The organism is Kitasatospora sp. NPDC001095 (genome assembly GCF_053598615.1).
This window is the reverse complement of record NZ_JBSFKQ010000051.1, coordinates 1-55,474: the sequence shown is the minus strand read 5'-3', so window position 1 is coordinate 55,474 and position 55,474 is coordinate 1. Positions and strand designations below refer to the sequence as shown.

Annotated in this window: 42 protein-coding genes and 3 pseudogenes; 17 read left to right on the top strand and 28 right to left on the bottom strand. The window is 72.1% G+C overall.

Translation table 11 applies throughout. From position 1 onward, the window contains the following. Positions 1 to 84: pseudogene (locus ACWDBB_RS30130) on the top strand (transposase); the annotation flags it as partial. Positions 85 to 242: 158 nt separating this feature from the next. Here the strand turns inward: ACWDBB_RS30130 and ACWDBB_RS30125 are convergent. Both ACWDBB_RS30125 and ACWDBB_RS30120 read right to left on the bottom strand, forming a co-directional pair. After that, entirely contained in the window at positions 243 to 440 is a 198-nt protein-coding gene (locus ACWDBB_RS30125) for a DUF397 domain-containing protein (RefSeq protein WP_449792576.1), read from the bottom strand. Between the two features lie 13 nt (positions 441 to 453). After that, positions 454 to 1,305 carry a helix-turn-helix domain-containing protein gene (locus ACWDBB_RS30120; RefSeq protein ID WP_449792575.1) on the bottom strand — a complete coding sequence of 284 codons (852 nt, stop codon included), beginning with the start codon at positions 1,303 to 1,305 and terminating at the stop codon, positions 454 to 456. A 182-nt stretch (positions 1,306 to 1,487) separates the two neighbouring features. Between ACWDBB_RS30120 and ACWDBB_RS30115 the strand changes: the two genes are divergently transcribed. The 5 genes from ACWDBB_RS30115 (at position 1,488) to ACWDBB_RS30095 (ending at position 8,369) form a co-directional block, all read left to right on the top strand. Beyond that, complete coding sequence (locus tag ACWDBB_RS30115) at positions 1,488 to 1,814, top strand: hypothetical protein (RefSeq protein ID WP_449792574.1); 327 nt, start codon at positions 1,488 to 1,490, stop codon at positions 1,812 to 1,814. A gap of 48 nt (positions 1,815 to 1,862) precedes the next feature. Next, entirely contained in the window at positions 1,863 to 3,032 is a 1,170-nt protein-coding gene (locus tag ACWDBB_RS30110; protein WP_449792573.1) for a hypothetical protein, read from the top strand. A gap of 88 nt (positions 3,033 to 3,120) precedes the next feature. Then, positions 3,121 to 4,992 carry a DUF4357 domain-containing protein gene (locus ACWDBB_RS30105; protein WP_449792572.1) on the top strand — a complete coding sequence of 624 codons (1,872 nt, stop codon included), beginning with the start codon at positions 3,121 to 3,123 and terminating at the stop codon, positions 4,990 to 4,992. Continuing rightward, on the top strand, positions 4,989 to 6,194 hold the full coding sequence (locus ACWDBB_RS30100) for an McrC family protein (RefSeq protein ID WP_449792571.1): 1,206 nt from the start codon (positions 4,989 to 4,991) through the stop codon (positions 6,192 to 6,194). The genes ACWDBB_RS30105 and ACWDBB_RS30100 overlap by 4 nt, the downstream gene beginning before the upstream one ends. A 39-nt stretch (positions 6,195 to 6,233) precedes the next feature. After that, complete coding sequence (locus ACWDBB_RS30095) at positions 6,234 to 8,369, top strand: UvrD-helicase domain-containing protein (protein ID WP_449792570.1); 2,136 nt, start codon at positions 6,234 to 6,236, stop codon at positions 8,367 to 8,369. 8 nt (positions 8,370 to 8,377) lie between these two features. Here ACWDBB_RS30095 and ACWDBB_RS30090 read toward each other — a convergent pair whose 3' ends face one another. Then, positions 8,378 to 10,033, bottom strand: a complete 1,656-nt coding sequence (locus ACWDBB_RS30090) for an N-6 DNA methylase (protein WP_449792569.1) — start codon at positions 10,031 to 10,033, stop codon at positions 8,378 to 8,380. Between the two features lie 180 nt (positions 10,034 to 10,213). On the opposite strand from ACWDBB_RS30090, the gene ACWDBB_RS30085 reads away from it, so the two are divergent. From ACWDBB_RS30085 to ACWDBB_RS30050, 8 genes are all read left to right on the top strand, one after another. Continuing rightward, complete coding sequence (locus tag ACWDBB_RS30085; RefSeq protein WP_449792568.1) at positions 10,214 to 13,312, top strand: AAA domain-containing protein; 3,099 nt, start codon at positions 10,214 to 10,216, stop codon at positions 13,310 to 13,312. 1,062 nt (positions 13,313 to 14,374) lie between these two features. Then, positions 14,375 to 14,539: a hypothetical protein gene (locus tag ACWDBB_RS30080; RefSeq protein WP_449792567.1), complete on the top strand. Its 165-nt coding sequence runs from the start codon at positions 14,375 to 14,377 to the stop codon at positions 14,537 to 14,539. Positions 14,540 to 14,782: 243 nt separating this feature from the next. Next, positions 14,783 to 15,034: a phosphopantetheine-binding protein gene (locus ACWDBB_RS30075; protein WP_449792566.1), complete on the top strand. Its 252-nt coding sequence runs from the start codon at positions 14,783 to 14,785 to the stop codon at positions 15,032 to 15,034. After that, positions 15,028 to 18,303 (top strand): non-ribosomal peptide synthetase, encoded by a 3,276-nt coding sequence (locus ACWDBB_RS30070; protein ID WP_449792565.1) that lies wholly within the window; start codon positions 15,028 to 15,030, stop codon positions 18,301 to 18,303. Before ACWDBB_RS30075 ends, ACWDBB_RS30070 begins: the two co-directional genes overlap by 7 nt. Beyond that, on the top strand, positions 18,300 to 19,028 hold the full coding sequence (locus tag ACWDBB_RS30065) for an alpha/beta fold hydrolase (protein ID WP_449792564.1): 729 nt from the start codon (positions 18,300 to 18,302) through the stop codon (positions 19,026 to 19,028). Before ACWDBB_RS30070 ends, ACWDBB_RS30065 begins: the two co-directional genes overlap by 4 nt. Further along, on the top strand, positions 19,025 to 19,798 hold the full coding sequence (locus ACWDBB_RS30060) for an SDR family NAD(P)-dependent oxidoreductase (protein WP_449792563.1): 774 nt from the start codon (positions 19,025 to 19,027) through the stop codon (positions 19,796 to 19,798). Before ACWDBB_RS30065 ends, ACWDBB_RS30060 begins: the two co-directional genes overlap by 4 nt. Before the next feature lie 100 nt (positions 19,799 to 19,898). Then, the gene (locus ACWDBB_RS30055) at positions 19,899 to 21,473 is read left to right on the top strand and encodes an AMP-binding protein (protein ID WP_449792562.1); all 1,575 of its coding nucleotides are present in this window, start codon (positions 19,899 to 19,901) and stop codon (positions 21,471 to 21,473) included. Positions 21,474 to 21,534: 61 nt separating this feature from the next. Continuing rightward, positions 21,535 to 22,884: a condensation domain-containing protein gene (locus ACWDBB_RS30050; RefSeq protein ID WP_449792561.1), complete on the top strand. Its 1,350-nt coding sequence runs from the start codon at positions 21,535 to 21,537 to the stop codon at positions 22,882 to 22,884. 117 nt (positions 22,885 to 23,001) lie between these two features. Here ACWDBB_RS30050 and ACWDBB_RS30045 read toward each other — a convergent pair whose 3' ends face one another. The 25 genes and pseudogenes from ACWDBB_RS30045 to ACWDBB_RS29925 form a co-directional block, all read right to left on the bottom strand. Then, complete coding sequence (locus ACWDBB_RS30045; RefSeq protein ID WP_449792560.1) at positions 23,002 to 25,053, bottom strand: BTAD domain-containing putative transcriptional regulator; 2,052 nt, start codon at positions 25,051 to 25,053, stop codon at positions 23,002 to 23,004. Positions 25,054 to 25,085: 32 nt separating this feature from the next. Next, positions 25,086 to 26,432 (bottom strand): lysine N(6)-hydroxylase/L-ornithine N(5)-oxygenase family protein, encoded by a 1,347-nt coding sequence (locus ACWDBB_RS30040; RefSeq protein ID WP_449792559.1) that lies wholly within the window; start codon positions 26,430 to 26,432, stop codon positions 25,086 to 25,088. Between the two features lie 74 nt (positions 26,433 to 26,506). Next, positions 26,507 to 28,498 carry an FAD-dependent oxidoreductase gene (locus ACWDBB_RS30035; protein WP_449792558.1) on the bottom strand — a complete coding sequence of 664 codons (1,992 nt, stop codon included), beginning with the start codon at positions 28,496 to 28,498 and terminating at the stop codon, positions 26,507 to 26,509. Between the two features lie 37 nt (positions 28,499 to 28,535). Beyond that, positions 28,536 to 30,128, bottom strand: a complete 1,593-nt coding sequence (locus ACWDBB_RS30030) for a methionine--tRNA ligase (protein ID WP_449792557.1) — start codon at positions 30,126 to 30,128, stop codon at positions 28,536 to 28,538. Further along, positions 30,125 to 30,493 carry a cupin domain-containing protein gene (locus tag ACWDBB_RS30025; protein ID WP_392874953.1) on the bottom strand — a complete coding sequence of 123 codons (369 nt, stop codon included), beginning with the start codon at positions 30,491 to 30,493 and terminating at the stop codon, positions 30,125 to 30,127. The genes ACWDBB_RS30030 and ACWDBB_RS30025 overlap by 4 nt, the downstream gene beginning before the upstream one ends. Before the next feature lie 67 nt (positions 30,494 to 30,560). Next, entirely contained in the window at positions 30,561 to 31,427 is an 867-nt protein-coding gene (gene ddaH, locus ACWDBB_RS30020) for a dimethylargininase (protein WP_449792556.1), read from the bottom strand. A gap of 146 nt (positions 31,428 to 31,573) precedes the next feature. Beyond that, a complete protein-coding gene (locus tag ACWDBB_RS30015) occupies positions 31,574 to 32,437 on the bottom strand; it encodes a hypothetical protein (RefSeq protein WP_449792555.1) in 864 nt (287 codons plus the stop codon). A gap of 118 nt (positions 32,438 to 32,555) precedes the next feature. After that, positions 32,556 to 33,146: a cupin gene (locus ACWDBB_RS30010; protein WP_449792554.1), complete on the bottom strand. Its 591-nt coding sequence runs from the start codon at positions 33,144 to 33,146 to the stop codon at positions 32,556 to 32,558. Positions 33,147 to 33,191: 45 nt separating this feature from the next. Beyond that, complete coding sequence (asnB, locus tag ACWDBB_RS30005; protein ID WP_449792553.1) at positions 33,192 to 35,033, bottom strand: asparagine synthase (glutamine-hydrolyzing); 1,842 nt, start codon at positions 35,031 to 35,033, stop codon at positions 33,192 to 33,194. 5 nt (positions 35,034 to 35,038) lie between these two features. Next, complete coding sequence (locus tag ACWDBB_RS30000; RefSeq protein ID WP_449792552.1) at positions 35,039 to 35,794, bottom strand: SDR family oxidoreductase; 756 nt, start codon at positions 35,792 to 35,794, stop codon at positions 35,039 to 35,041. A 14-nt stretch (positions 35,795 to 35,808) separates the two neighbouring features. Next, positions 35,809 to 36,507: an SDR family oxidoreductase gene (locus ACWDBB_RS29995; RefSeq protein WP_449792551.1), complete on the bottom strand. Its 699-nt coding sequence runs from the start codon at positions 36,505 to 36,507 to the stop codon at positions 35,809 to 35,811. A gap of 55 nt (positions 36,508 to 36,562) precedes the next feature. Beyond that, complete coding sequence (locus tag ACWDBB_RS29990; protein WP_449792550.1) at positions 36,563 to 38,284, bottom strand: HAD hydrolase-like protein; 1,722 nt, start codon at positions 38,282 to 38,284, stop codon at positions 36,563 to 36,565. A gap of 21 nt (positions 38,285 to 38,305) precedes the next feature. Next, complete coding sequence (locus ACWDBB_RS29985; protein WP_449792549.1) at positions 38,306 to 38,692, bottom strand: L-rhamnose mutarotase; 387 nt, start codon at positions 38,690 to 38,692, stop codon at positions 38,306 to 38,308. Continuing rightward, complete coding sequence (locus ACWDBB_RS29980) at positions 38,689 to 39,609, bottom strand: dihydrodipicolinate synthase family protein (RefSeq protein ID WP_392917698.1); 921 nt, start codon at positions 39,607 to 39,609, stop codon at positions 38,689 to 38,691. Before ACWDBB_RS29980 ends, ACWDBB_RS29985 begins: the two co-directional genes overlap by 4 nt. Before the next feature lie 89 nt (positions 39,610 to 39,698). Further along, positions 39,699 to 40,781, bottom strand: a complete 1,083-nt coding sequence (locus tag ACWDBB_RS29975) for an NAD(P)/FAD-dependent oxidoreductase (RefSeq protein ID WP_449792548.1) — start codon at positions 40,779 to 40,781, stop codon at positions 39,699 to 39,701. 341 nt (positions 40,782 to 41,122) lie between these two features. After that, complete coding sequence (locus tag ACWDBB_RS29970; RefSeq protein WP_449792547.1) at positions 41,123 to 42,400, bottom strand: MFS transporter; 1,278 nt, start codon at positions 42,398 to 42,400, stop codon at positions 41,123 to 41,125. 62 nt (positions 42,401 to 42,462) lie between these two features. Next, positions 42,463 to 43,815: a hypothetical protein gene (locus ACWDBB_RS29965; RefSeq protein WP_449792546.1), complete on the bottom strand. Its 1,353-nt coding sequence runs from the start codon at positions 43,813 to 43,815 to the stop codon at positions 42,463 to 42,465. Between the two features lie 97 nt (positions 43,816 to 43,912). After that, on the bottom strand, positions 43,913 to 45,142 hold the full coding sequence (locus ACWDBB_RS29960; RefSeq protein WP_449792545.1) for a pyridoxal phosphate-dependent aminotransferase: 1,230 nt from the start codon (positions 45,140 to 45,142) through the stop codon (positions 43,913 to 43,915). Next, positions 45,142 to 46,392, bottom strand: coding sequence for a glutamate-5-semialdehyde dehydrogenase (locus ACWDBB_RS29955; protein WP_449792544.1), 1,251 nt, complete (start codon positions 46,390 to 46,392; stop codon positions 45,142 to 45,144). Before ACWDBB_RS29955 ends, ACWDBB_RS29960 begins: the two co-directional genes overlap by 1 nt. A gap of 2 nt (positions 46,393 to 46,394) precedes the next feature. Further along, on the bottom strand, positions 46,395 to 47,477 hold the full coding sequence (gene proB / locus ACWDBB_RS29950) for a glutamate 5-kinase (RefSeq protein ID WP_449792543.1): 1,083 nt from the start codon (positions 47,475 to 47,477) through the stop codon (positions 46,395 to 46,397). 231 nt (positions 47,478 to 47,708) lie between these two features. Next, entirely contained in the window at positions 47,709 to 48,140 is a 432-nt protein-coding gene (locus ACWDBB_RS29945; protein ID WP_449792578.1) for a lanthionine synthetase LanC family protein, read from the bottom strand. A gap of 92 nt (positions 48,141 to 48,232) precedes the next feature. Beyond that, positions 48,233 to 49,123: pseudogene (locus ACWDBB_RS29940) on the bottom strand (lanthionine synthetase LanC family protein); the annotation flags it as partial. Further along, positions 49,120 to 52,230 (bottom strand): lantibiotic dehydratase, encoded by a 3,111-nt coding sequence (locus ACWDBB_RS29935; protein ID WP_449792542.1) that lies wholly within the window; start codon positions 52,228 to 52,230, stop codon positions 49,120 to 49,122. The gene ACWDBB_RS29935 and the pseudogene ACWDBB_RS29940, both read right to left, overlap by 4 nt. Positions 52,231 to 52,354: 124 nt before the next feature. Next, positions 52,355 to 52,498: a hypothetical protein gene (locus ACWDBB_RS29930; RefSeq protein WP_402406701.1), complete on the bottom strand. Its 144-nt coding sequence runs from the start codon at positions 52,496 to 52,498 to the stop codon at positions 52,355 to 52,357. A gap of 108 nt (positions 52,499 to 52,606) precedes the next feature. Continuing rightward, complete coding sequence (locus ACWDBB_RS29925; protein WP_449792577.1) at positions 52,607 to 53,494, bottom strand: alpha/beta hydrolase; 888 nt, start codon at positions 53,492 to 53,494, stop codon at positions 52,607 to 52,609. Positions 53,495 to 53,703: 209 nt separating this feature from the next. Here ACWDBB_RS29925 and ACWDBB_RS29920 point away from each other — a divergent pair, with 209 nt between their 5' ends. From ACWDBB_RS29920 to ACWDBB_RS29910, 3 genes and pseudogenes are all read left to right on the top strand, one after another. Continuing rightward, positions 53,704 to 54,381 carry a TetR/AcrR family transcriptional regulator gene (locus ACWDBB_RS29920; RefSeq protein ID WP_449792541.1) on the top strand — a complete coding sequence of 226 codons (678 nt, stop codon included), beginning with the start codon at positions 53,704 to 53,706 and terminating at the stop codon, positions 54,379 to 54,381. A 262-nt stretch (positions 54,382 to 54,643) separates the two neighbouring features. Continuing rightward, positions 54,644 to 54,835 carry a hypothetical protein gene (locus ACWDBB_RS29915; RefSeq protein WP_449792540.1) on the top strand — a complete coding sequence of 64 codons (192 nt, stop codon included), beginning with the start codon at positions 54,644 to 54,646 and terminating at the stop codon, positions 54,833 to 54,835. Positions 54,836 to 55,283: 448 nt separating this feature from the next. Further along, a pseudogene (locus ACWDBB_RS29910) lies at positions 55,284 to 55,474 on the top strand (PucR family transcriptional regulator); the annotation flags it as partial.

Below are 55,474 nucleotides of genomic sequence, written 5' to 3'. Positions count from 1 at the left end.
ATCCGCCGCTACATCATCTGGCGGAACAAGCACGCCGCCGATCAGCGGCTACGCGAAGTCGTCACCAGGGCGAACGTTGCCTGATGCGGCACTAGGAAGTCACGGACGGCCGGATGGGCGGTGTGCGGGAGCAGTTTCTCGCGCAGGCCCCGCAGCTGGGAGGCCGAGCGCGCGGAGTCGACCGACCCGAGGCAGATTGCCGCGTGCCGGCCGGCGGCAGGCTGATGCCCGGCCGGGGTGAACTACCTTGTCAGGTGGTCGAATTCTCCCGCCTTGACACCGAGCAGGAGGGTGCGAAGCCTGTCATGCGTGGTGGTGATGATGGTGTCGGGGTCGTCGCTCTCCCGGATGTTGACGGCGTTGTCGGGGGCTGCTGCAAGGTAGATGCAGTTGGCGGTGTCGCCGCTGAAGGAGGACTTCTGCCAGCGCTGAACGGCCATGGTTGCTCCCGTCTCAAATGCTTTGGGCGATACGGCGGATCAGGTCGCGGGACGCGTCGGGCTTGAGTGCACTGGCCTCCAGCCGATCCAACACGGCTCGATACTTGATCAGCTGCGGCTCGGTGTCAATGAACTCGAACCGGTCCCCATCGACCTGGACGCTGTCCAACCGCGCCACCTCGGCGGCGAAGTACACGATCCCGGCGCCGGAACTGGGGTAACTGCCGGTGCCGAACGGGATCACCCGCAGGTCAATGTGAGGGTGCTCGCTCGTGGTCAGCAGGTATTCCAGCTGACCACGAGCAACCTCCGGACCGCCGAAGCCCATGCGCAAGGCGGTCTCATGGACGATGGCTGACAGCGGGATCGGCTGCTCACGGTAGAGCACAGCCTGTCGCTTGATGCGATGAGAAACAAGGTGTTCCACCTCGGGTGGAGACAAGGCCGGGACCACATCCCGGAAGAGCGCGCGAGCGTGCTCAGGGGTCTGTAGAAGTCCAGGGATGTGAACCACTGAGGCGATCCGCATCGATTGCGCATGGTGCTCGACTTCCGCAAGGTCGAGCGCTCCGGCCGGAAGGATCTCGCGGTATTCCTCCCACCACCCCCGGGTGCGGCCGCCGGTCATGCGGGTCAGCGCGTCGATCAGGGCGTCGTCCGAGCAGCCGTAGAGGCGGGCGAGGGCTCGTACCCGGTCCGCACTCACCGGGTATCCCCCGGATTCGATGTTGCTGATGCGGGATTGCTGGGTGCCGTGGAGCTCCCCGGCTCGTGTGACCGACAGCCCTGCCTTCTCGCGCAACCGACGCAACTCTGTGCCGAGTCGCCGCTGCCGGATGCTCGGTGGGATCTTGCTGGGCGGCATTCGCTGTCTCCTTCCCCTCGCTCGCTGTGGCTGGCGACACTCACTCTTTGGAGTGGTAGTGCAATGGATTCCCCAAAGGTGATGGACTACATACTACCGACTGGCTACCTTTGATTGAGTGTCAGGACAGCAGCTACCTGTGGTGGCGCGGCGTCCAACTCCCCTTCGGATAGGAGATTTTCATGGCTGCTGCGCCCTCGCAAAACCCTCGCTCACTGTTCGACCAGGAGTTGTGCGGGCTCGTGCTCGACACCGCGCCCAGACTGTTCGCCGTTGTGCAGGTGTGCGGCGACGGGAGCGAGGACGCTGACGGGTGGGTCGTGGCCTGGGGAATCGCCGATTGTGACGGGCCGGCGCACGTGATCGGCGTTGACGGGCGGATGCGGATGACCCTCGCGTCGCCCGAACGGGCCCTGCGTCACTTCGCTGGGCGGTCGGGGATCACCGCGCGGCTGGTCTGGCTCGAGCAGCCGGGCGCAGCCGCGTTGGACCGGGCCGAAGCCGCCTGAGTTCGACTGTCGACGGTGTCGGTGCGTGTCGATAGCATCCAACTCGGCGTGCACGGTACTGACGACACAACAGGAAGTGGGGCCTCTGTGGGCTTCCCTACGAGCGACATGCTTGCGGCGGCCGGGAACTTCTTCATGCATCAGGCACTCGGCGAGAGGTTCCGTACGCGGCATCCCGATCTCGCCGACCGTCTGCAGACGCCGAACGAACCCGCGTTGTACCTGTCGGTGCCGCTGACCAGGGGACAGTCCGTAGCCCTCGCCCAGGTGCGTTTCGACAAGCCGTACGACCACACTCCGGTGTGGGCAGTCGTGGGGCCGGGCATCTCCAAGCCGCCTCGCATCTGGTGGGGCCTGACCGACACGGACGTCCTGGTGGATGCCCTCCACGCCAGGGCCGTCGCCGAGCTCGAACACGACGAAGAGCAGAGCCCTTGGCGGTGGGACGAGCCCGAGACAGGCGAGATCGTGGCGCTCGCGGACGAGCTGGCGGCCCGCGGAGCAGAGGTGCTCATGGCCGTGGCGCAGAACAGGTGTCGCGCGGTGAAGGTTGAGCGGGGAACGAAGGCCGAGTACTTCGGGAGTGACCGAGGGGACTTCCTGCTCGTTCAGGGGTTGGGATGTTTGATCAGGGTCTCCCACAAGCCGTTGTCCGGATGGATTGCCGATGTTCGGGCCGATGCAGGCAGGGCCTGGCAGCGGCTTGATTTGGGAGGCCTCCTCCTTGGCGAACCGTCCGTCGTCCCGGGGGTTGAGCGCGGTCGTGTGGACCGGGCGAAACTCGCGGGACTTGTCGTGGATCTGGCCCGCCTTCCCCGTGTCCCCACTGTGGAGGCCAGGCCAGAGCCTTCGACGCCGGTCGAGGAGGCCGTACATGAGCTGGCCAAGATGGGATTCGCGGACGTCGTACCGGATAGCGCCGGCACCCGACTCGAGTCGGAAACCTTCCGCATCGAGTGGTGGAAGCGGTCGAAGAGCTTGGGCCTCGGGGACATGCAGCGGTTGTTCGGCGTCGCGGCTATGGAGGGCCGACGGCTGATGGTCCTCTCGGAGAGCTCCGCCACCCGACCCGCGCTCGCCTTCGCGGACCAGGCGAAGGCGTTCGTCTTTGCGATCGATCCCGGCAGCCGCCGTCCCTACGCCTGCAACGACCTTGCCAGGGAGGTCGTCATCGACAAGGCGAGCTGGGCCCCGGCGCGCGGCCCGCTGGATCGCTGACCCGCTGCGAGGGGGTGGGGAGCTACTTGTCAGTGGCAGGCCCTATGGTGCGTACAGGATCTTCGAGGGTGAGGGGCGGGAGCGGGGCGTGGACGACAAGTTCCAGGAGTTCGAGTTGCGGTTGCCCGCCGGCGGGCCGGTCGCGCGCGGGCGGCTGCTGCCGGAGAAGGGCAGCAACGGCAGTCAGAAGTTCCTGGTGTACGCGGGGGCGCCGGCACGCGGCCAGGTCGTGCCGTCCTACTCGGAGCGCAGGGCGTCCTCCAGCCGCCTGCGGGCGCAACTGATCTCTGAGGGCACGTTGCGGCTGTCCGACCGCTGGCCCGGGCATCTCGAACTGGCCGAGGACGTGGAGTTCGGTTCGCCCTCCGCCGCCGCCGAAGTGCTGATGGGACGCTCGGCCAACGGCTGGACGCGGTGGCGGACGACGGACGACCGGCCGCTGTCGGAGTTCATGCCGGGCGTCTGGGCCGGGCCCAACCGTGCCTGGCTGGTCCGCGGTTCGAACGTTTCCGGCCTCGACCTCGTCCAGCGGCTCTGGCTGCCCGAGGGCCGGGTCACCCTCGCCGCGTCCCGGCTGCGGCAGGGCGTCGGGCAGGGTACGAGCAAGGAGCAGCTGAGCACGTTCGTCCGGGACGACTACGAGGCCACGGCGACGTACAGCCAGAAGCAGGACCTCGTCGAGGACCTGCACGCCTTCCTCTCCCGGATCAAGCCCGGCGACACGGTGTGCACCATCTCCGGCGGGCTGCTGTACGTCGGCGAGGTGACCGGGCCGGTGGAGCAGACGTCCTCGGAGGACGGGCGGTCCAACCTGCGCCGACCGGTGGAGTGGCAGAGCGAGGGGTTCCCCTACTCGGACCTGCCCGAGGAGCTTCAGCAGAAGGTCTCGGTGCAGCACGACGTCGTGGACCTCACGTCCGTGCAGGCCCTGATCAAGGGGCTCGGGCTGAGCGACCAGGAGCTGGAGGAGGAGGCCGAGGCCATAGAGCGTGACCCGAGCGTGGAGATCCTCATCGCCCGGCGCGAACTGGCCCTGCCCGAGCCCACCCCCGAACTCGCTGAAGACCTGCTCGTCCACGACGTGAAGTGGCTCCAGGAGGTCCGCGATCTCCTGTGGGACGAGCGCCAGTTGGTGCTCTACGGCCCGCCGGGCACTGGTAAGACGTACCTTGCGCAGAAGCTCGCGGAGTTCCTGGGCGGCGGCCCCGAGCAGGTCAAGCTGGTCCAGTTCCATCCCTCCTACGCCTACGAGGACTTCTTCGAGGGCTTCCGCCCCAAGGAGGACCCGGAGACCCGTGAGGTCGCCTTCCGTCTCACCGCCGGCCCGCTGCGCGAACTCGCCGACCTCGCCTCCCGCGAGGGCAACCGCCATGTGCCGCACTTCCTGATCATCGACGAGATCAACCGCGCCAACCTGGCGAAGGTCTTCGGTGAGCTGTACTTCCTCCTGGAGTACCGCAACAAGGCCGTCCGGCTCACCTACTCCGGCGACGACTTCGCCCTCCCGCCGAACCTGTTCATCATCGGCACCATGAACACCGCCGACCGCTCCATCGCCCTGGTCGACGCGGCGATGCGGCGCCGGTTCGCGTTCGTCGAACTGTCGCCGAGGACGGAGCCGACCAGCGGCCTGCTGCGGCGCTGGCTCGCGACGAACGAGCGTGACAGCGGACCGGCGGACCTGCTGGACGCGCTCAACGCCCGGATCGACGAACCGGACTTCCGGATCGGCCCCTCGTACCTGATGAAGCCGGGTGTGTACCGGGAGGGCGGCCTGGACCGCACCTGGCGGACCAAGATCCTCCCCCTGCTGGAGGAACACCACTACGGCGAAGGCGTCGACGTCGAGAAGCGGTACGGCTTGGAAGCGCTGCAAGCCGAAGTGGCCGCGAAGCGCTCCAGGTTCGTCATGCAGCCAGGCGACATCGTGTGGGACGACCAGTCCCAGGCCGAGTCGTGACCGTCGTCCACCTGACCGAGCACGCCCAGGCGGTGTCCGTTCCCCTCCCGGACGCCGCCGGCCGGGCCATCGCGGCCTCCCGCGTCCTCGACACCGCAGCCCCTGATCCGTACCGGATGGGACACTGGACACTGCGGGCCGGCAGCAAGGTCGGTGCCGTGAGCGTGGCCGTCCCGGGGGGTGATCCGGTCACCGTACGGATCACCCCCAAGGTGCCGATCACCCGTCTCTTCTTCCTCATCGGGTACAGCCTCGACCCGCACGGCTGGCGCGAGGGCCAGGTCGAGGTCGACGACCACCGCGAGGTGTTGCCGGCCCTCGCCCACGCCGTGGAACGCCAGGTGGACCGGGCGCTGCGCCAGGGCCTCCTCCAGGGCTACCGGACCGTCGAGGACACCGCCCTGGTGGTCCGCGGCCGGATCCGCGAGGCGGAGCAGATACGCCGCCGGTTCGGCGCCGCCCTGCCCGTGGAGGTCGCGTACGACGAGTTCACCACCGACATCGCGGAGAACCGCATCCTGCGTGCCGCCGTCGAACGCCTGCTCCGGCTGCCCGGCGTGCCCCAGGACGTACGCCGCCGCCTGCTGCACCAGCGGGTGCGCCTCGCCGAGGTCTCCCCGCTCGTGCGCGGCCAGGCGCTCCCGACCTGGCACGCGACCCGTCTCAACGCCCGCTACCAGCACGCGCTCCACCTGGCCGGCGTGCTCCTCGACGGTTCGTCACCCGAGCACACCAGTGGCGAACTGCGCATCGACGGCTTCCTGTTCAACATGAACAGGCTCTTCGAGGACTTCGCGACGGTCGCCCTGCGTGAGGCGTTCCGCGGGGCGGACCGCAGCTGCCGGCTCCAGGATCCGCACCACCTCGACGAGGCCGGCGAGATCCGGATGAAGCCCGACTTCGTCCTGTACGGCCCGGAGGGCACCCCGCAGGCCGTGGCCGACGCCAAGTACAAGGCGGAGAAGTCGGGCGGGTACCCCGACGGCGACCTCTACCAGATGCTGGCGTACTGCACGGCCCTCAGTCTGCGGGAGGGGCACCTCGTCTACGCCAAGGGCAATGCCCCGCACACCGCCCACCGGGTGCGGCACGCGGGCATCGTCATCCACCAACACGCGCTGGACCTCGATCGGGGACCGGCTGATCTGCTCGGTGAAATCCGTTCCCTCGCCCGGCGGATGGCCTCAGGGGCGACGGTATGATCACGACCGGAAAAGCCGCCTGGGGGTAGGGAGTAGCCGGTGCCGCAGCTCGCGTTCGCGCACAGCTTCTGGGAGAGCTACGACGTACTGGAGAAGCCGGTCAAAGCCGGTGTCCGGAAGGCGATGCAGAAGTTCCAGCAGCTCACGGTGCCCGAGCTGCACGCGGACAAGGGCCTGCACCTGGAGTCCGTCGACAAGGCGCGCGATCCGCGGATGCGGACGATCAGGATCAACGACTTCTGGCGTGGCGTCGTCCTCGCACCCGACGACGGCAGTGACGTCTTCCTGCTCATCAACGTCGTGCCGCACGACGACGCGTACAGCTGGGCGGCCAAGCGGCTCTACACCGTCAACACCGCCACCCGCGCCCTGGAAGTCCGCAACGTCGTCGCCATCGAGCAGCTGACCCCCGCCCTGGAGAAGGCGGCGACGACGGCACCGACGCTGCTGTTCGCGGAGCACTCCGACACGGTGCTGCGCGATCTCGGCATCGACGACCAGGTGCTGCGCGCCGTACGGACCGTGGTCGACCGGCCGCAGCTGGAGGCTTTCGGCACGCTCCTGCCGGAGGACCAGTTCGAGGTCCTGCAGTTCCTGGCGGAGGGCTTCAAGCCGCACGAGGTGTACCGGGACGTCGTGGTCGAACGGCGCCCCGCGAGCCCCGTGCCGGAGTCCGACCAGAGCCTGGCCGTGGCCATCGCGAACACCGCGAGCCGGATCACCCTGGTCACGAGCCCGGACGAGCTGGCCGACGTCCTGGAAAAGCCGTTCGCCGCCTGGCGGGTCTTCCTGCACCCCTCGCAGCGGCGGGTCGCCTACCGCGCCTCCTACCGCGGGCCCGTCCAGGTCACCGGTGGCCCCGGTACGGGCAAGACGGTCGTGGCCCTGCACCGGGTGAAGCACCTGCTGTCCCGGGCGCCCGACACCCGCGTCCTGCTCACCACCTACACCAACGCGCTGGCCGCGACCCTGCGGGAGAATCTGGCGCTGCTCCTCGACGGCGACGACGAGCAGCTCGCGCGGGTGGACGTGACCACCGTGAACGCCCTCGCGCACCGGGCGCTCGGCGAACTCGTGGGACGCGTGCCCGCGGTCATCACGGACTCCGAGGAGCGGCAGGTCTGGCAGCGGGTCCGCAAGCGCCTGGACCTCCCGTGGACCGAGCAGTTCCTGGCGCAGGAGTACCGGCACGTGGTCCTCGCCCACGACCTGCGCACGCTCGACGACTACCTCGCCTCCGACCGGCCGGGGCGCGGCAGGTCGCTGCTGACGGCGCGCCGCAGGGTGCTGTGGCCGGCGGTGGAGATGTTCGAGGCCGAGCTGAAGTCGCGAAGGGCGGTCACCCACCTCCAGGTGTGCGCGCAGGCGGCAAGGGCCCTCGCCGGGGCGGCGGCACGCTACGACCACGTCGTCGTCGACGAGGCCCAGGACCTCCACCCCGCACAGTGGCGGGTGCTGCGGGCGGCCGTCGCGTCGGGCCCGGACGACCTGTTCATCACCGGCGACCCGCACCAGCGGATCTACGACTCGCGGGTCTCGCTGAGCTCGTTGGGGATCCAGGTGAAGGGGCGCACCAGCCGGCTGCGCATCAACTACCGCAGCACGGAGGAGATCCTCGCCTGGTCGACCGGGATCATCGGGGCCGTCGCGGTGGAGGACCTGGGCGGCGACGGCGAGGACAGTCTCGCCGGATACCGTTCGCTGCTCCGCGGCCGCAGGCCCCATGTGGCGGGCCACGACTCCGAGCAGGCGGAGATCGCCGCGGCGGTGGAGCGGATCGAGGGATGGATCGCCCAGGGGATCCGTCCCGCGGACATCGGGGTCGCGAGTCGCTTCAACGTGCTGCTCGACAAGGCCCGCGACAGGCTGGTCGCCAGTGGGGTGCCCGTGGTGCGGGTCAAGGACAACCCGGCGCCGGACACGGACGGCGTGCGGCTGGCCACCATGCACGCCATGAAGGGACTCGAGTTCCGCGCGGTGGCCGTCCTCGGGGTGGGCGCGAGTGCCGTGCCGTTCGCGCGGGAGATCACCCCGGCCGAGGTCGACGAGTCGCAGCACGAGACGGACCTGCTGCGCGAACGGTGCCTGCTCTTCGTGGCGTGCACCCGCGCGCGGGAAGCACTTGCCGTCTCGTGGAGCGGGACTCCGAGCAGCTTCCTGCCCTCCTACGGGTAGCGGGAGGGTCAGGCTCCTCCGGCAGGGGGGTTCAGCGCGCCGTTGGTGAGGCCTTCACGGGCGAGCGCGGTCGCCTGCTCGCTGAGCTGCGTGAGCCGGCGGGTGCACGTCTCGACTTCCTGGAGCGCGCGGAAGGCCGCCCCGTAGCTGCGTTGGGCCTCGATGCCCATCTGGGGAATGCGGGCGCCCCGGGTGTCGGCGCGGAAGGTGCCGGTGCTGCTGGTGGAACGGCGCCTGTTGCCGGAGCTGACGAGGAATCCGTGCAGGTAGTCGGTGTCCAGGTGTTCGCTGACGGAGATCGGCTCGCCCTCGGCGTACTCGACGAGTCCGGCGCGGGCGAGGTCGGCGACGCTGACCGACGCGGTGTCCAGCGTGCCCGGCCCGCCTCCGGCGGCGAGATGGGGCAGCAGCGCGTCCAGGGTGCGGAGTTGTTCCCTCAGCTGGTCGCGGAGGGCTGTGTACTCGGCGAGGTAGTCCCGGTTGACGCTGCCGAGGTGGCTGCCCGGTGTGAGGTCGACGGTGTCGTCCAGGAGGTCGATGAGCGGGACGTCGACGATCTGGCCGGGCTCGGGGGAGAGGGGGCCGTCCGGCGCGTTCGCGGTGAGGTCCACCATGCGGACGGTCCGTACGGCGTGGCCGTCGGGTCGTACCAGGATCCACAGGTGGACCGGGAGGGAATGCCCCGCGGCGGTTCCTGCCGGAAGGGCGACGACCTGGGTGAGGATGCCCCGCCGGACGAGTTCCGCACGGATCCGGCGGCCCGCCTTCCGGTAGGCGACGGAGGCCGGCATCACCATGACGGCCTTGCCCCCGGGAGCCGTGTGGGCGTACGAGTGCTGGAGCCAGGCGAGCTCGCTCTCGGCACGTGAGGGTGTGCCGAGTTCCCACCGGGAGTCGAGGAGGAGGTCCTCACGGCCCCAGTCGGGCGAGGCCACCGGCGGATCGCAGACGACCAGGTCCGCCTTGAGATCCGGCCACTCGTCGTCGCGCAGTGAGTCCCCGGCCCGGACCTCCGTGCGGGTGTGGCCGCTGAGGCCGGCGCGGAGCCGGGCGAAGTCGGCCATCGCGGCGTCGATCTCCTGCCCGTACCGGGCCGGGCCGGTCGTCGGACCGACGGAGAGGAGCAGGGTGCCGATCCCGCAGGCCGGGTCCAGGACGGTCGCGGTGTCCGGGATCGGGCCCGCGAAGTGCCGCACCGCTCGCACGAGGCGCGGCGAGGACACCTGGTCGGAGCCCGTACGACGGGTGACATCGACGAAGCGTTCGATGAGAGCGTCCAGCAGTTCGGCTTCGGACGTGCTCCGCGCGGTGTCCAGCGCTTGCCGGGCGACCTCCGCTCCGAGGCGGGGTGCGGGCGTACCGTCCGTGAGCAGTCGGGCGATGGCGGTCAGGCCTTGGACGATGTCGTCCCCGAACTCACTGCGCAGGGACTGCCACAGCCGCACTTCGTCGGAGACCTCGTGTCCCTTGCGCTGTTTGGCGAGCCAGGCGTTCACGTCGGCGAGGTTGAAGAGGGGACTGGTCGGCCCGCCCCCGGCAGGTGCCGGAAAGTCCTCGTGGCGGCGCCGCCAGTTGGAAACCGCGGCTCGGGTCACTCCGGCCAGCCGGGCGATCTCGGCGCCGGTGATCAGCGGATCAGGGGCCTGGCGCGTGTCGTCCTTCATCCGGCCACTGTACACGCGCAGTGGGTTTCCAGGGGTGTGCCATCTGTGTTGGCGACGTACACAGGCCAGTACTCTCTGTACGGTTGACGCACATGACCGCAGCGCTTCAAGGGGCTTGGTGGAATCCCGCCCCACTGTCGGTCGCGCTCCGTACAGTGGTCCGAACACTATGCGCATGCCATGGGGGGCACATCTATGACGCAGGCCGAGCAGCCCTACCCGGTTCCCGAACTCCTGGCCGCCGTGCGGGCGGAGATCAGGGCGGAACGTCGCGATGACGCCAAGGACGCGGAGAAGGCGGCACTGTCCGGCGGGCGGCAGGTTTCCGTAGCGGAGGGGCGGTACGAATACCTCTTCGGCTGCCGCCGGTGGCCGGCGTCCTTCGACGGCAGCTCCGTCCTGGTGCGCCCCTCCCAGGCGCGCGGCGCCTGGATCCCCGGCGAGGCGTCCCCGATGCCGGACGGCAAGGTCAGGCTCGTGCTGGCCGAGGGCCTGCCGGCGGGGGCGCGCAACGTGCAGGCGCGGAAGGACGATTCGGCTGGCCTGCTGGTGCTCGCGGAACGACTGGAGGCGGCGGGTTCGGACGACGGCGGCATCCGGATCGAGAGCGCCGGGTGGATCGTCGGACGTGGGGCACCGGCGGTGGGCCGGGTGCCGGACCCCGAGCGGTGGGTGGCCGACTGGCACGGGCTGAAGCTCAACCCGCGCCAGCGGGCCGCCGTGGCCCAGGCCTTGGCGAGCGAGGCGCTGTTCCTCTGGGGGCCGCCGGGAACGGGGAAGACCGACGTCGTCGGCCACATAGTGGAGGGCAACGTCCGCCAGGGGCACAACGTCCTGTTCCTGGCGCCGACCAAGGTCGCCGTCGACCAGGCCCTGGAGCGGATCTGTGATCTCCTGCAGGCCGAGCCGGGTTTCGCCGAGGGCCTCGTCCAGCGCGCCGGGGAGATCGAACTGCCGTCGCTGTGCGAGCGGTACGGAGACTTCGTCGACCCCGCCCGGATCGCCGGTCGGGTCTCGGCGCAGCTTGACGAGGCGGTACGGGTGGCGCGGGAGGCTCTGCAGCGGGCCCGTGCCGGCATCGCCCTGTACGACGAAGCCCGGGAGCTGGAGCAGCGACTCGCCGAGGACCGGAAGGCCCACCGTGGCGCCCTCGACTCGGCCGGGGCGGCTGAACGGGACGCCCTGCGCGCGGACGCCGAGGTGGCCCGACTTCGGCTGGCCATCAGTGAGGTGGGCGAACCCAAGGGCTTCTTCGCCGGACGGAAGGAGAAGCAGCTCGCGGCACTGCGGGAGGATCTCGCCCGGGCCACCGAGGCCGCCTTCACCGCCCAGTACGTCGGCGCGGCTGCCCGGAAGCAGGCGGAGGAACTGGCGGCCCGGATCAGCGCGATCAGTGGAAGCCTGGAGGGCGTCCGGCCCCGACTCGTCGGTCTTCCGGCGCACGCGACGCTCGTCCACGAGGCGGGCAGCTCGCAGGAGCGCGTCCAGGAGCTCGAGCGGCAGCTCGCCCGCATCCAGCAGACCGTACGGTCCCGGTGCCGGGTCATGGGGACGACGGTCGCCAAGGCGGTCCAGTCGCGCAAGCTGCTCGACCGGGTGGACGTCGTGGTGGTGGACGAAGCGGGCATGGTGAACCTGCCCTCGGCATGGCTGGCAGCGGGCTTGGCGGGCAAGCGGATCGTCGTGGCGGGCGACTTCCGGCAGTTGCCCGCCGTCACCAAGGGGGACGGCGACCGTAAGGCCACGGAGGACGAGCGTGCGCACGCACGGCACTGGGGCGCCCGGGACGCCTTCCACGCGGCCGGCCTGGTCAGCGAACGGGGCTCGGTTCGCCAGGACCCGCGCCTGGTGGCGTTGGACACCCAGTACCGCATGCGCGAACCGATCTGCCGACTCGTCAATGCCGTGGCCTACCCCGACGCGCCCCTCGCCACCGGTCGCGCCGAGGGCAGCCGGATCCCGTCCAACCCGCTGGTCGACGTCCCCGTGATCCTCATCGACACCTCCAAGCAGCGCATGCCGGGGCCGGATTACCGGGCCAACACCGTGAACGAGGCCGTCGTCCACGAGCTGATCCGCGGCCTCCAGTACGAGGGGGTGCTCCCCGGCCGCAAGTGGGGGAGCGCCGAGGTCGGTGCGGGGGAGCGGGCGACCGACCGGCTTGCGGTCATCGCGCCCTACCGCGCGCAGGTCAAGGCGCTGAAGGGAAGCCTGAAGTACCGATTCGGCGAGGACTACGAGGGCCTGGTCGACACCATCCACCGGTTCCAGGGGAGTCAGCGCCCGATCGTCGTCTTCGACACCGCCGTGGGTGCCGGAAAGGACCCGGGGATCTTCTACGCCGGGACCGGTCTCTCCTCCCAGACCTGTCGCCTGCTGAACGTCGCGCTCAGCCGGGCCCAGGACCACCTCATCGTCGTCGCCGACGTCGAGCACCTGCGGAGGCACCTCAGCGTCCACAGCGAAGCCCGGGTCATGCTCGACCACCTGGAGAGCCACGCCCAGGTGATCTCGGCCGACCAGCTGATCCCGACGCGTGACGCGGCGCAGCTCTCGGCCCTGTCCGAGGAAGAACTGGCGCGGCCGGCCTTCTTCCCGGCCGACGAGGTGCAGAAGGCCGTGGAGTGGGACATCGCCCGGGCCCGTACCAGCATCGAGGTCTACTGCGCCTTCCTCGACCCGCAGCCGGTGCGCCGGTGGTCGGCACTGCTCGGTGCCCGAGCCGCTGAGGGTGTGCGGGTCGTCGTCCACACCCGCTCGCCCGAGGAGCAACGGGAAGCGGCCGGAGCAGCCCGCCATCAGAAGCAGATCGACGTCCTCGAGGAGGCCGGGTGCCAGGTGGACTTCCGTGAGCGGATGCACGAGAAGGTCCTCATCCTCGACAGCACCGTACTCTGGCACGGCTCGCTCAACCTGCTCGCGGGCAGCGGGCCGACCGATCTGATGATGCGCTTCACCGACCCCGCGTCCTGCGAACGCGTCAGCCGGGTGATGGACCGGGCCCGCAAGGAGCGGGCTGCGTGGAACCCGCGGGCTGCCGGAGGAAGCACCAACAGCGCGGGGCTGGCTTCGTCCGAGTCCACTCAGCCCGGTGCGACCGGTACGGCGAGGATCAGGCCCGGGGACACCGTCAACGGACGGCTCTACCTCATGGTCCCTTTCGGGGAGAAGGACGAGGCCAAATCGCTCCTCAAGGCCCAATGGGATGGGCTGAACAAGCTCTGGCACGTCGACGCCACGCGGGTCACCCGGGAGGAGGCAGCCCGCTGGCTGCCGTGAGGACAAGACGTGAGCAACTGGGCGTTCTCATCCTGCCGGGGCGACTTGTGGCACCTCAATGTGAGCTGGCCCAATTTCAGGTGGGCATCGCTGCATTGTGGACAGGAAGTCGTCGAGCAGACGCGGGGAGGGGACGGGACTGGACCGGGTGAACCTGCGGGCCGCGTTCATGAGCGGGCTGTCGTCCACCGTCACGGCGCAACAGATCTTCACCGACCGGGGCGACGAGGTCGCCGCCTTCAGCCGGTCGGTTGAGGGGCCGAGTCGCACCCTGGACGAGGCCGATGTCTCACCGGTCGTGGACCGAGCGCAGGGGCGCCGCAACGTCCTGACGCTCTACGGGGTCGGCGGCATAGGGAAGACGACGCTCTCCCGCAGCGTCGGCCCCGGCGAGCAGATCGCGGAGACCGTCCGGGAGGCCGACCCGGCGGGTCTCGGCGGGCTGACCGTGCTGGCACCGCGCGCGGCCCTGGCTACCTATCGCGCCGTCCGCGACCGGCTGCGTGTTCCTCGCCCACCTTCGAGGTGTTCAACGATGGCGCCGACTGGACGGTGGAGCGACTGGTCCAGCTTTGCCCGGCCCCGAGTGCTGGCCGAACCTGCACTTCAGCAAGGACACGGTCGAACTCCGCCAGCATCTCGTCGGGTACCTCTCGGATTCCGACGCAGACAGCTACCTCAGCGAGGCACTCACGACCTCACCGAACTCACGTCCGCCCGGCAGATGGACGGCGGTGCAAGTGCGTGGTGCACTGTGGACTTCCGGTCCCATAGCGAGGTGGGAACAGCCCGGCTGCGCAGTAGCTGGCTGACCGGTTCCAGCAGCAAGGAGAGCAGCTTGGTATTCGGTATCGCCCGCTCTACGCCAGCCTGCTCTCCGGTCGGCCGGACCCGGTGATCGGCTTCCACGCTGCGGCGACGATCACCGCAATCCATCGCGCGGTGCCGGGAGTATGGCGGCGGTCGGCTGCGGTCGGTCTCCTCCCGTCCGATGCTGACGATTTGCTGACCGCGGATGGCCCACCGTGCCACTGGCCTGGGAAGAACCGTGGATCGAGTGACATGTGGTGGAACGTCATCGGCCGCACCACCGAGGACATCGCCCGGGCCCGCGCCGACTGGATGGCCGGCGAGCGCTTCGGCGAGGTCCACGGCTGCGCCGGCGACCGGCTGCCCGCCCCGGAGCTGCCTGACGTGCCGCTGAAGGCCCGGGGGCGCGAGCGCTGACCCGGGGGTTCGGCCCGGCGGGGGTGCGGTGAGCGGATCCACCGCGGTCTCCGTCCCCGCCCCGGGTGCTCACAGGGCAGGCGCATCGACAGCACATCGAGCGAACAACTCGGCTCGGAATGATGGCCGTGCAGGCGGCGCGAGCGCCCGGCGGAGCCTCTTCGCGGGCCGCACACACCGCTGCCTGCTGCACGAGCGGACCCGCGCTCGGCGTACGAGCCATCGGCATGAGGTGGAGACAACGTGCTGACCACACCGCCAGACCTTGATTCGACGATCGCGCGATATGCCACGGCAGACTTCGACGACTCCACGCTGATCCAGGAGGCCGGCCTCGAGTCGCTGTCGCTCCTGCGCCTCGCCGTCGAGGTCGCCGACGAGGACGTGGAGATCGACGCCGCGGGCCTGGTCGAGGTACGGACCGTCGGGGACCTCAAGGTCTGGCTCACCGGCCTGCTCCCGGCCGGCGCGGACGAGCCCGGTGCCGCATGCTGAAGGACGACTCGGCCGTCGGCACGGCGGGCCCCGCCCTGCTCCCCATCACGGACCCCCAGAAGGGGCTGCTCGTCGTCGACAGCCGGGTGTCGGCCCGCGAGATCTACAACCAGACCATGCTGTTCGACCTCGACCCGGGGGTCTCGGACGACGCCGTCGGCGACGCCCTCACCGTCCTGGTCACGGTCCAGCCGGCGCTGCGTCAGGTCTTCGGTCACCTGCCGCGGATGCACGCCAGGTTCACCCCGCCGCCGGAGCCGGGGCAGGTGCCGTGCGAGCGGGTGGAGGTGGCGCCGGGCGGGTACGCCGAAGCCGTCGAGGCCCTGGCGGAGCGGCTCGGACGGCGTCCGTTCGACCTCGCGGCGGGGCCGGCCTACCGGTTCGGGCTCGTGCGCGCCACCGACGGCTCCGCGGCCGTCCTCGTGATGTGCGGCCACCACCTCATCGGGGACGGCGTCTCGGCGGAGCCGCTCGTCCGTGACCTGGAGTCCGCGCTGACCTCGAAGCCCACCGCCGAGGCAGTCGAAGTGCTGCGGGTGGCACGCGAGTCCGCCTTCGTCCGGGAGCTCGAGGCGCAGAACCGGGCCTCCGGCTCGCCGGAGACGGCCGAGCAGGCCGAGGTCTGGGCCGAGCGGCTGCGTGACGTCCCGCCGCTGGTGCTGAATCCCCGGCCGGGGCGGCCGGAGGAGACGGACTTCACCGGTGGGCGCCTCTCCTGGCTGCTCGGCGAGCAGGAGACGGCCGCCTTCCAGGAGGCCTGCAAGCGGCTCTCCGTCACGCCGTTCGTCCTGCTCAGCGCCGTGTACGGGGCCGTCCTCGCCCGGCACGGCGGTGTGTCCACCGTCCTGATCGGCAGCCCGCTGTCGGCCCGGCGCACCGTCCGCGCGTACGACCTCTGCGGCTTCTTCGTCAACACCCTGCCCGTCACGGTCGACGTGGACTGGTCGCGCACGGTGGACGAGCACGTCGCCGGGACCGTCCGGGAAGCCGTCGACTACTGCCGCGCCAGGGTCGCCGTCACGCTCAACCAGCTCGTGGCGAACGTCGGGCAGGACCGCACCAGCAACCGCAACCCCCTGTTCTCCTGCATGCTCGCGATGCAGGACACCTTCGAAGGCACCGCGGACGGCGCCGTCCTCGGGGTGCGGGAACCGGGCAACGGAACGGCGAAGTTCGACCTGTGGCTCGGCGCCACGAAGGTGGACGGCCGATGGCTGCTGGAGCTCGAGTACGACCTGCAGCTGATATCGGAGCCGGTCGCGGAGGCGCTGCTCGCGTCGCTGCGCACGGCACTGCGACGCGCCCTCGAGGACGGCACCCGCTCGCTGGCCGAGCTCTTCGTCGACAGTGAACTGCCGTACCCGGCCGTCGAGTCGGCGGGCGCTGGCGGTCCGGCGCCGGCCCGCGGTCTCACCGAGTGGATCGAGCGGGCCGCCCGGCGCACGCCCGACGCGATCGCCGTCGAGGAGCCCGGGCGCGAGCTGACGTACGGCGGACTCCTGGCCGCCGCCGAGCGGGCCGCGGACGGACTGGCCCGGCACGGCGTCACGCCGGGGCAGGTCGTCGGCCTGTCCCTGGGCGGGCTGTGCGACGCCACGACCGCGATCCTCGCCGTCCTGCGCTGCGGTGCCACCTATCTGCCGCTGGACCCGAGCCTGCCGGCCGAGCGCCTCGCCCACATGGTGGACCGGGCGGGCTGCCGCCTGGTCGTCGGCCACGGCCTGGACCTCCCCGGGACGCGCACCACCGGCCTGGCCGAACTCTCCGTCCCCGGGGACGGGCCCCGCGCCTCGGGCGGCTCCGCGGACTCGGCGGTGTACCTGATGTTCACCTCGGGATCCAGCGGCACCCCCAAGGGGGTGGTGATGGGCCACCGGCCGCTGCTGAACCTGGCGGCGTGGCAGATCTCCGCCATGGAGCACGGCGCGACGACGCGCTTCCTCCAGTACGCGCCGCTCGGCTTCGACGTCTCCTTCCAGGAGATCGTTCCGACGCTCGCCTCGGGCGGCACCGTCGTCTCCCGCGAGCCCGCCGACCGGCGGGACTTCCCGGCGCTGGTCCGCCGCGTCGAGGAGACCCGGGTCAGCCACGTCTTCCTGCCGGTGGCGGCCCTGCGCCCGTTCGTCCAGGCCGCGCAGCGTGCCTCGGCCCGCTTCCCCGACCTGCGGCGCGTCTGCGTCTCCGGTGAGCAGCTGCTCGTCGACGACGAGATCCGCCGGTTCTTCGCCGCCCACCCGGCGTGTGTCCTCGTCAACCTCTACGGCCCGACCGAGACGAACGCCGCCACGGTGCACGAGCTGCGGGGCGACGACCCTGACTGGCCCGCCCACGCACCGATCGGCCGCCCCCTGCCCGGTGTGGTGGCGTACGTGGTCGACGTGACGGGCCACCTCGCACCCGTAGGCGTGCCGGGCGAACTCCACCTCGGGGGCGTCAGCCCCGCGGACGGCTACCTCGACGCGGAGCGGACCGCGGCGAGCTTCCTGCCCGACCGGTTCTCCGCCGACGGCACCGCGCGCATGTACCGCACCGGTGACCAGGTGGTGCGCGACGCCGACGGGACGATGGTCTTCCTCGGCCGGCAGGACAGCCAGACGAAGATCCGCGGGTACCGGGTGGAACTCGGCGAGATCGAGGCGGTCGCCAACGCCGCGCCCGGTGTCCGGCAGTCCGTCGCCGTGGCGCGCGGGCTCGGAGCCGACCGCGAACTGGTCCTCTTCCTCCTCGCGGAGCCCGGCGCCGACCCCGACCACGCGGAGGTCCAGGCCCGGATCACCACGGCGCTGCCGTCGTACATGGCGCCGTCCTGGATCCTCGACACGGACCGGATCCCGACCTCGCGCACCGGCAAGACCGACCGGGACGCCCTGGTCACCCTGGCGGAGCGGCTGATCGCCGAGCGGAGGACGAGCGCGGCCACGACCACGGTCGCCTACGCCTCCGAGCTGGAGCGCGGGCTGGCCGCCATCTGGTCGTCGATCCTGGACACCGACGGCATCGCCCGCGACCGGTCCCTGATCGACTACGGCGCCCACTCCCTGAACATCTTCGCGGCCTTCGCCGAGATCGAGGAGGAGTACGGCACGGCCGTCCCGGTGCCCGAGTTCTTCCGCTCGCCCACCATCGCGACGCTCGCCGAACTCGTCCGCGCGGGCCTGGCCGAGGACGCGCGGGACGGCCTGGAGGCCGAGGACGCGCGGGACGCCCCGGAGGACGAGGACGCGCAGGACGGCCGAGAGGACGGCGACGCGGACGGGGCCCGGGCATGACCGCCGCGGCGGCGCCCGGCCGGCTCGTCAGGATGGCCCGGGGCAAGGACCGCCCCGGCTGCCTGATCCTGCCCGGAGCCGGCGGCGGCCTCACCCCGTACCTGCACCTGGCCTCGCTGCTCGGCGGGTCCCGTGCCGTGGACTTCGTTCGGCCCCTGGGGCTCATGCCGGACGAGGAGCCGGAGACCTCGGTCGCGCAGATGGCCGCGTCGGTCCTCGACATCGTCGGGGCGGCGGCCGCGGCGCCGCGGTTGGTGGTCGGCTGGTCGCTCGGCGGCGTCGTGGCGTGGGAGCTCTGCGTCAGGCTCGCCGAGGCCGGACACCGGCCCGATCTCGTGGTCATCGACAGTTCTCCACTGCCCCGGGTGCCCGGCCCGGGCGAGGACGAGGAGATCGCGGACAGGATGGTGGCCGACCTCGGCCCGAAGGCGGATCCGCGGACCGTCGACCGGGTGCTGCGCACCCTCGCGGCGCAGGCCGCCGCCCTCGCCGACTACCGGGCCGAGTCGCCCTACCCGGGCCGGGTGCTGCTCCTCGTGTGCTCCCCGTACGACGAGGACGGCCGGGAGGACGCCGTACGGCGCTGGCGGGAGCTCGCACCGCACCTGGACGTCGTCCGCCTCGACGCCGGCCACTACGAGGTCCTCGAGCCCGCGCACCTCCCCCAGTTGGCCACGGCCATTCACACGTTCCACAACCAGGACGAGAACCAGGACGAGCGATGACAGAGGAAACAGCGACGACCGCGACGGCCCGGCCCCCGGTGGCCGTCGTCAGCGGCGGCACCCGCGGCATCGGGCTCGCGTTCAGCCGCCGGCTGGTGAAGCTGGGCTTCCGGGTGAGCGCGCTGTACCGGTCCGACGAGGAAGGCGCGCGCGCGGCGCAGCGGGAGCTGGGCCCCCGGCTGGACACCGTGCGGGTGGACCTGTCCGACGGGACCGCGGTGGCCGCGGCCGCCGAGGCGGTGCTGGCGCGGTACGGGCCGCCGACGGTCCTGGTGAACAACGCCGGGATGAACATCGACCGCCCGTTCCTGGAGATGAGCCACGACGACTGGCGGCGGGTCATCGACACCAACCTCTCCGGCGTCTTCTACCTGACCCGCGCGCTCGCCCCGGCGATGGTCGCCTCGGGCGCCGACGCGACGATCGTCAACGTCGGTGCCACCACGGGCATCCGCCCCCGCCTCAACGGCGCCAACTACTGCGCGAGCAAGGCGGGCCTGCTGCACCTGACCAAGTGCCTCGCGCTGGAACTGGCACCCCGCGTCCGGGTCAACTGCCTGATTCCCGGCAACACCGAGACCGACGAACTGGTCGAACGGTTCAACCTGAACGATCCGGACTCCCGGCGCCGGATGCTCGCCGAGATCCCGCAGCGGCGGATCGCCGACCCGGACGAGATCGCGGACGCCCTGGAGTTCCTCGTCGGCCCGAACAGCGCCTACATGACGGGACAGAAGCTCGTCGTGGACGGCGGACAGTTCATGTGGTGACGGGCCCGGCGGCACGTTCGGAGGCGGGCGGCAGACCGCTCCGTCGCCCTCCCGGTCCACGCGACCTCCCGACCAGCGACTCCTCCGAAAGGGAAGCACCATGACGACCCGTTCCCTCTACGACTGGTTCCGCGCCTCGGCCGAGGCGAATCCGGACGCCTCGGCCCTCGAGGTGCTCGACGTCACCCTCAGCTACGCCGAACTGCGGGCCGCCGCCGAGTGGATGTCGGCCCGGATGGTCGAGGCGGCGGGCGGCCGGCCCGGCCGGGTGGGCCTGCTCACCTCGCGCACCGCGGTCAGCTACGTCGCCTACCTGGCGGCGCAGCGGCTCGGTGCGACCGTCGTGCCGCTGAACCCCGCCGCACCGGCGTCGCGCAACCTGGACATCACCGAGGAGGGCGGGCTCAGCCTCACGGTGTTCGACGACAACGCGGGCGACGGCGCGGCCGAGTACCGGCGCGACTGCGCAGTGGCGCTGCTCGACATGACGGGCGACAAGTGGCGCCCCCTGCTCGCCCCCGAGCCCTCGGACGACATCCCGGACCAGGGCCACCCGGCGGAGACCGACACCGCGTACATCATCTTCACCAGCGGGACCACCGGCCGGCCCAAGGGCGTGCCCATCCGGTACGCCAGCATCAACGCGTTCCTCACGGACACCATCGCGCGCTACGAACTCGGCCCCGGCTGCCGGGTCTCGCAGTCCTTCGAGATGTCCTTCGACGGATCGGTGTCCGAGATCTTCGCCACCTGGGGCTCGGGAGCGACCCTCTGCGTGGCGCAGCACGGTGACGTGTTCACCCCGGTGCGGTTCATCAACGCCAAGCGGATCACCCACTGGATGTCGGTGCCGTCCGTCATCTCCTTCGCCAAGCGCCTGCGCGCGCTCGCCCCCGGGAGCATGCCGACGCTGCGCCGGGCCATGTTCGGCGGGGAACGGCTCGCCTTCGACCAGGCCGAGGCCTGGTCCGCCGCGGCGCCGAACGCGGTCATCAGCAACTGCTACGGCCCGACCGAGACCACGATCGTCATCACCGGGTACGCGGTGCCGCGGGATCGGGCCGACTGGCCGGAGACCACCGGCCGGTCCCTCCCGATCGGGATCCCGAACCCGCACATGGACTGGCTCCTGCTGGACGAGGACCTCCGGCCCACCGACGACGGCGAGCTGTGCGTACGGGGGCCCCAGCGCTTCCCCGGCTACCTGGACCCGGACGACAACGTCGGGCGCTTCGTCCGCATGGAGCCGGGCCCGGACGGCGGCCCGCGGCGCGGCCGCCTCCACGACGGACGGGAGCCGCTCACGCCGGAGCACTACTACCGCACCGGCGACCGGTGCCGGCTCGAGCACGGCGAACTGTTCCACCTCGGGCGGATCGACGGACAGGTCAAGATCCGCGGCAACCGGATCGAACTCGGCGAGATCGAGACGGCGCTGCGCTGCCACCTGTCGATCGACGAGGCCATCGTCCTCGTCGTGCCCGCCGCGGACGGCGAGAACGAGCTGCGCACCGTGTACACGGGCAAGGAGGTCCCGGCGGAGGAGTTCGCCGACCTGGTCTCCGCCCTGCCCCGCTACATGCGCCCGCGGAGCTACCACCACCGGGACTCGCTCCCGCTGACCACCGTCGGGAAGGTGGACCGCAAGCGGCTCACCGAAGAGTTGGCGCACTGACGTGCGTCCGGTGCCCGACCCGACCGGTCGTACGGGCCGCCCAGTGACCGAGGAGACGAGCGTGACCGCCAGATCCCTGACCATCCCGGCGACGGCCCAGCAGGCAGCCAGGTGGCGCGCCCTGCGGACCGCCAGGGACAGGTCCGTGTACCACGTCACCTGGCGCCTGGGGTGCGCCGGCCGCGTCGACTTCGACGCGCTCGCCGCCGCCTGGCAGGTCGTGACGAACCGTCACGAGAGCCTGCGCTCCCGGTTCGAGGAGCTCGACGGCGAGCTGAAGATGATCACCGAGCCGACCGTGGACGTCGCCGCGCAGCTGATCGAGCCGGACGTGCCGGAGGCCGGCGGGGTCGCGGAGGAGTTCGCGCGCGTCGCCGCGGAACTGCACCTGCGGGAGTTCCACCTGGAAGCGGGCCCCGTGGGCCGGCTGGCCCTGGTCAGGATCGGCGCCCAGCAGGAGATCGTCCTGACGATCCATCACATCGCGGTGGACGGCTGGGGGATGACCGTCCTGTTCGAGGAGCTCTCCGCCGCGTACGTGAGCCTGACCCGGGGAGAGAAGCCGGTCTTCGCCCACGACGCCGTCAGTTTCCACGAGTACGCCGAGAAGCTGCGCGCCGAGGAGGCGAAGGGCCGATGGCGGCGGACCATCGACCACTGGCGCACGGCGCTCGACGGGGTCACCCTCGGCACGGTCGCCCACGACCGTGAGCTCGGCCGGCCCACGGCGGTCGGGGATCCCGGCACGACCGTGCGCTACCGGTTCAGCGAGCGGGCCGACGCGGCGCGTACGGCACTGGCCCAGGAACTAGGCGCCACCCCGTTCGCCGTGATGCTGGCCGCCTGGCAGATCGTCCTGGCGCGGGGCGGAGTACGCGAGTCGACCATCGGCGTCCGCAGCATGAACCGGACCACCCGCAGCGAGTTGGCACTGGTCGGACTCGTCAGCAACGCCTGCCTGGTCCGTGCCACGGTCGACGACGGGGCGTCGATCCGTGAGGTGATCGGGGCGGCGCGGGACGCGACCTGGGACGTGCTGGGCCGCCAGGGCGTGCCGTTCCCGGTCGTGCACGCGAACCTCCCGGAGGAGACCCGGTCCCGTCTGACCAACGTCAAGCTGACCCTCAACTACCTCGGGCCGATCGGTCGCAACCTCAGCCTCGGCGACGTCCGCCTGACCATGCTGGAGACGCCGAACCGCGCCGCCCGCGCCGACATGGTCGTCGGCTACTGGGACGGCGAGGACGGGATCCTCTCCGAGACCGAGTACAACACCGAGGCGTACGAGGAGGAGACGGTACTGCGGATGCTGCGCGACATGGACGAGGTCCTGGTCGCGGCCGGGGAGGACCCGGACCGGCCGGTGGGCGGCGTACGGGTGCGGACCCGGTCCGCGCTCGCCGCGTGGTAGGCCCTTCCCCCGCGACCCGTCCCGGACGGAAGGGGCGTCGACGGAGGAGGCCCGGACGGAAGGGGCCCGGACGGCTGTCACCCCGTCCGGGCCCCTTCCCCGCCGGCCGTGGCCGGCCTAGGACGCCGCGCGTGCCGAGTGGGACCCGTTCGCGCTCGACACGTACCGCGCTCCGCCGAGCGGCTCGGCCTGGGCCCCGGTCCGGTCACGCGGGACCAGGGCCGTGAGCCTCGCCCTCGCCTGGTCCCGCGCGGCGCCGGCGTCGTGGTCGACGACGCGCCGGACGGCCTCGGCGTCCTCGTGGTCCGAGGCCGCGATGTGCTCCGAGGCCGCGATCTCCCGCGCCAGCGCCCGGACGCTCTGCGGAGCCCGGTAGCGGTCGATCGCCAGCGACTCGAGGAGCCCGACGTCGACGAGCCGTTCGGCGACCCGGTGGGCCTCGCCCTCGGCCCTGCCGAGGAGCACGGCCAGCGCCGTGACGGTGACGACGGCCCGGTCGAGGAAGCCCAGTCGGCGCAGCGCCGTCAGCGCCGACGCGTCCGTCCCGCCGGACCGGTGGCTCCCGTCGGCCCCGTCGCTCCCGTCGGCTCCGTCGGCCCCGTCGGTCAGGAGGCGGACGCTCGCCATCAGCGACTCCCGCAGGCTGACGTTGCCGTCGGCCAGGAAGTCGAGCCGCTGGTGCGGCTCGGCCACGTACCGGGCGAAGTCCGCGACCGTCCAGTCGGGCCGGGTCGCGAGCCGGTCCGCGGCGAGCCGCAGCGCGAAGGGCAGGTGGTCGCAGGACTCGACCAGTGAGGCGGCGGCGGAGAGTTCCGCGTCGATGCGCGGCACACCGACGCTCTGCCTGAGCAGGTCGATCGAGGCGGACTCGGTCAGCCCTCCCAGGCGCAGATGTGTGAGGCCGTCCACCCCCGCGATGGGCGACCGGCTGGTGATGAGGAACGTGATGCCGGGCGCCGCCGGGAGCAGCTCCCGGATCTGCGCGGAGTCCCGGACGTTGTCGAGCACGACCAGGGCCCGGCGCCCGGCCGGACCGGCCCCGGTGCGCAGCGCCGCCTCCTCCTCGCTGCCCCGCTCCATCCCGAAGGAGGCCGGCATCAGCTCCATCGCCTGCTCGGGCCGCAGCGCGCGGGCGCCCGCCGTGCCCCGCAGGTCCAGGTGGACCTGCCCGCCGGGGAAGTCGCCCGCCGTGGCGTGCGCGGCCTCGACGGCCAGTGCGCTCTTGCCCGACCCGGCCGGCCCGTGGATCGCGACCGCCGGGCGTCCTTCGGCCAGGAGCCCGACCAGCTCGTCGAGTTCGGCCGTCCGGCCGACGAACGGCACGCGCCGGCGCGGGAGCAGGCGTGGCGCAGCCTCCGCGGCCGCCGCCGGCCCGCCGGGAGCGGCCGCCGTCACCGTCAGCTCGTGGCGGGCGGCCCGGTCGTTGAGGCTCGGATCCTCCTCCAGGATGCGCTGCTGGAGCTCGCGCAGCGGCCGGCTCGGGTCGATGCCCAACTCGTCCGCGAGCAGGTGGTGCAGGTCCCGGTACACCCCCAGAGCCTCGGCCTGCTGCCCGGTCCGGTAGAGCGCCGTCATCAGGTACTCGTGGAGCCGTTCCCGCAACGGGTGCTGGGCGACCAGGAGTTTGAGCTCGGGCAGCACGTCCTCGTGTTCCCCGAGGGCGATCTGGACGCCGAGCTTCGCCTCCATCACCGCCAGCCGGGACTCCTCCAGGCGGGCGGACTCGGCCATGATCGAGGAGGTGAGGGCGACGTCGGCGAGGGGCGCGCCCCGCCAGAGGTCGAGCGCGGCACTGAAGGACCTCAGGGCCTCGACCGGGTTCCCCGTGGCGCGCTGGGTGCGGCCGGCGGCGACCAGCGACTCGTACTCGTGCAGGTCGAGTCCGCCGGCCGGCACGGCCAGTTGGTACCCGGCGGGGCGGGTGAGGAGAACCTTCCCCTCCGGGTCGCCGATGGCGGCGCGCAGCCGCCACACACAGCCGGCGAGCAGGCTGCCCACGTGACTCGACGGCCCGTCGCTCCACAGTTCCGCGTGCAACTGCGGTGCGGGTACCAGATGGTTGGCGTTCAGGAGCAGGACGGCCAGGAGCGCACGCTGCTTGGCGGCCTTGACGGCGACCCAGTTCTCCCCGTCGTGGTGCTCGACCGGCCCCAGGATGCGGAACCTCACAGGTTGTTGACGCATCGTTCGGCTCACGTCCCTCAGGCCGGGACGGTGACCGAGGCGTGGCGGCGGGCGACCAGCGAGGCCCGGATCTCGCCGGCCCGGACGGCGACCATGGACAGCAGGTTCGCGGTGATGCCGTGGGTGTGTTCCGTGCCGCCCTGCAGGTAGAAGCCCGTCTCGACGGTCTCGTCGGTGTCGATCCGGTAGTCGCGGTGGACCAGCGGCCGGCCGCTCTCGTCGCGCCGGCAGCTCCCGGCCAGGGCGCCGAGCAGCACGGTGGGGTCGGGCTCGGTGTAGCCGGTGGCGTACACGACGGCGTCGGCGGTCAGCTGCTCCACGGATCCGTCCGCCAGGTTCCGCACGTGGACGGTCACGGCCTCGGCCCCGTCCTCGACGTGCGTGACCCGGGCGGTGCCCATGATGCGCAGCCGGTTCTCGCCCCGGACCTTCTCCTGGTAGGCGCGTCGGTACAGCTCGTCGATGAGGTCGATGTCGACCACGCCGTAGTTGGTGTTGCGGTGGTAGTCCATGAGCCGGCGGCGCACCGAGGGGTCCGCGCGGTGGTAGAGGTCCACCGCCTCCGGGTCGAAGATGCGGTTGGCGTACGGGCTGTCGTCCGCCGGGCTGTAGCCGTAGCGGGAGAGTACGGCGCAGACCTCGGCCCCCTCGTAGGTGCGGTGGAGGTGGTCGGCGACCTCGGCGGCGCTCTGCCCGGCGCCGATCACGACGAAGCGGCGCGGCGCCGTGGCCGGGAACTCCGCGAGGCGGTGCAGGAACTCGCTGGAGTGCCAGACCCGTGCGGAGCGCGCGACGCCCTCGGGCATGCAGGGGACGAGACCCGTGCCGATCGAGAGGTTGCGGGCCCGGTAGGTGACCCGCTCGGTGCCGTCGACGCCCCGCGCGGTCACCTCGACCTCGCGCACCGGGCCGTGTTCCGTACCGCCGCCGACCGGGGCGACGGCGGTGACCTCCAGGCCGTAGCGCACCATGTGGTCCACGCCGGCGGCGCTCCAGCACAGGTAGTCGTGGAACTCCTCGCGGCTCGGGAAGAGCAGCTTGTGGTTGATGAAGTCCACCAGCCGGCCCTGGTCGTGCAGGTACGACACGAAGCTGAAGCGGCTGCTCGGGTTGCGCATCGTGGCGAGGTCCTTGAGGAAGGACACCTGCATGGTGGCGCCCTCGATGAGCATGCCGCGGTGCCAGCCGAAGGACGGCTGCTTCTCCAGGAAGGCGGCGGTCAGCCGCTGGGCGGGGGCAACGGTCTCGTTGTGTTCCTCGATGGCGATCGCCAGGGCGAGGTTGGCCGGGCCGAAGCCCACGCCCACGATGTCGTGGACGGAGTCCGGCCGGTCGAGTTCGGACAGGGAGCTCAGGAAGGTCATCGTCGAACGTCTCTCGCTCGCGAAGCCCCGGCGAGAGGGCTTCTGGTGTGGGGGGAGGGGAAGGGCGCAGGGGGTCAGCCGAGTGCCGCGAGGGCGTGGGCGGCGGCCGACTCCGCCACCGCGGGAGCGGTCTTGAAGCCGGCGCCGGAGCCGCCGGTGGCGAACACGACGCGGGGCGCGGACGGGTCCGGGCCGACCAGCGGGCGGCCGTCGGCCGTGAACAGGTCGACACCGTGGCGCCCGCCGAGGAACTCGGCCCGCGCGAGTCCGGGCCAGCGCCGTACGGCACCTTCCCGGATGTGCTCGGCCTGGGCGGCGGTGACGGTGTCCGCGCCGCCGGGCGGGACGTCCCACTCGTCCGCCGGGCGGCCCACCAGCCAGCCGCCCGCGCCGAGCCCGGTGTGCTGGGGGCGCGCCCACAGCCCCGTGACGAGGTCCACCACCGTCGGCGTGGCCGGGTTCCCGGGGAGCCGGAAGAAGGCGTAGCGGATGCGCTTGGTGCGCGGCTGCCCGGCGGGCGCGTCCGCCGTCGCCGTGAGGCCGTGTCCGCGGATCCCCGGGGTTCCGGCGCCGGCCGCGAGGACCACGACGCGGGCGCCGACCTCGCCCCGCTCCAGGGTGACGTGGACGTGGTCAGGCCGCTGGTCCAGGTGCAGGACCCGGCCGGGCAGGACGAAGGCCCCGTGCGCGGCGGCGTCCCGGCGGTGCCGCAGGCAGGTGGCGGCCGGGTCGGCGTAGCCGCCGCCCGGTTCCCACACCGCGCCGGCCACGTCCCGGGTACGGAGCCCGGGGAAGCGGTCGTCGAGTTCGCGCGGGGTGAGGAGGGCGGCCTCGATCCCGGCGCCGCCGAGCTCGGCCACGCCCTTCGCGGCCTCGTCCAGGTCCGCCTCGCCGAGCAGGACCAGGGAACCCGTCCGCCGGAAGCCGCTCGGGCCGTGCGGGGCGGCGCCTTCGCGCCAGGCCGGCCGGTGGCTGCGCACGGCGAGTTCGCGCATGGCCGGGTCCGGTTCGTAGGCCCGGACGAGCCCGCCCGAGTACCGGGTCGCCGCCGGGTCCTCGGCGGACGGGGCCGTCATGGCGACGCGCAGGCCCTGGCGGGCCAGGAGGTCGGCGGTGGCGGCGCCGAGGACGCCGGCCCCGACGACCAGCACGTCGTAGGCCTTGCCGTCGTGCCCGGCGCCGTTCCCGGCACCGTGCCGGGCCGCCGTGGGCCGGGTGGGCGGGTCCAGCGGGACCACCTCCCAGCCGGGGCCGCTCGTGCCGGCCGCGCTCGGTTCCGGGTCCCCCTGCGGGGTGAAGCGGCGGTCCGCGTGGGCGCGCACGGCGTCCAGGAGCGCCGTCCCGGTGAGTTCCGGCCGTGCGGTGAGGACGGCGGCGGCGGTGGCGAGGGCCGACTCGACGTAGGCGGCGGCGCCGCCGCGCAGCCGGGCCACGCTCGCCGCGTGGCCCGCGTCCCCGAGGAGCCCGGGGAACTCGTCGACCGCGCAGTCGTCGGTGAAGTACAGCGCCCCCGTGAAGCCCGCCGCCCGCCGGGCACGGGCCTCGCGGGCGGCGCCCACGTGGGTGCCGCAGACGACGAGCGCGTCGGCGCCGCCCGCGTCCACGAGCCGCACACCGTCGGCGGGCAGGCCGCGCAGGAGCTGGGCGAGGACCGCGCCGTAGGTGCTGCCGTCGTCCGCCACCGCGAGGCGGGTGTGCCCCGCCCGGCGGATCGCGGAGCGCAGTTCGACGAGCTGGGCCAGGTCGTCCGGGCACCACCGCAGCGCGGCGCCGGCCGGCCCGTCGAGCAGGCGCGGCGCGGTCGCGAGCGGGAGCAGGAGCGGCACGCCCGCGCAGCGGTAGACCGGGAGGGCGAGCCGGGCACCGGCGCTGTTGAAGTGGCCGACGACCAGGGCGTGGCCGCCGTCGGCGACGATCGTCTCGGCGACCTTGCGGGCGACGATGGCGTCGCCCCGGTCGTCGTGGAACTCCCACCGCACGCCGTCGTGCGCCGCCGCGGCGCCTTCGAGCAGCTCGCCCCAGGCGGCGCGCGGACCGGAGAACGGGCCGACGACCGCGACGCGCACGGTGCCCGTTCCCCGGTCGTCGGCCGTGGTGCCCGCCTCAGCCACCGAACACCGCCGAGTCGGGCACGGCGAGCGGGGTGCCGGCCGGCGGGGCGGCCATCGCCGCCGCGTCCACCCGGCGGCCCGCCGGGACACCGAGGAGTTCCGCCAGGCGGGCCGAGGCCGCGGGCAGGACCGGGGCGGCCCAGGCCGCGAGGCCGACGGCGACCGCGAGCTGGGCGACGACGGCCGAGCGGTGGGCGGCCGCGCCCTGGGGGCGGTCCCGCTCGTGGCTGTGGACGTGCCCGAAGTCCGTCGCCAGCGCGATGGCCTCGTCGAGCAGGGCGACCGCGCGGCGGGTGTCGTAACCCGCCACCCCGTAGGCCTCCCGCAGGTCGTCGGCCAGGCGGGCCAGCCGGCCCCGCAGCCGCTCCCAGGCCGCTCCCTGCGGGCGCTCCTGGGGCACGACGCCGCCGAAGTCCTCGGCCACCGTGGTCAGCAGGCCGTGCAGCCAGCCGTCCCAGGCGTCGGCGAGGTGCTGCCGGCTGCGTTCGAGCGCCGCCGGGGTGAAGTTGGTCTGACGGCCGTTGGGGCGGTCCGAGAGGACGTGGTAGCGCAGGACGTCCGCGCTGGTGCGGGCGAGTTCGTCCCGGGCCCAGACGGCGTGGCCGCGGCTGGTGGAGAACTTCAGCCCCTCCAGTCGGTAGAACTCGTTGACGACGAAGGCGCGGGGCAGCGGCGCGTCCGCGGAGCGGGCCAGGAAGGCGGCCGGGTTCAGCACGGCGTGGAAGTAGCCGTTGTCGAAGCCGAAGAACTGCACGGGGCCGGGGGCCGGGCGGCCGGTGCCGCACTGCTCCCACTCGACGAGGTACCCCGGGGCCATCTCGAACCAGACGTACACCCGCTGGTCCCGGAAGCCCTCGACGGGAACCGGCACGCCCCAGTCGGAGGGGTGGCTCACGGCGATCTCGGGCAGCCCCTCGTGCAGCATCCGCTCGCACAGCGCGCGCAGGTGCGGCGGCATGTCGACGCGCTGCCAGAAGTCCTGGAGCCGTTCGGCGAAGGGGGCGAGCGGGAAGTAGAGCCGCTCGCAGTCGCGCAGTTCGGCGGGGGAGCCGCAGCCGGTGCAGACGGGGTCGCGCAGATCGCCGCAGTCGTTGGGGCGGCCGCACGGCTCGCAGGCGTTGCCGTTGGAGGCGGAGCCGCAGTGCGGGCAGTCCCCCTTGACGTAGGCCTCGTACAGCCAGCGCTCGCAGCCGGTGCAGTACGGCAGCGGGCGGGTGCGCGCGACGATGTGGCCGGCGTCGTGGAGCTCCTTGAAGAAGTCCTGGACGTGGGCCTGGTAGCCGGCGGTGCGGCGCGGGCGGACGACCGTGTCGAAGTCCGCGTGGGCCCGGGACCAGACCTCCTCGATGGAGTCGCCGTAGTGGTCGGCGACCTCCTCGCCCTTGAGGCCGCCGTCCTTCAGCCCGCGCACCGGCACGTAGCTCTGGTGGTCGTCGAGGCCGGTGGTGTAGCGGACGTCCACGCCGTCGGCGGCCAGGAAGCGGCGCAGCACGTCCCCCGCGAGGTAGGGGCCCGCCAGGTGCCCCAGGTGCAGGGGGCCGTTGGGGGTGGGCGGCGTGGCGGTGATCCACTCGGCGGTGCTCATGCGGAGGCCTCCTCGGCCTTGGCCGGCTCGTGCAGCGGCCAGTAGAAGGAGACCCACTGGAGCTCCGCGTCGCCCGTGCTGTGCACCACGTGCTCCTGGTTGCGGGGCAGCACCACCACGTCGCCGGCGCCGCAGGACGTCTCCTCGCCGGCGAGGGTGACCCGGCCGGTTCCGGACACCACGATCATGACCTCGTCCTGGTCGTGGCAGTCCGGTGCGGAGCTGCTGCCGGCCGGCAGGAAGCAGGCCATGGCACCGACCGGCGGCTCCTCCCCGGCGGCACCGGGCCAGGGGATGATCCGCTGGCAGCGCATGCCGAACTCCTCGGCGGCGGAGTTCCGGTCGATGCGGATTTTCGTGATCAACGGTCGGGTCCTCTCACAACGTGCGGGCGGTGATTCGGTGTTCGGGTCTCAGACGCTGGAGAGCACGTCAGCCGCGCAGTTCCAAGGTGCAGCACTTGGCGCCGCCGCCGGCCTTGAGCAGCTCGGGCAGGTCGATGCCGATGGGCTCGAAACCCCTCGTGCGGAGCTCCTCGGCGAGGTGGGTCGCGGCGCTCGGCAGCAGGACGTGCCGGCCGTCGCTGAAGGCGTTCAGCCCGAACACCTCGGCGTCCGCCTCGGTCGCGATGACCGCGTCCGGGAAGAGTTCGCGCAGTACGGCCTGGCTGCCGGCGGAGAACGCCCCGGGGAAGTACATGACCTCCTCGTCGGACAGCACCGCGAGCGCGGTGTCGAGGTGGTAGAAGCGGGGGTCCACCAGGGTGAGCCCGGTGACGGGGACGCCGAAGAACTCCTGCGCCTCGAAGTGCGAGCGGAGGTCGCTGCGGAACCCGGTGCCGGCCAGCAGGCGGCGTCCGGCCAGCAGGTAGTCGCCCTCGCCCTCGTTGATGAACTCCGGCCAGTGGACGTCGGTGTAGCCCTGCTCGCGGAACCACTCCAGGTAGGCGGGGCCCTCCGCGGTGCGCTCCATGTGGCGGAAGCGCGCGCCGAGGACCTTGCCGTCGACCATGGTGGCCCCGTTGGCCGCGAAGACCATGTCGGGCAGTCCGGGGATCGGCTCGATGAGTTCGACGGTGTGGCCGAGGTCCCGGTAGAGGTCGCGCAGCCGCTCCCACTGGACGAGCGCGCTCCCGGCGTCCGACGGCTTCTCGGGGTGCATCCACGGGTTGATGGAGTAGGTGACGTCGAAGTACCGGGGGGCGCACATCAGGATCCGCTTGGGCTTCGCGGTCCGCCGCGGCCGTGGCGCGATCGATCCGGGTCGGTCGGAGGGGGCGATGGAGTCCGAGTACGGCATGGTTGTTTCCCTTTGCGTAGACGAGAACCGGCCCACCGGAGGCCCGCGGGAGGCGCACCGGGTGGTGGGCGCGAGGCAGCGCCGCGGCGGTGCGGTCGGCACCGGCGCGTCTGCGGGGGGGAGGAGGGGGGCGGACGTCGGTCGGATCAGTCGACGACGAACACCCCGGAGCGGTTGAGCTCCTGGAGGAACGCCAGGTCGCGGAGGAGGACGTCCTCGTCCGCGTGCCTGAGCAGGACGATGGCGCCGGCGCCCTCGTCCACGGTGGGCTCGACCGGATCGCCGAGCGCCGGCATGAAGAGGTCCTGGCGGTACGACGGGAGACGGCGCACCTCGTCCAGGCCGGTGAACCCCCTCAGCGTGCCGCGCCGCCGCACCTTGAAGGCGTAGTCGGCCACGAACCCGTCCGGGGTCTCGGCCGTCCGCCCGGCCTGGCCGGCGATGCCGACGAACGCGCAGAGGTCCGGCAGCGGCGCCCCGGCGACCCGGTGCGCGAACTTCACCACCTTGACCTGGTCGTCGCCGAGCACCACCTCGAAGCAGACCGGCCCGTCGCCGTCCGCCGTCGCCGCGGCCAGCGGCTGCAGCCGGTCGCGCAGCAGCTTGACCTCCGGCGCGTCGGGCAGGACGTTCACCACCGAGGTGAGGAGCGAGCGCGGCCCGTCGTCCATGGTGTAGCAGCGCCAGGTGTCGGTGAGGCACAGCTGCCCGTCCACCACGACGCCGTTGGCGAAGTAGGGTGTGCCCGGGACGTGGTCGTGGACGACGGCCCGGCCGCCCTCGCGCCACAGCCCGCCGAGCTCGGCCGCCGGCAGCGGCCGGTCCGGGCCGGTGAAGAACGCGGACCCCGTGTCGGTCGAGAACTCGGGCCGGAGTACCTTGAGGCTGCCCGCGGTGTCCTTCAGATAGCGGTCGAGCGCCTGCGGGTCGCTGAAACAGACCGTCTCGAAGGCGAGTTGCTCATCGACGTTCCGTACGGTCTCGTGCTGGACCACTTTGCTGTTCGTCATGGCGTGAGTAGCTCCACCGATTGTGTGTCGAGAAGGGTGTCCGGCGGGCCCCGGACCGCCCTGCGGGCATGGCGAATCCGGGGCATCCGCCCTTGCAGTACACGTCGGTGACTCCCGGTCACCCCGTCGTCGCGGTGTCCTCGCGTACGACGTCCTCCACGTACGGGAAACCGTTCGCGATCCGGTCCCCGGTGAACTCGCCGTCGAATCCCTCCGACGTGAGGTACAGCCGGATGGCGCGGTAGTCGGGGCGCAGCCCCATGTCGAACCAGTGCCGGGTCCCGGCGGGCAGGGACAGCAGGTTGCCGTCGGTGGCCACCAGGATGTGGACCCTGCCCCGGGCCCGGATGTAGAAGCAGGCTCCGCCGTCGGCGAAGAACCAGATCTCGTCCTCGGAGTGGGTGTGCTCGTTGAAGTACTTGTGGCGCGAGGCGAGGACGTCCTCGACCCACTCCCGGTTCGTCTCGTCGGGGCGGACCGTGATGGTCTCGGCCTTGCGGTGCCGGCCGTCGGAGTCGAACGACGCGATCTCCGGGCGGTAGGCGTCGATCAGTGCCGCGTCCGGGGCGTCCCGGTCGACCCGGCCGGTCTCCCAGTTCTCGAACCGCACGCCCAGCGGGGCCAGGACCTCGGCGATCCGCCGGTCGTCCCGGGTGCGGAGCAGCGTGTGGGCGGCGTCCGTCTCGGGCGTGACATGGAGCAGTGCCATCGGTGTCACCTTCTCTGTTTCCCTGTGGGGCGGACGGGCCCGGGGTCAGGCGAGCTGCAGCGTGGGACGGTGGATGTCGAGCCAGGTCGCCATGTCGAGCCAGCGTTCCAGGCCGGTCCGGAACGCGGGGGACACGTCCTGCGGGCGCCGGCCCAGGACCTCCTTCAGCACCCGCCGGTCGGTCAGTTCCTGGACCGGGTGGCCGCCGTCGGCCAGGACGTCGGAGGCCTGCCGCAGCAGTTCGCCGGTGTACGCCGGGTCCTGCGTCGAGGGGTAGGGGGCCTTCCTGCGCTCGACCACCGACCGGGGCAGCTCGTTCCGGGCGGCGGCCCGCAGCAGGCTCTTCTCCGCGCCGTCGAAGGTCTTCATGGACCACGGCGTGTTGAAGACGTACGACACCAGGCGGTGGTCGCAGAACGGGACGCGGACCTCCAGCCCGGCGGCCATGCTGAGCCGGTCCTTGCGGTCGAGGAGGATGCGCATGTACCGGGTGAGGTGCAGGTGCATCTGCGTCCGCATCCGGGCGTCGAGCCCGGTCTCCCCGGCCAGGCGGGGGGCCCGCGCCACGGCGTCCGCGTAGCCCTGCCGGATGTACCCGGGCAGGTCCAGGGAGGCGCGCAGTTCGGGGGTGAACACGTCGATCCCGGTGTGCGGACTGGTGACGTGGGTGTGGTCCACCCAGGGGAAGTCGTCCGCGCCCTGGGCCGCCGGGTCGTGCATCCACCGGTAGCCGCCGAACACCTCGTCCGCCGACTCCCCCGAGAGGGCCACGGTGGAGCCCTTCCTGATCTCCTGGAAGAGCAGGTAGAGGGAGTTGTCGGCGTCACCGAAACCGGTCGGCAGGTCGCGCGCGCCCACGACCGCGCGGCGCACCTCGGGGTCGGCCATCCGCACCGCGTCGAGGACGACGTTCGTGTGGAGCGTGCCGGAGCGTTCGGCGACCTCGCGGGCGAAGGGGGCGTCCGGCGAGTCCCGGAACCGGTCGGCCGTGAAGCGCTCGCCGTGCCGCGTGAAGTCCACGGAGAAGCTGCGGATCCGCTCGGACGCGCCCAGCTCCCGCTGGGCGAAGGCGGTGATGACACTGGAGTCGAGGCCGCCCGAGAGCAGGGTGCACCGCGGCACGTCGGTCACCAGCTGGCGTCGGATGATGTCCGACAGCAGCTCGTGGACGCGTTCCACCGTGGTGTCCGTGTCGTCCTCGTGGGCAGTGGCCTCGAGCTCCCAGTAGGTGTGCTCGCGCAGCCCGTCCCGGTCCACCGCGACGAGGGTGCCGGGCCGCACCTCGGACATCCCCCGCCACACGGCGTGGCCCGGGGTGCGGATCCAGGAGAACGCCTCGCGCAGGCCCGCCAGGTCGACGGCGCGCGGGACCTCGGGGTGGGCGAGGATCGCCTTGGGTTCGGAGCCGAACAGGACGTCGTCGCCCAGGCGGTACTGGTAGAGCGGCTTGACGCCGAGCCGGTCGCGGACCAGCAGCAGCCGTTCCGTGCGCCCGTCCCAGATCGCGAACGCGTAGATCCCGTTGAGCCGTTCGACGAAGGCGTCACCCCACTCGAGGTAGGAACGCAGCACGACCTCGGTGTCACTGGCGGTGCCGAAGTCGTGGCCGCGCCGGCGCAACTCGTCGCGCAGCTCACGGAAGTTGTAGAGCTCGCCGCTGTAGGTGAGCGCCACCTCCCCGCCGGCCGCGTCGACGACCATGGGCTGCGCCCCGCCCTCGAGGTCGATGACGGCGAGCCTGCGGTGCCCGAGCGCCACCCGGGGGCGCAGCCACACGCCCCCGGCGTCGGGCCCGCGCAGGGCCATCGTGTCGGTCATGGCCTCGACCGTCGCGCGCTCGTCGACGAGGACGCGGACGGGCGAGTACCAGCCGGTTATTCCACACATGTCGGCTATCCCTTGACGGTCTTGGACAGCGGCTCGAAGTTGAAGTTGCGGATGAAGCAGTCCCTGGGCTGGCCCACGGCGAACAGCACGCAGTCGAGCAGCGACTGCGCGGTCAGCGGTGCCCCGGCCCGGCGGTCGGTGGTCTCCCAGTCCGCGCTCAGCGGGTCCACGTTCTCGAAGTCCGGCGGGTACAGCGAGATGACCCGCACGCCCTCCGGGCGCAGCCGCTGGGACAGGATCTCGGCGAAGTTCGACTGGGCTCCCTTTGCGGCGTAGAAGGCCGGGCTGCCCGAGCACGAGTCGGTGCGCGAGGACGCGGCCACCGAGACCATGTTGACGATGTCGGGACGCTCCGAGGCGCGCAGCAGCGGCAGGAAGTGCTTGACCATCAGGACGGTGCCGGCGCCGCCGGACGTGACGGTCGCCATGATCTGCTCGTCGGTGGCGGTGCCGAGGTCGAAGCCCTCCAGCCACATGGCGCCGTTGTTGAGGAGGATGTCCACCCGGTCGGTGAGCGCGCCGACCTGCTCGGCGAACTCCCGGACCGAGGCCGGGTCGGTCAGGTCGCAGGAGAAGGCGTGGACCTTGTCGTGGCCGAGCGCGAGGATCTCGTCGCGGGTCGCCTGCGCCGCCTTCAGGCTGCGGGCGGACAGGTAGACCTCGGCGCCCAGCTGGGCGAACCGGATGGCCAGGGTCCGACCGAAGTCACGGGCGGCTCCGGTGACGACGACGCGGGTGTTGTTCAGGAGTGCGGTGTTCATGCGTGTGGTGTTCCTCAGTTCACGGTGAGGCCGGTCGCGTCGCTGTGCGCCGGCAACCGGTGGAGTAGATAGTCGACGGCCTTCTCGGCCCACTCGTCGGCGCCCGGGTAGGTGTGGTGCTCGTCGGGCAGGCAGGTCGCCAGCATCGCGGTGTCCACGCCGCCGCCCGGGTCGACGGCCACCACCCGGACGCCCGGGCGCAGTTGGGCCGCCTCCTGGGCCACGGCCCGGGTGAAGCCCTCGACCGCGAACTTGCTCGCCGTGTACGCGGCGAGCATGCCCCGGGGGTTGCGCCCCCAGCCCGACGAGACGGTGACGAGGGTGCCGCCGTCCGCGATGCGCGGCAGGAACGCCCGCGTCATCGCGTACACGCCGCCCACGTTCACCCGGATCACGGTGTCGAAGTCCTCCGGAGAGACCTCCCACACCGGGGCCGGCCCGGTGATGGCACCGGCGTTGGCGATAACCAGACCGGGTGCGCCGAGCTCGCGGTGCACCCGCTCGGCCCAGGCGTCGACCCAGTCGGCGTCGGTGACGTCGACCCGTTCGAAGCGGTGGCCGTCACCCAGTTCGGACGCCAGCCCGCTCAGCGCGTCGGCGTCGCGGCCGCACCCGGCCACCGGGTGGCCCAGGACGGCGAAGCGCTGGGCCAGGGCTCGTCCGAGCCCTCTGGTCACCCCTGAGATGACCACCGGCTGCCTGCTGTCCGTCACTGTGTGCCTCCCGTGTGACTCGGTACCTTGTTCTGCCGACGCCCGAACCGTCGGGTCAGTCGTGATGCTCGGTCAGAAGCCTGACCGGAGCGTTCGGGTTCAGTTCGGTGACGATACGGGCCGGGCGCCCGACGCGGTCGCGGAGGGTCCGCTCGGCCGGGAAGAACCCGTAGCGGGTCACGAGTACGAAGTCGATGCCCGTCTCGTCCGCGGCGAGGACGTCCTGGCGCGAGTCACCGACCAGCACCACGTCCCGCGCGTCGACCCCGGCGTGCCGCAGGATCTCCGCGAGACGGCGGGACTTCGGCTCCTCCCCGCCGAGCACGGCGCGGAAGGCGCCGAGCAGTCCGCCCGCGGCGAGCACCTTGTCCGCCTCGCCGCGGGGCGTGCCCGTGGCGACGTAGAGCGGGACGCCCCGGTCGGCCAGGTGCTGGACCGTCTCCGCGGCGCCCGCGCACAGCGGCGCCGCGGGGTAGCGGTGAGCCAGCCGGTCCGCGTACGCGCCCGCGTACCGCTCGTAGAACGCCTCGAAGTCCGGGCCCGCCAGGCCGCGTTCCACGCTCGCCCGGTGGAAGTGGGCGAAGTGCTCCTGCCGGGACCGGCCGAACGTGCGCCGGAACTCGTCCGTGAACTGCTCGACGAGGTCGGCCGGGAAGCCGTCGAACGCGGCGCGGACGCACTCGACCTTCAGCTCGTTGGAGTCGACGAGCACCCCGTCGAGGTCGAACACGACCACCGGGTAGCGCGCCAGGACGTCCGCCAGCCGCTCGCCGGCCGCATGGGCGAGGGCCTCGTCGAGGAGGGCCGCGGAGAATCCCGCGGACGCGGCCCCGGCGAGGAAACCGACGGCCCGCAGCTTCTCCTCCGCACCCAACGAGGCGTCCTCCTCGACGCGTTGGACGTAGGTCGGGTGGATGTCGCGCATGCCGGCGATCGCGTAGAGCCCGCTCGGGCCCCACCGGTACCGGTCCATCAGCGGGTGGAAGTGCCGCACGATGAGCTCCATCAGCGGCTGCAGCCGGTCCGCGTCCTCGCCGAGGACGGCGAGCAGCTGCTCGATGCGCGTGTTGCCGGCGCCGCGGCCCATGCCGTACGCGGTGCCGTCCAGCCACAGGGCGCCCTGCTGCGCCGCGACGACCGTGTTGTGCAGGGCGAAGCCCTGGTTGTCGTGGGCGTGGATGCCGACCGGGGCGTCCTGCCCGGTGCGGAACAACTCGACGAGTTCGACGGTGCGTTCCGGACGCAGGGAACCCAGCGAGTCGGCTATGTATACCGCTTCGAGCGGGCCCATCGCGACCACGGCGTCCAGGCAGACGGCGAGTTCGTCTGCGGTCGCGAGGTCGATCTGCATGAGGTTGATGCAGACACCGTACCCGGCCTCGCGGAGCGAGTGGACCGCGGCCACGGCGCCGGCCGCCTTGTCGTAGCGCACCGCGACCCGCACGAGGTCCACCGGAAGCGAGCCGGGGGCCAGCTTCTCCCTGAGCAGGCCGCCGACCTCCGCCGCGGGCAGACCCACCATGTCGGCGGCGTCCACCATCACGGCGAAGCGCAGCGCGTGGTCCGCGGGAAGGGCCTCGCGCAGATTGGGGGTCAGCCCTTCGGGAAGCTGCCCGTACGGGCCGAACCCGCTCTTGGTGAAACGGACGTAGCCCAGCTCCACCACGTCGATGCCGAGCCCCGGACAGGCGGCCAGGTACTCCTCGACGAGAGCGGTGTCGAAATTCCAGTTGGTGTAGTAACCACCGTCACGCAGCGTGCAGTCGAGAACGGTCAACCCGACGCGGTCCACAGGAGCTCACTTCCCGTCGAGGTCGGGCAGCGTGTTGGTGAAGTCCACGTGGTGAATGCGCTGCATCTCGGCCCAGTTCAGCTTGTTGCCGTGGTTCTCGTGCCGGACGAGGAGGCCGCCGTCGGCGTGCATCATGTCGTCCCACTCCTGCACGGCCGGGTGCAGGTCGTTGGCGCGCAGGAAGTCACGGGTGGGGTCGAAGTGGTCCTCGGCCTCGACGTACATGAACAGCATCAGCGGCTCGATGAAGAAGATCTGGAGCTTGCGGACGCCGATGGTGTCGAGCGCGCCGCCCGGGGCGACGATCTCCGGGATGACGTCACGGTGCAGCGCGATGTACTTCTCGGCGGCGGCGGCGTCCTTGAGACGGATGGTGAAGGCGTGGTTCTTCATCGGGTGAGCTCCTTCGCGAGCGAAAGCAGGTTCTGGTAGGTGTGGTTGACTTCGGTCCACGTCTCGTCGTCGAGCACGTGCCGGCTCGGCCCGCGGACGTGGGTGCTCTTCACGATTCCGCGCTCCTTGAGGAAGCGCTTCGCGATGGACACGTAGTAGTCGGTGCTGTTCATCATGTGGCACATGAGGTAGGAGAGCGGGTGCGCGATCCGCTCCGCCTCCGCGCGCCTGCCCTGCTCGAGCAGGTTCCACAGCGCCACGACGATCTCGGCGATCTCGGTGGCGGGGATCGTGCCCGTCAGGCCGCGCCGGTGGCAGTCGAGCAGCATCATTCCGCCGTCGCCCTCGAAGATGCGGGCCCGGCCTCCGGTCGCGTCGCGCAGCAGGCTGACGCGCGGCGGCGTCGGCTGCGCCTCCGGCTTGAAGAGCACGCGCTCCTCGCCGTACTCCTCCAGCAGCCGCACCTGGGCGGCGATGCTCAGTGGCTGCTTCGCCAGGCTCTTGGCGTGATGGATGATCACGGGGATCTCGACGGACTCGATGACCTCGCTGTAGTACGCGACCATGCCGTCGTCGTCGAGCGGGATCGTCGCCGGGTGCATCACGAGAAGGGCGTCGACGCCGGCCTCCTGGGCGTGGCGCGAGTACTGCACCGCCGCCTGGGGGGTCTCGGCGCCGGTGCTCATGACGGAGACGCCCCGGCCCCGGGCGGCCTTGGCGGAGAGCTCGGCGACCCGCAGCCGCTCCTCGTGGGTCAGCCGCAGCACCTCGGACACCTGGCCCACGACGAAGCCGTTGCAGCCGGCCTGGAACATGAACTCCGTCTGCGAGAGGAAGTCGTCCTCGTCGACCCGTGAGCCGTCTTCCGTGTACGGCATGAGGACGACCGGGAGAACTCCTTTGATGTCCTGGGACATCGACATCCACCTTTCGTGTGGGCATGGCGGAGGAACGGCAGTCGGAATGGACTGTCGTGAACTGCGGGGAGACCGCGGCGGTCCGGTGCTCAGCCGGCCAGGAGTCGGGCTGCTTCTCCGGCGGCCCACGGGGCCAGCTTGAACGCGCCTCCGTTGAAGCCGGTGGCGAGCATCAGGCCGGCCTCCCGCGGAACCCACGCGACGCGGCCCCGCCCGTCCGGGGCGTAGCACTCCGCCGCTCTGAAGCCCCCGAGCGACACGCTCGCCTCGACCCAGCCGAAGCGCCGTCGCCCGGCCTCGACGGCCAGCCGGGACTGCTCGGGGTCGACGGCGGTGCGTTCGATCGCACCGTCGACGCGGTACCCGGTGGGGTGGCCGAGCAGCATCCCGGCGGAGTCGGGATCCGGTCTGCCGTTGACGGAGCAGACGTCGTCCATGTACGCGGGGTGGTCTGCCGGCGCACCGTCGACGCCGCGCAGCTCGACCTGGATGGCCTGCGCCCAGAGGTCGTGCGGGACGCCCCAGGAGTCGAGGAGCCGTGGCGTGTGGGCGCCGGTGGCGAGGACCACCGCGTCCGCGGCCACCACGCCCGTGCTGCCCCGTACCCCGCGAATGCGTCCCCCCACCCGGTTCAGGCCGTCGACCCGGACGCCTTCCAGCAGCCGGCCGCCCTTGCGGACCGCGGACCGGACGAGCGCGCGCGTCACCTGCGTGGCGTCCAGATATCCGGCGTGCGGTTCCCATACCGCGAATTCGGCGGAACTGTTGAGGAGATGGCCGAATTTGCGGTCCAGATCGGCCGAGGAGAGCAACTCGACGGGAAAGGACCGGGCGATGCGGTCCGTCAGGGACCGGGCTTGTTCACGCATGCTCGGGCGCGGTATGTAGAGGAATCCGCTCTCGATGAAATCCGCGTGAATCCCGGTCCGTTCGGCGAAGTTCCGGAAGAAGGAGAGCCCCTGTACCGCGCGCTCCACGAGAACCGGATCGTCATGGTAGCAGCGCACGATCCCGCCGCTCCATGCCGTGGTGCCGAGCCCGGTCCGGTCCTGCTCGACCAGGCACACGCGGCCGCCGCGGTCAGCGAGTTCATGGAAGACGGCCGCACCCACGATGCCGCCGCCGACGACGACGGCGTCCAACACTCCAGACGTACCGGAAAGCAAGGCCATCCCCTTTCCCCCGAAAGGACCAGCTTCTAACCTACGGCCGGGCGGCGCATTCGGCCGCCCGGTTTCTGACTTTCATTCAACTCTTAAGTCAGGTGCACTGGTCGGTGTCTTGACGACCTGACGTCAAAGCGGCACCGGAGAAGTAGACCATGAAGCCGGGGCCCCGGCAAGGGGGTCAAGATCGAACCGTCGCATCCTGATAGAAGACTGATAGAACGTCAGCGATCCTTGGCGTGAAGGAGGCGACGGCATGCCCCCCCGGCGCGAGAGCGTCGAGGGGGCATGCCGTCGCCCGGGCGGCCCCACAACGGGTCGGTGTACCGCTCTGGAGAGGACCGGCGCTAGGGAAGGGTTTTCATTCGCCGAAGCGGGGAGAAGACATAGGGGAGCCAGGCGACCGCCAACCCCACCGCCCCGACGTAGAGCGACGCCCGTACACCGAAGAACTCCCCGACCAGTCCCGAGGCCCCCGCACCCAGCGCGGTGGCTCCGGTCAGGGCGAAACGCATGGTCGCGTTCATGCGGCCCAGCAGGTCGTTCGGGGTAACGCGCTGCCGGAAGCTCACCAGGACCACACTGTTCATCCCCATGCGGTACGTGACCACGAGCCAGCAGACGGCGGACACCCAGTACACCGCCCCGCCGTCGACCAGCGGCACCAGGCAGGCGAACGGCGCGGTGACCAGGCCGGCGAGCCACAGCACGCTGCCCTGCCCCACCCGCTCCGCCAACCGCGGCCCGGTGTACGCGCCGATCAGCGAGCCGACGCCCCCGACGGCCAGGTACAGGCCCAACCTCCACGCGGAGAAGTGGAGCGTGTGCTCGAAGAGCAGGGGCAGCATGATCGTGACCATCTGGAGCGAGAAGTTGGTGATCGCTCCGGCCATCGCGATCGGGCGGAGCAGGGGATGGGAGAAGACGAACCTCACCCCTTCCCAGATCCCCCGGTACAGCGCCTTCTTCTCCGCGGCCCCCGCGTGGGACTCGTCCACCCGCTCGATCCGGGAGATCAGGATTCCCGACAGCAGGAAGCCGAGCGCGTCGACGAGCACCGCGGCCGGGGCCGCCATCAGCTGGAGCAGAAGACCGCTCAGACTGGGCCCCGCGACCCCGGAACTCTCCCTGACGCTGCCGATGTACCCGTTGGCCTGGAGCAGGCGCTCCCGGGGCACGATGGACGGCAGGAAGCTCTGCGCGGAGATGTCGGAGAAGACCGTCAGCGTTCCGCTCACGAACACGACCAGGTACAGCTGCGTCAGGGTCAGCGCGTCGAACAGCCACGCCACGGGTATCGATCCCAGCAGCAGTGCCCGCCCGAAGTCGGCGGTGAACATGATCGGGCGCCGGGGCATGCGGTCGACCCACACGCCGGCCGGGAGGCCGATCAGGAGGAAGGAGACCGTGCTCAGGACCCCGAGCAGGCCGACCTGTGCCGCACTCGCGTCGAGCGCGGTGACCGCCGTGAGCGGCACGGCCAGGTAACTGACCTGGGAGCCGTACAGACTGACGGAGTTCGCGGCGAAGAGCCTTCTGAAGTTTCCGTTCCTGAAGATCGACGGTTCGGCGGCGGTGCTGCTCCCCGCCGTCGAACCGCCCTCGATCGGCGTCTGCCTTCCCACTGCCCTGGAAGGATCGTCCGCGCTCGTCCGGGACCGAGTCATTCGTGGAGTCCTCCGCGGTCTCAGGAAGCGTGGCGGAACACGGGGGCCGCCTTGACGCGTCGGTCGGCACCCATGTTGATGACCGCCTGACCGCCGGAAGGTGTGGCTCGCACCTGAGCCCCGCCGTACCCCTCCGGAGTGATGAAGACGCCCCAGACGGAGTCGTGGTCCTGGACGGCCCCGCTCTCCGGATCGACGATCGGCTCCGGATCCGGGACCACCCTCTCCTGAACGATGTACCCGCGCCCCCGGGCCCCGGCCAGGAGCTCCCGCCAGTCCCGGTCGGACTGCTCCCAGCCGGCGTAGCTGCCGATCCCCGAGTATCCGTTGACGGGCTTCATGATGATCTTCTCGCGGTGCTCCCGGCAGTAGTCGAGCAGATCCACCGTGGTCCCCCCGGCCTCGACGGTCCCGGAGTCCAGGACCCGGGCCCAGGGGAGGATCCGGTCGATCAGCGCCCTCTCCTCGGCGGAGAAGGCGTCGTGCCCCCTCTGGTCGTGCAGCATCGCCAGGCAGGCCTTGTTGTGCACCAGTCCCGTGCGCATCGTGGTCCACAGGACCACGCGGCCCTCCTCGTGCGCCCGGAAGATCGGCTCCAGGACCTTCTCGCCGTCGGGGCTCGCCACCACCTCCTCCACCGTGAAGTAGCGCGCGATGACGTCCAGCGGCCGGCCCTGGAGGTACAGCCTCCCTCCCTTCTCCCGGACCTCGCTCAGCTCGCCGAGGACCATCTCGATGCCGAACCCGCGCATCATCTCCTGGAGGCTCAGGTACATGCTCCGGTACTTGGCCATGGCGCCGTCGCAGTCGACCGCGCCGACGACGGGTGGCGCACCGCCGGTGACGGTCCTCGACGCCTCACGCAGGGCCCGGACGAAACGCTCGCCGGTGTGGACGTAGTCGAGGCCGTGCTCGTCGGCGAACTCCCGGAACTCCGGCACCTCCAGCATGTACTTGGCCATGTCCGACCAGGAGACCCCGCCGACGCTGCTGTTGATGTTGAACTCGAGGAGTTTGAAGGAGCCGTCGACGCGGTAGAGGTCGGCGCGCCCGTAGAGGGTGATCTCGCCGCCGAGCCGCTGGATCAGCGCCGCCCGCCGGGGGTCGATGCCCAGTTCCCGGGAGTAGCCGTCGACGTCCCCGCCGAAGAGCCGGTCCGGCAGCGAGGTCAGGACGTGGAACAGCGACGTCAGGTCGTCGGCGCACGCGGCGATGGAGCCGTGCGGCACGAACATCGGCCGGGGCAGGAGGATGCTCCGGTAGTCGGCGTCGGCTTCCTTGGGGAACGGCACGCGGCTCACGAGGTTCCGCAAGGCGCTGCCCTCTTCCAGGCACCGCTCGACGTAGCTGCGTGTGACGGAGTCCCTCGTCATGGGCCTTCCCCTCGGGTTGCTGTCGGATGATCGGGTTCCTTCCGGCCTCGCGGTCGGGACCGCGAGGCCGGAAGGACTCGGCGCTGCGGCTTGCGGGTCACACCCCGGATTCGACCCTCGGCCGCGGTCGGGAGGTCGGGTGCTCGGGCGTGGTGCTCTCGATGAGGTCCCGGATCGCGGCCACGGCACGGGCGATGCGCTCCTCGGACTCGCTGCCCACGGAGACCCGCACGTAGCGGTCGCAGGAGTCCCCGTACCCGATGCCGGGCACCACGCTGATCGCGCTCTCCCTCAGCAGCCGGTCGGCGAACTCGGTGGAGTCGAGGCCGGATCCGCCCAGGTGGACGAAGAGGTAGAAGGTCGACGTGCCGGGCATGGTGTCGATGCCCTCGTCCGCGAACCAGCCGGCGACCCGGTTGCGCAACCGGACGGTGCGCTGGATCTGCGGCCGGGTGACGTCCAGGAGGTCGTCGAAGCGTTCGGCCAGGTAGGCCGCCAGGATGGTGGGCGCACAGGTGACCAGATGCTGGTTGATCTTCAGGATCTGCTCGGTGAGCCGTTCGTTGGCGATGAGGTAGCCGATCCGCCAGCCCGAGACGCCGTAGTTCTTCGACATCGAGTTGACCGTGACCGTGTGCCGCTTCTCCGGGTCGAGCGACCCGGCCGAGATGAACTCGGCGCCCGGCGGGATGAACTCGTTGTACGCCTCGTCGACGATCAGCAGGAGCCCGTGGCGGTCGGCCAGTTCGTGCAGGTACTCCAGCTCGGCGCGGGTGTAGACGTGCCCGCTCGGGTTGTTCGGGTTGTTGATGATGACCGCACGGGTGCGCGCGGTGACGAACCGCTCGAAGTCGAAGACCGGCACGTCGTGCGGAACCATCACCGGCTCGCCCTGGCACATGCGGATCTGCGCCGGGTAGCTCAGCCAGTACGGCTCGGGCACGATCACCTGGTCGCCGGGGTCGACGATCGCCATCAGCGCCATGTAGATGGCGGCCTTCGAACCGGCGGTGACGATCACCTCGGTGTCCGGATCCACCGGGAGCGCGAACCCGGACCCGTAGTACTTGGCGAGCAGCCTCCGCAGCTCCGGCAGTCCCCGGGAGTGCGAGTAGTGGTGCAGGCCGGGCGTGGTGAGGCCGTCGAAGGACGGAAGGGGGAGGTCGAAGAAGGCCTCGCCGAGGGACAGCGTGATGATGTCCCGTCCGGCGGCCTTCATGTCGTAGACGACGTTGTTGTGCTGGACCGACAGTGCCTGGGTGATGCCCTCCATCAGCCGGGAGGTGCGCAGCGACCGCTCCGTCGCGGCGTGCGGCTGCCCGGCCATCAGACGACCCTCGTCTGGCCGCTGCCCCAGACCACGTTCTTCACCGTTGTCAGCGACTCCAGGCCCATCGGGCCGCGCACGTGCAGCTTCTGGGTGGAGACGCCGATCTCGACCCCGTAGCCGAACTCGCCGCCGTCGGAGTAGCGGGTGGAGGTGTTGACGAAGACGCTGCCGGAGTCGACCTCCCGGGCGAAGCGCCGCGCCACGTCGATGTCCCTGGCCACGATGCCCTCGGCGTTGGACGTGCCCCACCGGCGGATGTGCGCGAAGGCGGCGTCGGCGTCGGGAACGACCTTGACCGCGAGGACGAGCCGCAGGTACTCGGTGCCCCAGTCCTCCTCGGTCGCGGCGACCGCCTTCGGCCAGACGCGGCGGACGGTCTCGTCGCCGCGGATCTCCACGCCCGCCTCGGCCAGCAGGTCGAGGACTCCGGGCAGCCAGGACTCCGCCAGGTCCGCGTGGACCAGCAGGGTCTCCATCGCGTTGCACACGCTCGGCCGTGAGGTCTTGGCGTTGATCGTGACCGCGGTCGCGATGTCCGGGTCCGCGGAACCGTCGATGTAGGTGTGGCAGTTGCCGGCGCCGTCGATCACCGTGGGCACGGTGGCGTTCTTCTCGACGGAGGCGATCAGCTCGGGGCCGCCCCGCGGGACGAGCAGGTCGACGTACCCCTTGGCGCGCATCAGCTCCAGGGCGGCGTCACGGGACGGGTCCGAGATCAGCTGGACGGCCGCGGGGGGCACGTCGTCGTGCTCGGCGATGGCCTCCGCCAGCGCCTCCATGATCGCGGCGTTGGTGGCGGCGGCCATGGACGAACCGCGCAGCACCGCGCAGTTGCCGGTCTTCAGGCACAGGGCGGCGACCTCGGCGGTGACGTTGGGCCGAGCCTCGTAGATCACCGCGATGACGCCCAGCGGCTCCCGCACCTGCTCGATCAGCAGGCCGTTGGGGCGGGTCCAGCCCTTGACGACCTCGCCGACCGGGTCCGCCAGCGACGCCACCGTGTGGATGGCGTTCACCAGCCCGGCCATCCGGCTCTCGGTCAGGGTCAGGCGGTCGATGAGGGTCGGGGTGATACCGGCCGCACGGGCGGCTTCGATGTCCTGCTCGTTCGCCTTGATGATCGAGTCGCGGTTGCGCTCGACGGCGGCAGCCATGTCCAGGAGGACCTGGTTCTTCTTCGCCGTGGTCAGCCTCTTGACGGCGGCGGTCGCTTCCGCGGCAGCACGGCAGATCTCGATTACCGACACAACTAGCCTCCAAAAATCCGTACGTAGTCACAGTCGTCGATGAGTTCCGAGGCGGACCGGTCGCCGGCCCGGACCTCCGCCGCGCGGAGGCGGACGGTGCCGCGGGCGATCACCCGGGAGTCCGGACCGAGGACGTCCACGACGTCGCCGCGGTCGAACGGCCCGTTGAGCACGCCGACGCTCCCGGCGAGCAGGGCCCGGCCCGACTCGACGGCCTGCCGCCCCGCGGCGTCGCAGACCACGGTCCCGCTCGGGGGGTACCGGAAGGCCCGCCACAGGCGGCCGAGATCGGGCGCGGCGGCGTGGGTCGTGCGCGGCGGGAAGACGGTTCCCTCCACCTCGTCGCCACGGAAGGCCGCGATCAGGACGGTGGAGTCCATGGCGTCGGCCACCACGGTGCGGACCCCGGCGTGCGCGGCGATCCAGCAGGCGCTCAGCTTCACGAGCATGCCGCCGGTTCCGCCGTCTCCGGTGGATCCTCCGGCCATCGCCTCGACTTCGGAGATCGGACCCGTCACCTCGGCGATGCGCACGGCGCCCTCTGCGAGCATCGGGTTGCCGTCGTAGAGGCCGGCCACGTTGGTGAGCAGCAGCAGGAGCCGCGCTTCGAGGAAGCCGCCGAGCAGAGCGGCCAGGACGTCGTTGTTGCGCACGCCCAGCGCGTCGTTCTCGTTGACGATGGGCACCATGCCCAGCGAGCGCATCAGGTCGAACGTGCGGCGGACACCGCCACCGCGTTCCGGCGCGACGAGATCGTGCGGGGTCAGCAGGATCTGCCCCGTCTCCAGGCCGTACGCGGCGAACCGGGCACGGAGCGCCGAGTACAGCATTCCCTGACCGAGCGCCGCCGCGGTCTGTGCGGCCTCCGCCGTGTCCCGGGTCAGATCGCCGTGCCTGGTGCGGCCCAGGGCGATCGCCCCGGAGGTGACGAGCACCGGCGCCAGACCGGCCTCGATGCCCTTCGCCACCGTCGTGCAGAGGGTGTCGAGCTTGACGGGGTCGACTTCTCCCCGGGTGATCAGAGACGACGTTCCCACCTTGATGACGACGCGGTTGCCCGTGCCGTCGCTGATTGCATCCCGCATGGTCTCCTCGCCTGAACCTCGGCCGTCGGGTGTGGGAGAGCGGAGGGGCAGCCGCTTCCAAGAAGATGGTTACCGGGGGCGGTGTTCTCCCAATGTGCTGGCGATTCGCGGCCGCTGTCGGGGACTCGCGGCGCACGCGGGAGCGGGGGGAGGCGCGGCGCGCGCGGCCGCGCCGACGGCGGGCGCTGTCGGTCCTCGCGCCCGCGTGACCTTGGGGCGGCGTCGGCGGCCTCAGGTCAGCAGCAGGGCCGCGTCCCAGTCGGTTTCGTCCGCCCCGTCCGGATCGGCCCGCGCGTCGGCGTAGCCGGCCAGGGCCAGGGCCGCTCCGGTGGCGCCGTCGATCAGGGCCGGGCTGTCCAGGTACCGGGGGCCCGTGCCGGTGGGGACGTGCTGGCGGTATCCGAACGGCGCGTCCTCGTCGAAGGCGGCGGCGAGTTCGGCGGCGGCACGGTCCGCGGCCGCCCACAGCGCCGGGTCGCCGGTCGCGGCCGCCATCCGCACGGCGGTGTGCAGCACGCCGGCGCGGCCGTGGCACAGGCCGGGGTCGTCCGCCATCGTGCTCGGGAGCGGCCGGCTGACGGCGGCGCGCATGGCGTCCCGGGCGCGGGCCCCGACCGCCGGATCGGCGAGGGCGTCACCGGCGAGGTGGAGGGACCACGCGATGCCGGACGCGCCGTAGCACCAGCCCGCCCGGGGGTGGCCGCACCGGTGCCGACGGCCTGGCCGGTCTCCTCCTCGTACGGGATCCGCGCGGGCCAGTAGGCGCCCGCCGCGTCCGTCAGCTCCCTGGCCAGGAGCCAGTCGGTGACGGAGCGGATCGCCTCCGACCCGCCGGGCACCACGACTCCCGCGCGGTGGGCGAGGGCGAGCAGTGAGAGCGGGCCGCAGATCCCGTGTGCGGCACCGAGGTTGAAGTCTCCGGACGGGTACGCCAGCCGGTCGCGGTCGACGACGTAGCGCTCCGGGGCGCACCACCAGCCCGGCACCTCGCGGCCCCGCACCTCGGTGGGGCGGGTCAGCCGGACCAGCAGGCGCAGCAGGTCGGACAGGACCGCCGCGACGCGCTCGTCTCCGGAGCTCGCGGCGGCCAGCAGGGCGCGGCCCCGGCCGGCGAGACCCGCGACGACGTCGTAGTCCAGGTAGGAGAGGCCCGGCCCGTGTTCGGTCAGCCGGGCGTCGAGCGCGGCGACCACGGCCGCCGTGTGGGCGGTGGCCAACTCGGTGCTGCGGGCGAGCAGTTTGGCGTATCCGCCGGTCAGGCGGGCGTGCAGCAGGGCCGGGAGGATCAGATCGCCCGCCCCGGCCGGGCCGGCCGCGGGGGCGGATCGGACGGCGGCGGCCAGGTGCGCGTGCGCGACGGACGACCAGTCGGGCTCGTGCCGCGCCCGGACGATCTGCAGCAGGGCGATCCCGGCATGCCCGAGCAGGGCGGAGGCGGGTTGCCAGCCGGGCAGCAGCAGGTCGGCCGGGGCGGTGGCGAACGCCCGCCCGGCGGTCTCGGCGACGTGCTGCGGGTCACGCAGGCGCTCGCCGACCCGGTGGGCGACGGCCCGGGCCGTGCGCGCGGTCCGTTCCGCGCCGCTCGGTCGCTCCTGGTGCGCGGCGGGCCGGGCCGTCCCGGTGCGGTGGGTCTCGTGGGTGCTCATCGGCCGTGCCGCTTCCGGTCGATGCGCAGGGACAGGGCCTCGCGGGCGATCGCGTGGGCCAGGGCCTCGTCGTCGGGGCGGGGGCCGAGGAGGCGGTTGCAGTGCATGTGGGCGAGGCTCGTCGCGATGGACGCCCGGCGGGTCGGAGAGGTCGCGGCGGCGGTCAGGGCGGTGCGCAGGTCGGCGAGGGCGTCCGCCCGTGCGGCCCACGGCCCGGCCGTCTCGGGTGTCAGCCCGGGCCCGGGCCGGCAGTTCTCGTCGAGCAGTGCGGCCATCGTCCTCTTGCCGTCCCGGTCGACGTCCCCGATGCGGGCGCGGACGGGCTCGCCGCTCAGCCAGGCGAGGGCCTCCTCGGGGGTGCCGAGGGCGGTGACGAGGTCGAGCACGCCGAGGGCCGCGAGCGCCGTGCCGGACAGGCCGAACACCTCTTTGCCGGAGGTGAGTTGGGCGATCACCAGTCGACTGTCGGCGTGGAAGACCCGGGTGGCGCGGTCGTGCGGGGCGGGCCCGCCGTAGCGTTCGGTCTCGGGGTCGTAGGTGTCCAGGACGAGTCGCCCGCCGAGCCCGGCGTCGCGCAGGTCCTCGGCCCAGCCGTGCAGGCGGGGCAGGAGGGCCGTCCAGAGGCCGGCGGGCTTGCCGTGGAAGCGCAGCCGCAGGTGCGGATCCGGATCGGCGTAGCGCAGGAAGAACCAGTCGTCGACACCGGCCTCGGCGAGCAGGTCGGGGTCCGTGAGCAGCGCCGAGCGCCGGGCGAGGAGCCCGTCCTGGCGCGCCTGCGGGACGTAGACCTTGGCGTACAGCCACTCCCCGCCGGGCAGGTGGGTGGCGGATGCCCGGTCCGGCAGGGGGCGGGGGGCGCGCCGCCGCGGCGCGGTGCGGTTCGCGGGCTCGCGTGCGGCGAGCAGCGGGAGGACGAGCTCGGTGGCGTGCGGGCCGTCCGGGCCGGTCAGCCACGTGCCGGGGCGGTCGGCGCCGAGGCGCTCCACGACGGCGAGCCCGGGGCGGGCGAGTTCCTCGGCGAGGACCGTCCGGTGCAGGGGCTGGTCGAGGTCGACGGCGATGCGGTGGTCCGCGCGGGTCAGCAGGACGTGCCGGGGCACGCTCCAGCGCCCGCGCCAACGCGCCACCTCCGCCTCCCAGTCGGGCCCTCCTGCGCTCGCGGTCAGCTCGCGGTCGGGCAGCCAGCGCGCGGGGGCGAGGACGGTGCGGCCGTGGCTGACCCGGGGTTGGACGGGGGCCGTCGACCACGAGCCCCAGTTCCAGGGCAGACACCAGTCCTGGCCCTCCTGCCCGAGCTCCAGGAGGAACCGGGCGACGTGCGGGAGGTGCCCGCCGGCCGGGTTGAGCATCGAGTACGAGACCGGGCGGACGGGCTCCCCGCTGCGGGTGTCGGTGAGCCGGAGGCCGTCGAGGTCGGCGTGGACGGCCAGGTGCTCGACCGGCAGGTCCCGGGTGCCCTCCGTCGTGGCGGGGCCGACGCCCAGCGGGATGCGGTCCGGGAGCCACTGCGGGACGGCGGCGACGTTGCCCGAGCGGATCGCGCGGGGCCGGTAGGCGACGGTCGCGGCGCGTTCCCCGGGCTCGGCGCCGCCGCCGGCCCGCCGTACGAACGCGGCGACGTCGTCGGCCCGTTCGCCCAGGAGGTGGGCGAACCGGCCGAAGGTGGCACCGGCCAGCGGGGAGCCCGGGTTGCCGCCCAGGACGAGCCGGAAGTCGCCCGCGCACAACGACTCCCAGCTGTCGGCGAGGAGTTCGGCGCCGAGTTCGAGGGAGCCGGGGCGCCGTCGCGACACCGGCCCGGCGAGGTCGCCCAACGCCCCCTCGTCGAGCCGGACTTCCGGCACCGAGCCGTCGGCCGCCCGCCGGACGGCGGCGAGGAGGAGTTCGCCGAGCACCCGGTCCCGGGCTTCCGCCCCCGGATGCGGGGCCGGGCGTCCGGGGGCCGCACGGTACGCCGCGGGAAGTCCCAATCCGCGGCCCTCGTCGAGCAGTTCGAGCAACGGTACGGCCCGGTCGGTGCCGTACCGTTCCAGGAAGGCCTCGTGGTACTCGCGCAGGTGCGCACTGCCGGGCCGGATCAGGGAGACGCTCCACAGGGCGTCCGCCGCCCGTTCGGCCTCGCGGGCGACCTCCGCCGGCAGGACGACGCGGGCGTCCAGGGCGAGGTCGGTCTGGATCGGGTGCTCGGTCGGGTGCAGTGCGGCCATCCGCTCGCGCGCCGCCGTGAGCGCGCGTCCCCGGTCGCCCGGGGCGGCGGCGTCCAGCGCGGCGAGGCAGGCCCGGACACCGCGCAGGGCCGCGGCCGCCGGGTGGTCGAGCCCGTCCAGCCGGTCCAGGACGTGCCGGAGCGGGTCCGCGCACTCGGGCGGCGGGACGAGGTCGCTTAACAGGAAGCGGGTGCGGACGAGCTGGGTGATGGCTCGGTCGACGGCGGCGCCCTCCGCCTGCGGGAAACGCTCGGCCGTCCGGGCCAGCAGCTCCGACCAGCCGACGGGCTCGGCCGCGCACTCCAGCAGGTACCGCACGGCTGGACTCAGCCCGACCGAGTGGCGCAACTGGCTTGCACCGTCGGCCTGGTAGACGTCGAGCAGCACCAGGCGCCCCTCGCGCTCGACCCGCAGGGCGTTGGCGACGAGCCGTCCGCCGCGGAGCACCGCGGGGTCGGCGAGCAGGGCGCTCAGCACTTCGTCCAGCCACCCGGCGTCCGGACGGCTGACCGGCCGGTGCCCGGTGCCCAGGTCCGCGGCGGGCGAGGCTCCGAAGCCGGCGACGGCGACGCCGGCGAAGAGGCCGAAGGGGGTCGCGCGGTGGGTCATCCGCAGCCGGTACTTGAGGAGCGAGACGGCGAGGCGGCGCAACCGGCGGGGTTTGAGCGGCTCCCCGGCGATCACCCGCCGGGCCTCGGCCGCCAGGGCGGGGCTCGCCAGGTCCACCGCGGCCATGAACTCCGGTTCGGATGCCAGGCGTTCGACTTCGGCCCGCAGGCGGTCGGGGTCACCGGAATCGGGAGAGGGTGACCCGCCGCCGTCCGCGGGCAGTGGCAGGACGGCCGCGCGGAGCAGCGCCACTCCCGCCGATTCGAAGCCGGTCCCGCTGTCCGTCCGCATCCTGTCCATCCCCGTTCCGCTCGTCCGTCCCGTCCGTCCGTCGTCCCGCGCGGCCCGTGGGCGCGCGCGTCGGTGCCGGGCGGAGGACGCGGAGTGCGCGCACCGCCCGGCACCGGTCACCGGATCAGCAGAGCCAGGAGGTGATCGGGCAGGACAGGCAGGTGCCGGTCCCAGTGAAGGACTTCGCGCCGGCGACGGCGCCTTCCTCCACGACGATCTCCAGGTCCAGGTCCAGGTCGAACTCGAGCTCGGCGGTGACAGTGCTCATGGTGTCCTCCAGTGGGTGGGTGGGTTCGCCGGAAGTCCGGCGGCCGGTCCGCGCGGCTGCGCGCACCGGAGCTTCGGGGGGTCCACTGCCGTACGGCGGCGGATCGGGTCAGGCGGCCGTCCGCGCGGGGCCGGCCGCGGCGCGTGCGGCCAGGCAGTCCGCCAGGAAGGCGAGCGCCCGCAGGTGGTAGGGGCGGGCGGCCCAGCCGAGGCTGATGTTGTGGCCGGCCTGCGGCTGGCGGTCCACCAGCACCCGGGGGGCGGCGGTGAAGCGGGCCGCGAGGTCGCTCAATGCCCGGTCGTCGTGGCGCCACCAGGCCTCGTACTCGGCGAAGGTGAGCCGGAGCGGCACCCGCACGCGCGGGGCGAGCGCGGCGAAGTCCTCGGCCCAGGCGATGGCGTCCGCCTTCTCGCGGTCGGGCATCGGGGCGACCACCTGGCCGCCGGCGCGGAAGGTGTCCGGCGGGTACAGCCGCACCGGACCCCAGTGTTGCCGCCACAGTTTGCCGCCGGGCGCGAGGATGTCGCGCGGGTCGACGGCGTACTCGTGGCCGCAGCCGGAGACGTCGACGCCGACGAGGTCGAGTCCGTCCGGGTCGGCGGCGAGGCCGAGGGCGAGCTTGCCGCCGAGCGAGTGCCCCAGCAGGAACAGGTCCGCGCCGGGGGCGTGCCGGGCGGTGAAGTCCCGCAGGGCCGCGCGGACGGTACCGGCCTGGTCGGCGAGCCGCTGCCCGTCCGGGAAGCGCCCGGCGGACCCGCGGTAGCCGGGACGGTCGACGGCGAGGACGGTGTAGCCGAGGTGCGCGCCGAGGGTCAGCAACGACTGGTCAGGGTCGGCCTGGCCGTCGAAGTACGACGCGCTGGTGCCGCCGCCGTGCAGGGCGACGACCACGGCCCGCGCGGGGCCGTGCTCGGGCTCGCAGAGCAGCGCGGACAGGGCCGCGCCGTCGGCGTCCAGGACGATCCGGCGGACGCCGGGGGAGACGGACGCGCTCATGACGTCGAGCAGGTGTGGGGGTGCGAGCCGATCGGCCCGGTCTCGGGACATGGCTGCTTCTCCGGTCGAGTGCGTGGGGTTGCGCCGGACTCAAAGATTTTGGATCAACGATTCGAACCTAACGGCCACTCAGTCAGGTTCGCAACCCACAAGTCCACAATTTTGAACCCGTGAGTCCAAGTCGAGTTCGCCGCGAGTACGATGACCGGGTGACCGAAGCACGTGCGACAGTCGAGGCCGGACGCGGGGCGCCGCGCGGCCGCATCGACAAGAGGCAGGCCATCCTGAGCGCCGCGTTCACGGTGTTCGCCCGCCAGGGCTACGCCAACGCGTGCGTGAAGGAGATCGCGGACGAGGCCGGTGTCGCCAAGCCGACCGTCTACAACCACCTGAACGACAAGGCGAACCTCTTCCGCCAGGCCGTCCTCATCGCCGCCGACGAGGCGACGGCCCGGAACCTGGCCGCCGTCGAGGGCCTGCTCCTGTCCTGCGACGACCTTCACGACGCGCTCGTGTCCGTCGCCCAGGCCCTGCTGCTCTGCCACCGCAGCGAACAGTCCTGGGCCCTGCGCCGGCTGCTCCACTCGGAGGTCGCCCGCTTCCCCGACCTGCTGGACACCGTCCAGGGCCGGGGCGTCGACCGGGTCACCGAGGCGATGGCCGACCGGCTGGCCCGGCTGACCCTCTCCGGGCGGCTGAACGCCACCGACCCGGCCTGCGCCGCCGAACAGTTCATGGCGCTGCTCGCCGGTCCGATGGAGGCCCGTTCCCGCTGTGGCACCCGGCAGGTCCCGGACGCCGAGCTGAACGGCATCGCCCGGGCTGCGGTGGACACCTTCCTCAAGGCGTTCGGCCGTGAACCCGGGGCGTCGGGGAGCGGTGCCTGAGCGGCCAGCATCCGCATCTGTTGTCAACTGACTGTTCGTCAAGTCTCTTTCCTTCTCCCCCTGGTGGCGCGCGCCGTCGACCACTGTGACGATCTCCGTCCTCTTTGCGCCATCGTCGAGGCCGATGGCGCGGTCGGTCGTCCGCGCCCCCGAGGGGATCCGCCCATGTGCCGGCGCCCTCGATCTGACGTTCCATCAGGATTCCCGTCGCACGGCCATGGCCGAAAAACGGTTTGTGTAGCTCGGCTACCCGCCGGTCGACATGGTCCTGCTCTCCTTCGAGGACATGACCCGCAAGCAGCTGTTCGCCGGCACGGCCCCGCCCTGGGCCGGGCTGGACTACGGCGGTCTGATGGCCGGTGCGACCCTCACCGCGCTGCCGGTGGTCGTCGCCTTCCTCCTCGTCCAGCGCCGGATCGCCGCGGGCCTGGCGACGGGCGCGATCCGGGGCTGACGGCCCGCGGCGGCGTGGCGACGCGGTGGCCGGCGGCTCAGGGTGGCGGGTCGGGTGCGGCCCCGGGGCCGGCCGGCCGATGTCCGGACATGCGGCGATGTGCTGGCGGTGCACCGCGATACGACACTCTGCGCACCGTTCGCGGGGTGTGCGGGCGCTCCTCGGCCTCGTTCCCGTCCTGTCCGCCCGGTCCGGCGGCCGGGGAGCGGCACGGCCGAAGGGTCATCCCGGCCCGGCCGCCATCAGGGGTGAACTCCGCCGCGCTGAAAGCCTTTTGGCCTTCCTCCGGTTCGCCCCGGAAGTCCCTGTGCGGCTCCCTCCGGGGGTTCGGCGCCGTCCCGGGTGACCGCCCGCCCCGGTCGGGTGGAGCCGTCGGATCCTCGGTTTGTTGAACGTTGTCCTTCCGCTTCGCTCCTTGTATGAATGGCGGGCCAGGAAGGAGTTGATCATGGCGATGTGGATCCGGCGCGCGCGTGCGGGAGGCGAAGTGCTGCAGGCGCTGGTGGACGGCCTGGCCGAGGAACTGGGGCGCTCCGTCGTCCTGGACGACCCGCTGGTGCGGATGATCTGTGCCAGCCGGCACTTCGGGGACGAGGACCGGGTGCGGGTGCGCACGCTGCTGCAGGGCGTGGCGGACGA

Bases quoted from the DNA above. Each gene is read 5' to 3' on its own strand.
- ACWDBB_RS30030 (WP_449792557.1), bottom strand. From the start codon at position 30,128: ATGAGCACCGCCGAGTGGATCACCGCCACGCCGCCCACCCCCAACGGC.
- ACWDBB_RS30060 (WP_449792563.1), top strand. From the start codon at position 19,025: ATGACAGAGGAAACAGCGACGACCGCGACGGCCCGGCCCCCGGTGGCC.
- ACWDBB_RS29930 (WP_402406701.1), bottom strand. From the start codon at position 52,498: ATGAGCACTGTCACCGCCGAGCTCGAGTTCGACCTGGACCTGGACCTG.
- ACWDBB_RS30115 (WP_449792574.1), top strand. From the start codon at position 1,488: ATGGCTGCTGCGCCCTCGCAAAACCCTCGCTCACTGTTCGACCAGGAG.
- ACWDBB_RS30125 (WP_449792576.1), bottom strand. From the start codon at position 440: ATGGCCGTTCAGCGCTGGCAGAAGTCCTCCTTCAGCGGCGACACCGCC.
- ddaH (WP_449792556.1), bottom strand. From the start codon at position 31,427: ATGCCGTACTCGGACTCCATCGCCCCCTCCGACCGACCCGGATCGATC.
- ACWDBB_RS29960 (WP_449792545.1), bottom strand. From the start codon at position 45,142: ATGGCCGGGCAGCCGCACGCCGCGACGGAGCGGTCGCTGCGCACCTCC.
- asnB (WP_449792553.1), bottom strand. From the start codon at position 35,033: ATGTGTGGAATAACCGGCTGGTACTCGCCCGTCCGCGTCCTCGTCGAC.
- ACWDBB_RS29925 (WP_449792577.1), bottom strand. From the start codon at position 53,494: ATGAGCGCGTCCGTCTCCCCCGGCGTCCGCCGGATCGTCCTGGACGCC.
- ACWDBB_RS30090 (WP_449792569.1), bottom strand. From the start codon at position 10,033: ATGAAGGACGACACGCGCCAGGCCCCTGATCCGCTGATCACCGGCGCC.
- ACWDBB_RS29965 (WP_449792546.1), bottom strand. From the start codon at position 43,815: ATGACGAGGGACTCCGTCACACGCAGCTACGTCGAGCGGTGCCTGGAA.
- ACWDBB_RS30120 (WP_449792575.1), bottom strand. From the start codon at position 1,305: ATGCCGCCCAGCAAGATCCCACCGAGCATCCGGCAGCGGCGACTCGGC.
- ACWDBB_RS30065 (WP_449792564.1), top strand. From the start codon at position 18,300: ATGACCGCCGCGGCGGCGCCCGGCCGGCTCGTCAGGATGGCCCGGGGC.
- proB (WP_449792543.1), bottom strand. From the start codon at position 47,477: ATGCGGGATGCAATCAGCGACGGCACGGGCAACCGCGTCGTCATCAAG.
- ACWDBB_RS30000 (WP_449792552.1), bottom strand. From the start codon at position 35,794: ATGAACACCGCACTCCTGAACAACACCCGCGTCGTCGTCACCGGAGCC.
- ACWDBB_RS29980 (WP_392917698.1), bottom strand. From the start codon at position 39,609: ATGTCCCAGGACATCAAAGGAGTTCTCCCGGTCGTCCTCATGCCGTAC.
- ACWDBB_RS29985 (WP_449792549.1), bottom strand. From the start codon at position 38,692: ATGAAGAACCACGCCTTCACCATCCGTCTCAAGGACGCCGCCGCCGCC.
- ACWDBB_RS29935 (WP_449792542.1), bottom strand. From the start codon at position 52,230: ATGCGGACGGACAGCGGGACCGGCTTCGAATCGGCGGGAGTGGCGCTG.
- ACWDBB_RS30010 (WP_449792554.1), bottom strand. From the start codon at position 33,146: ATGGCACTGCTCCATGTCACGCCCGAGACGGACGCCGCCCACACGCTG.
- ACWDBB_RS30085 (WP_449792568.1), top strand. From the start codon at position 10,214: ATGGGGGGCACATCTATGACGCAGGCCGAGCAGCCCTACCCGGTTCCC.
- ACWDBB_RS30055 (WP_449792562.1), top strand. From the start codon at position 19,899: ATGACGACCCGTTCCCTCTACGACTGGTTCCGCGCCTCGGCCGAGGCG.
- ACWDBB_RS29915 (WP_449792540.1), top strand. From the start codon at position 54,644: ATGGTCCTGCTCTCCTTCGAGGACATGACCCGCAAGCAGCTGTTCGCC.
- ACWDBB_RS29975 (WP_449792548.1), bottom strand. From the start codon at position 40,781: ATGGCCTTGCTTTCCGGTACGTCTGGAGTGTTGGACGCCGTCGTCGTC.
- ACWDBB_RS30015 (WP_449792555.1), bottom strand. From the start codon at position 32,437: ATGACGAACAGCAAAGTGGTCCAGCACGAGACCGTACGGAACGTCGAT.
- ACWDBB_RS30040 (WP_449792559.1), bottom strand. From the start codon at position 26,432: ATGACCTTCCTGAGCTCCCTGTCCGAACTCGACCGGCCGGACTCCGTC.
- ACWDBB_RS30070 (WP_449792565.1), top strand. From the start codon at position 15,028: ATGCTGAAGGACGACTCGGCCGTCGGCACGGCGGGCCCCGCCCTGCTC.
- ACWDBB_RS30080 (WP_449792567.1), top strand. From the start codon at position 14,375: ATGTGGTGGAACGTCATCGGCCGCACCACCGAGGACATCGCCCGGGCC.